Source organism: Changchengzhania lutea (genome assembly GCF_006974145.1).
Classification (GTDB): domain Bacteria; phylum Bacteroidota; class Bacteroidia; order Flavobacteriales; family Flavobacteriaceae; genus Changchengzhania; species Changchengzhania lutea.
Genome location: NZ_CP039456.1, coordinates 1,825,070 through 1,882,740 on the forward strand (window position 1 = coordinate 1,825,070; position 57,671 = coordinate 1,882,740).

At 34.6% G+C, this 57,671-nt stretch carries 49 protein-coding genes (1 of these 49 cut by a window edge); 31 read left to right on the forward strand and 18 right to left on the reverse strand.

The genetic code is table 11. The features are described 5' to 3' along the window. Positions 1-104: 104 nt before the first annotated feature. From FAF07_RS08430 to FAF07_RS08440, 3 genes are read right to left on the reverse strand one after another with little or no spacing between them, the layout of a single operon-like run. Complete coding sequence (locus FAF07_RS08430) at positions 105-2,651, reverse strand: TonB-dependent receptor domain-containing protein (RefSeq protein WP_142784681.1); 2,547 nt, start codon at positions 2,649-2,651, stop codon at positions 105-107. Next, positions 2,638-3,558, reverse strand: coding sequence for a FecR family protein (locus FAF07_RS08435; protein WP_142784682.1), 921 nt, complete (start codon positions 3,556-3,558; stop codon positions 2,638-2,640). Before FAF07_RS08435 ends, FAF07_RS08430 begins: the two co-directional genes overlap by 14 nt. Before the next feature lie 57 nt (positions 3,559-3,615). Continuing rightward, positions 3,616-4,137, reverse strand: coding sequence for an RNA polymerase sigma factor (locus FAF07_RS08440; RefSeq protein WP_142784683.1), 522 nt, complete (start codon positions 4,135-4,137; stop codon positions 3,616-3,618). Between the two features lie 195 nt (positions 4,138-4,332). Here FAF07_RS08440 and FAF07_RS08445 point away from each other — a divergent pair, with 195 nt between their 5' ends. From FAF07_RS08445 to FAF07_RS08485, 9 genes are all read left to right on the forward strand, one after another. Then, on the forward strand, positions 4,333-5,391 hold the full coding sequence (locus FAF07_RS08445) for a hypothetical protein (protein ID WP_142784684.1): 1,059 nt from the start codon (positions 4,333-4,335) through the stop codon (positions 5,389-5,391). A gap of 84 nt (positions 5,392-5,475) precedes the next feature. After that, a complete protein-coding gene (locus FAF07_RS08450) occupies positions 5,476-6,252 on the forward strand; it encodes a membrane metalloprotease (RefSeq protein ID WP_142784685.1) in 777 nt (258 codons plus the stop codon). A gap of 130 nt (positions 6,253-6,382) precedes the next feature. Then, on the forward strand, positions 6,383-6,835 hold the full coding sequence (locus FAF07_RS08455) for a hypothetical protein (protein WP_142784686.1): 453 nt from the start codon (positions 6,383-6,385) through the stop codon (positions 6,833-6,835). 640 nt (positions 6,836-7,475) lie between these two features. Then, positions 7,476-8,396, forward strand: coding sequence for a DUF4350 domain-containing protein (locus FAF07_RS08460; RefSeq protein WP_142784687.1), 921 nt, complete (start codon positions 7,476-7,478; stop codon positions 8,394-8,396). Between the two features lie 19 nt (positions 8,397-8,415). Continuing rightward, positions 8,416-9,315: an exo-alpha-sialidase gene (locus FAF07_RS08465; protein ID WP_185956546.1), complete on the forward strand. Its 900-nt coding sequence runs from the start codon at positions 8,416-8,418 to the stop codon at positions 9,313-9,315. Positions 9,316-9,330: 15 nt separating this feature from the next. Beyond that, positions 9,331-9,729, forward strand: a complete 399-nt coding sequence (locus FAF07_RS08470) for a hypothetical protein (protein WP_142784689.1) — start codon at positions 9,331-9,333, stop codon at positions 9,727-9,729. A 36-nt stretch (positions 9,730-9,765) separates the two neighbouring features. After that, entirely contained in the window at positions 9,766-10,398 is a 633-nt protein-coding gene (locus tag FAF07_RS08475; RefSeq protein WP_142784690.1) for a class I SAM-dependent methyltransferase, read from the forward strand. A gap of 115 nt (positions 10,399-10,513) precedes the next feature. Then, on the forward strand, positions 10,514-11,347 hold the full coding sequence (locus FAF07_RS08480; RefSeq protein ID WP_142784691.1) for an IS5 family transposase: 834 nt from the start codon (positions 10,514-10,516) through the stop codon (positions 11,345-11,347). 11 nt (positions 11,348-11,358) lie between these two features. Further along, complete coding sequence (locus FAF07_RS08485) at positions 11,359-11,745, forward strand: nuclear transport factor 2 family protein (protein WP_142784692.1); 387 nt, start codon at positions 11,359-11,361, stop codon at positions 11,743-11,745. A 37-nt stretch (positions 11,746-11,782) separates the two neighbouring features. On the opposite strand, the gene FAF07_RS08490 is transcribed toward FAF07_RS08485, so the two are convergent. Then, entirely contained in the window at positions 11,783-12,700 is a 918-nt protein-coding gene (locus FAF07_RS08490) for an IS1595 family transposase (protein WP_142783597.1), read from the reverse strand. 332 nt (positions 12,701-13,032) lie between these two features. Between FAF07_RS08490 and FAF07_RS08495 the strand changes: the two genes are divergently transcribed. Continuing rightward, the gene (locus FAF07_RS08495) at positions 13,033-14,502 is read left to right on the forward strand and encodes a sulfatase family protein (protein ID WP_142784693.1); all 1,470 of its coding nucleotides are present in this window, start codon (positions 13,033-13,035) and stop codon (positions 14,500-14,502) included. 11 nt (positions 14,503-14,513) lie between these two features. On the opposite strand, the gene FAF07_RS08500 is transcribed toward FAF07_RS08495, so the two are convergent. After that, on the reverse strand, positions 14,514-15,266 hold the full coding sequence (locus tag FAF07_RS08500; RefSeq protein ID WP_142784694.1) for a DeoR/GlpR family DNA-binding transcription regulator: 753 nt from the start codon (positions 15,264-15,266) through the stop codon (positions 14,514-14,516). Positions 15,267-15,417: 151 nt separating this feature from the next. On the opposite strand from FAF07_RS08500, the gene FAF07_RS08505 reads away from it, so the two are divergent. The 8 genes from FAF07_RS08505 to FAF07_RS08540 all read left to right on the forward strand — a co-directional run bounded on the left by FAF07_RS08505 (position 15,418) and on the right by FAF07_RS08540 (position 29,672). After that, on the forward strand, positions 15,418-16,986 hold the full coding sequence (locus FAF07_RS08505; RefSeq protein WP_142784695.1) for a glycerol-3-phosphate dehydrogenase/oxidase: 1,569 nt from the start codon (positions 15,418-15,420) through the stop codon (positions 16,984-16,986). A gap of 52 nt (positions 16,987-17,038) precedes the next feature. Next, positions 17,039-18,538, forward strand: a complete 1,500-nt coding sequence (gene glpK, locus FAF07_RS08510) for a glycerol kinase GlpK (RefSeq protein WP_142784696.1) — start codon at positions 17,039-17,041, stop codon at positions 18,536-18,538. Between the two features lie 18 nt (positions 18,539-18,556). Beyond that, positions 18,557-19,285: an MIP/aquaporin family protein gene (locus FAF07_RS08515; RefSeq protein WP_142784697.1), complete on the forward strand. Its 729-nt coding sequence runs from the start codon at positions 18,557-18,559 to the stop codon at positions 19,283-19,285. 77 nt (positions 19,286-19,362) lie between these two features. Then, on the forward strand, positions 19,363-22,131 hold the full coding sequence (locus FAF07_RS08520) for a helix-turn-helix and ligand-binding sensor domain-containing protein (protein WP_142784699.1): 2,769 nt from the start codon (positions 19,363-19,365) through the stop codon (positions 22,129-22,131). Positions 22,132-22,421: 290 nt separating this feature from the next. Then, positions 22,422-25,505, forward strand: coding sequence for a SusC/RagA family TonB-linked outer membrane protein (locus FAF07_RS08525; RefSeq protein ID WP_142784701.1), 3,084 nt, complete (start codon positions 22,422-22,424; stop codon positions 25,503-25,505). Between the two features lie 19 nt (positions 25,506-25,524). Further along, entirely contained in the window at positions 25,525-27,132 is a 1,608-nt protein-coding gene (locus tag FAF07_RS08530; protein WP_142784702.1) for a RagB/SusD family nutrient uptake outer membrane protein, read from the forward strand. Between the two features lie 126 nt (positions 27,133-27,258). Beyond that, a complete protein-coding gene (locus FAF07_RS08535; RefSeq protein WP_142784703.1) occupies positions 27,259-28,833 on the forward strand; it encodes a glycerophosphodiester phosphodiesterase family protein in 1,575 nt (524 codons plus the stop codon). Next, positions 28,830-29,672 (forward strand): endonuclease/exonuclease/phosphatase family protein, encoded by an 843-nt coding sequence (locus FAF07_RS08540; protein WP_142784704.1) that lies wholly within the window; start codon positions 28,830-28,832, stop codon positions 29,670-29,672. Before FAF07_RS08535 ends, FAF07_RS08540 begins: the two co-directional genes overlap by 4 nt. Positions 29,673-29,757: 85 nt before the next feature. On the opposite strand, the gene FAF07_RS08545 is transcribed toward FAF07_RS08540, so the two are convergent. The 5 genes from FAF07_RS08545 to FAF07_RS08565 all read right to left on the reverse strand — a co-directional run bounded on the left by FAF07_RS08545 (position 29,758) and on the right by FAF07_RS08565 (position 39,351). Continuing rightward, complete coding sequence (locus FAF07_RS08545) at positions 29,758-30,609, reverse strand: alpha/beta hydrolase family protein (protein WP_142784706.1); 852 nt, start codon at positions 30,607-30,609, stop codon at positions 29,758-29,760. Then, complete coding sequence (locus FAF07_RS08550) at positions 30,606-33,368, reverse strand: PD-(D/E)XK nuclease family protein (protein ID WP_142784707.1); 2,763 nt, start codon at positions 33,366-33,368, stop codon at positions 30,606-30,608. Before FAF07_RS08550 ends, FAF07_RS08545 begins: the two co-directional genes overlap by 4 nt. Positions 33,369-33,443: 75 nt before the next feature. Then, a complete protein-coding gene (locus FAF07_RS08555; RefSeq protein ID WP_142784708.1) occupies positions 33,444-34,838 on the reverse strand; it encodes an OmpA family protein in 1,395 nt (464 codons plus the stop codon). Between the two features lie 146 nt (positions 34,839-34,984). Further along, complete coding sequence (gene kbl / locus FAF07_RS08560) at positions 34,985-36,178, reverse strand: glycine C-acetyltransferase (RefSeq protein WP_142784710.1); 1,194 nt, start codon at positions 36,176-36,178, stop codon at positions 34,985-34,987. A gap of 20 nt (positions 36,179-36,198) precedes the next feature. Then, positions 36,199-39,351, reverse strand: a complete 3,153-nt coding sequence (locus FAF07_RS08565; RefSeq protein ID WP_142784712.1) for a UvrD-helicase domain-containing protein — start codon at positions 39,349-39,351, stop codon at positions 36,199-36,201. A 124-nt stretch (positions 39,352-39,475) separates the two neighbouring features. Between FAF07_RS08565 and FAF07_RS08570 the strand changes: the two genes are divergently transcribed. Then, entirely contained in the window at positions 39,476-40,087 is a 612-nt protein-coding gene (locus FAF07_RS08570; protein WP_142784713.1) for a superoxide dismutase, read from the forward strand. A 483-nt stretch (positions 40,088-40,570) separates the two neighbouring features. Here the strand turns inward: FAF07_RS08570 and FAF07_RS08575 are convergent, their stop codons facing one another. Both FAF07_RS08575 and FAF07_RS08580 read right to left on the reverse strand, forming a co-directional pair. Next, positions 40,571-42,469, reverse strand: coding sequence for an amidophosphoribosyltransferase (locus FAF07_RS08575; protein ID WP_142784714.1), 1,899 nt, complete (start codon positions 42,467-42,469; stop codon positions 40,571-40,573). A 117-nt stretch (positions 42,470-42,586) separates the two neighbouring features. Further along, entirely contained in the window at positions 42,587-43,513 is a 927-nt protein-coding gene (locus FAF07_RS08580) for a PfkB family carbohydrate kinase (protein WP_142786574.1), read from the reverse strand. A 229-nt stretch (positions 43,514-43,742) separates the two neighbouring features. Here FAF07_RS08580 and FAF07_RS08585 point away from each other — a divergent pair, with 229 nt between their 5' ends. Further along, positions 43,743-44,339: a hypothetical protein gene (locus FAF07_RS08585; protein ID WP_142784715.1), complete on the forward strand. Its 597-nt coding sequence runs from the start codon at positions 43,743-43,745 to the stop codon at positions 44,337-44,339. Here FAF07_RS08585 and FAF07_RS08590 read toward each other — a convergent pair whose 3' ends face one another. Beyond that, on the reverse strand, positions 44,340-44,981 hold the full coding sequence (locus FAF07_RS08590; protein WP_142784716.1) for a ribonuclease H1 domain-containing protein: 642 nt from the start codon (positions 44,979-44,981) through the stop codon (positions 44,340-44,342). It lies immediately after the preceding gene. 38 nt (positions 44,982-45,019) lie between these two features. Beyond that, positions 45,020-45,592, reverse strand: a complete 573-nt coding sequence (gene purN / locus FAF07_RS08595; protein ID WP_142784717.1) for a phosphoribosylglycinamide formyltransferase — start codon at positions 45,590-45,592, stop codon at positions 45,020-45,022. Between the two features lie 271 nt (positions 45,593-45,863). Here purN and FAF07_RS08600 point away from each other — a divergent pair, with 271 nt between their 5' ends. From FAF07_RS08600 to FAF07_RS08625, 6 genes are all read left to right on the forward strand, one after another. Beyond that, positions 45,864-46,097: an acyl carrier protein gene (locus tag FAF07_RS08600; RefSeq protein ID WP_007647141.1), complete on the forward strand. Its 234-nt coding sequence runs from the start codon at positions 45,864-45,866 to the stop codon at positions 46,095-46,097. 12 nt (positions 46,098-46,109) lie between these two features. After that, positions 46,110-47,360, forward strand: coding sequence for a beta-ketoacyl-ACP synthase II (gene fabF, locus FAF07_RS08605; protein WP_142784718.1), 1,251 nt, complete (start codon positions 46,110-46,112; stop codon positions 47,358-47,360). 99 nt (positions 47,361-47,459) lie between these two features. After that, positions 47,460-48,200, forward strand: a complete 741-nt coding sequence (rnc, locus tag FAF07_RS08610) for a ribonuclease III (RefSeq protein ID WP_142784719.1) — start codon at positions 47,460-47,462, stop codon at positions 48,198-48,200. 117 nt (positions 48,201-48,317) lie between these two features. Beyond that, entirely contained in the window at positions 48,318-48,803 is a 486-nt protein-coding gene (locus FAF07_RS08615) for an IPExxxVDY family protein (RefSeq protein ID WP_142784720.1), read from the forward strand. Beyond that, entirely contained in the window at positions 48,803-50,245 is a 1,443-nt protein-coding gene (gene pyk, locus FAF07_RS08620; protein ID WP_142784721.1) for a pyruvate kinase, read from the forward strand. Before FAF07_RS08615 ends, pyk begins: the two co-directional genes overlap by 1 nt. Positions 50,246-50,501: 256 nt before the next feature. Next, positions 50,502-52,085 carry an IS1634 family transposase gene (locus tag FAF07_RS08625; RefSeq protein WP_142783905.1) on the forward strand — a complete coding sequence of 528 codons (1,584 nt, stop codon included), beginning with the start codon at positions 50,502-50,504 and terminating at the stop codon, positions 52,083-52,085. Between the two features lie 16 nt (positions 52,086-52,101). On the opposite strand, the gene FAF07_RS08630 is transcribed toward FAF07_RS08625, so the two are convergent. The 3 genes from FAF07_RS08630 to dinB all read right to left on the reverse strand — a co-directional run bounded on the left by FAF07_RS08630 (position 52,102) and on the right by dinB (position 53,878). Continuing rightward, positions 52,102-52,473, reverse strand: a complete 372-nt coding sequence (locus FAF07_RS08630; RefSeq protein ID WP_142784722.1) for a GmrSD restriction endonuclease domain-containing protein — start codon at positions 52,471-52,473, stop codon at positions 52,102-52,104. 31 nt (positions 52,474-52,504) lie between these two features. After that, positions 52,505-52,657, reverse strand: coding sequence for a GmrSD restriction endonuclease domain-containing protein (locus tag FAF07_RS18970; RefSeq protein ID WP_142784723.1), 153 nt, complete (start codon positions 52,655-52,657; stop codon positions 52,505-52,507). A gap of 123 nt (positions 52,658-52,780) precedes the next feature. Beyond that, a complete protein-coding gene (gene dinB / locus FAF07_RS08640) occupies positions 52,781-53,878 on the reverse strand; it encodes a DNA polymerase IV (protein WP_142784724.1) in 1,098 nt (365 codons plus the stop codon). Positions 53,879-53,923: 45 nt separating this feature from the next. Between dinB and FAF07_RS08645 the strand changes: the two genes are divergently transcribed. Genes FAF07_RS08645 through FAF07_RS08660 form a run of 4 tightly spaced genes read left to right on the forward strand, consistent with a single transcriptional unit; the run spans position 53,924 to position 56,474 of the window. Then, positions 53,924-54,586 carry an NAD-dependent epimerase/dehydratase family protein gene (locus FAF07_RS08645; protein ID WP_142784725.1) on the forward strand — a complete coding sequence of 221 codons (663 nt, stop codon included), beginning with the start codon at positions 53,924-53,926 and terminating at the stop codon, positions 54,584-54,586. Beyond that, on the forward strand, positions 54,583-55,053 hold the full coding sequence (locus FAF07_RS08650; RefSeq protein WP_142784726.1) for a CYTH domain-containing protein: 471 nt from the start codon (positions 54,583-54,585) through the stop codon (positions 55,051-55,053). Before FAF07_RS08645 ends, FAF07_RS08650 begins: the two co-directional genes overlap by 4 nt. Then, positions 55,044-55,598, forward strand: a complete 555-nt coding sequence (locus tag FAF07_RS08655) for a YciI family protein (protein WP_142784727.1) — start codon at positions 55,044-55,046, stop codon at positions 55,596-55,598. The genes FAF07_RS08650 and FAF07_RS08655 overlap by 10 nt, the downstream gene beginning before the upstream one ends. Further along, on the forward strand, positions 55,599-56,474 hold the full coding sequence (locus FAF07_RS08660) for an endonuclease/exonuclease/phosphatase family protein (protein WP_142784728.1): 876 nt from the start codon (positions 55,599-55,601) through the stop codon (positions 56,472-56,474). On the opposite strand, the gene FAF07_RS08665 is transcribed toward FAF07_RS08660, so the two are convergent. Continuing rightward, positions 56,464-56,787: an antibiotic biosynthesis monooxygenase family protein gene (locus FAF07_RS08665; RefSeq protein WP_142784729.1), complete on the reverse strand. Its 324-nt coding sequence runs from the start codon at positions 56,785-56,787 to the stop codon at positions 56,464-56,466. The two genes, FAF07_RS08660 and FAF07_RS08665, sit on opposite strands and share 11 nt — an antisense overlap. A gap of 122 nt (positions 56,788-56,909) precedes the next feature. On the opposite strand from FAF07_RS08665, the gene FAF07_RS08670 reads away from it, so the two are divergent. After that, positions 56,910-57,671: the start of a T9SS type B sorting domain-containing protein gene (locus FAF07_RS08670; RefSeq protein WP_142784730.1), read on the forward strand. It continues 1,113 nt past the right edge of the window; only the first 762 of its 1,875 coding nucleotides appear in the window; its start codon is at positions 56,910-56,912; its stop codon lies off the right edge, out of view.

Below are 57,671 nucleotides of genomic sequence, written 5' to 3' on the forward strand. Positions count from 1 at the left end.
AGATATATCCAACTTGGGCAGTTATAATTGCTTTATTGTTTGACATTATATCAGTAAGCTATTTTTTAGGTATAATATTTTAAATACTCTATTTTAATAAAAGTTTAAAATTTAATTCTTAAGCTTAAATTAGGGGTCAAACCAAGTGACTTATTATCTATTTGTATGGTTGAATTTGAATCTTCTGGATTAACTTCATAGTACCGATTAATACTGTTTTCTCTATCCAAAATATTCAATACTCCAAATCTTAAAAAACCATAAGTTGCATCTGTAATATTAAAATTATAACTTAGAGAGGCATCCAAGCGTATAAAATCATCTAGATTTTCACTATTAGGGGAATCATAATTTACATTGGTGTTATTTCCGTTCTGAACAGTTTCATTACCTTCAACGGGCTTAGTGTAAGGTTGTCCCGAACGCCAAATGCCACCTACGGACACTTTCAAATTTTCCAAGACATCATAATTAAACGCCACAGACACAGAGTGCCTAATATCCACATTATTTGGAAAAATTGAGGGTGTAAAACTTCCAAACTTATAGTCATTAATACTGTAAGTATAGCTTAACCAAGTACTGTATTTATTGGCTGTTTTGTTTAATAAAAATTCAACACCTTGAGCATTATAGCTGCCAATGGCATTTAGAAATTGGAAGTTATTATAAAACCCTTGGTTAGAGGCCGTAATACCATCAACGTGTTTGTAAAAGCCTTCAACGTCCAACAACCAATTGTTTTGATTGAATTCAAAACCTAAAGAGGCTTGTTTACTCTCAGAAATTGGAACACTTTCTTCATTTGCCAAAACCCAACGTCTGTTTTCAACACCTAAAAAATCATCTTGAAAATCAATTTTTTGATTAGCCGATTGGTTTTTAAACTCCCCTTGTACCTTTATAGCAAATTGATTTGATAAGTTTTGTCTAAAATTTAAACGTGGTTCAATGAGGAGTTTATTAAATTTTTGAAAATAATTTCCACGAACTCCCAAACGCAAATAGGTAGTATTCTTTTTGTATTCAATTTCGCTAAAAAGGGCATGGTTTAACAAAACGTCTTTTTTTGTTTTGTCATAAGAAGGCGCACTTACGGTGGTTTCGTTTAAAATGCCTATTTCACTAAACTGATACCCATTTAAAAAGTTTAAATTTTCATTTATTTTGTAATTGGTTTTAAACTTAAGTCCTGTTTCTAAAACGTCGTTAGTTTGAGTCAATTTTTGGTCCGTTTCAATTCTAAAATCGGTTGCATCAACGTTGTATTGCGAATAAAAAGACGTAAAATGTGTTGAAAATGTATCATTCCAAACAGCATCCCAACTTGCACCGAATCCTAAATTTTCTTGCTTCAGGTTACTTGTTTTAGAATCTATTTCACCATTATCATCTTGATAACTTTCGGTATAATCTAAATTATTATTAATACCAATAATGTTGGCTCTAAACTTATGGTTTTTGTTAAGATCAAAAAGAAGTTTTGCTGTATAATCATAAAAGAAAAAATCAGACATTCTATTGCTTTCACTTATATTATTACTGTTGGTTGTTAGCTCGCTATCCTGAAAACTACGTTCAAAATAATTATCGTAAGTTGGCGAACTCATAACATCTGTAAATGAACGTCTGCCTGATACATGTAATGCCAACTTTTTACTTAATGGAATTTCCAAAAACGCATCGGCATGAATTAAATTAGCACCAAAACCACCAGAAATTTTTTGATTTAATTTATCCTTTGTAAACATAGTAATGGTACTGGAAACGCCATCACTGAATTCGCTTGACGTTCCGTTTTTAGTAACCAATACTTTGTCTGTTAAATAAGGATTATACGCTGAAATGAGTCCGAAAAAATGCCCTGAATGGTACATTTTAATATGATCCCAAAGGATTAAGTTTTGGTCGTTGGTGCCGCCACGTACATTAATATTGGCAATACTTTCATTAACACTTTCTACACCAGGTAATGCTTGAATGGATTGTAAAATATCGGGTTCGGTTAGCCCGGGTAAAATGCCAAACTTTTCGGTATTTAAAACCGTAGTACCATCAGTTCGCTTTTGTAAACCCGTGGTTAAAAACTTAGAAATCAAAACTTGATTAAGTTCTTCATGCTTCTTATGCAGTACAATTGTTTTACATGAATTATTTTTAAACCATAAATCTTTTGCGTTAAAAATCAGGGTCTCAAAACCCAAGTAAGACATAATGACTTTTTGGTTTAGAGGAATATTTGTTAGCTGAAATTTTCCATCTATATCTGTAATCACTCCTTTTGTTGTATTGGCAATTAAAACAGATGCCCCAAATAAGGGTGCTTGGTCTTTTTCGGTTATCAAAACACCACAAATAGAAATCTTTTTATCAATGGTAGATACCGTTATATAACGATCGTCAAGTAACTTAAAGTTTAAAATTGTAGTGTTATTAAGGTTTTCTATAATGCTTTTAAGTGATTCAGTCTCATTGAAATTATTGACCAAAATGGCATCAACATCATTTATTGAATACGAAAATTTAACATCAAATTTAGCTTCAATTTCAGTAATGATTTCCAATAAAGGACGCTTGTCTTGAGATTGAAAACCAAAAGAAAAGTAAGCACAAAGAAAAAATAAAGTGAAAAAATAGTTAATTCGATTCATAGTTATAGAACTCAACATTATCTCCTTTATTTATTTTATAACTTAATTTAAGAGGAATAGTAACCGACTGTAATGCTATATTTTTATCGGTGTGTGTAAAACTTCCTGAGTATGTTTTAGAAGTATTTACTTTTGATGCATCTATTTTAATACCGTATTGTATTTCCAGTTCATTTATAACTTGCCACAACGGTACATTATCGAAGCTAGATTCCTTGGCTAACCACGATGGGGTTTCAGCGTTAAAATCGTTTGCAACACTCACTTTTCCATTAATAAGCCTAAATGATTTTCCGGGAGTCAGTATTACTTTTCCAGAATTACTGGTAACGCTTACAGAACCCTCATAACACTGTACTTCGAAATAATTAGCGCGTTCTTTTACATTAAATTGTGTGCCTAAAACCTGAATACTTCCCGCATCGGTATTTACGGTAAATTTTTTGCCTTTGGTTACTTTAAAAAAAGCTTCACCATCCAGATTCAGATGTCTGCTTTCTTTCCAACCCTTTTTATTAAACTCTAATTTTGATTGTGCGTTTAAAATAACTTCAGAATTATCAGGCAGTTTAAAGGTCTCGGTTTGTGCAATTTCAGTGGAATAAGATTTGGTGTTATTGAAAAACAAGAAATATGAAGATGTAAGTAGAACTACAAATATGGCAGCTACTTTTAAAAATGATTTAAAGTTTAACGGAATAACTTTAGTTTCTTCTTTTTTATTAAATGGTCTTTTCTTAAAATCGGCTAATGCTTTCTGGGCATCAATTTTTGGAACGTCAATGTGCTTTGAATAAAAACCAAGTTTTTCAAGGCTTGAAAAATCTTCATTGGGATATCTTTTTTTGATGTCCTGTGAGGATATTTCACCTTCAAACCATTTTAATATATCGTGTTCTTTATTCATTAATTTAATCCTTTACAACTTTAAGACACCTTGTTATATGTTTACCCTATAAAAAAATTAAATTTTCACTTCTTCTAACTTTTTACGCAATATTTTTAAAGCAGCAGACATTCGTTTTTCAACTGTTTTTTGAGATATATCGAGCATTTCGGCTATCTCCCTATATTTTTTATCTTCTATCCTATTTAATAAAAAAACTTCGCGCTGATCTTCACTTAAATTTTGGATTACCGTCATTAATTTGTGCTTAAACTCATCTTCTTCCATTAAATATTCGGGACTCAAATTCGTTTTATCTAAATATGGGGCTTCCTTGGCATAAGACATCACTACTTTTTGATGGCGCACGGTATTTAAAAATAAATTATTTACTGTAGTAAATAAGTAAGTTTTAGCTTTAGTAAAATCTATTTTTGAACAATTCTCCCAAATTTTCGCAAATGCATCTTGAACATAATCCAACGAAGCCGCTTGGTCACCACACTTATAAAAAGCAAAATTAGTTGCAGCCTGAATATGTTCTAAATAAAACGAGTTGAAATAGGATTCATCACAAAGTTTATGTTCTGGGCGCTTCATAAATACTTTATACATTGTAGATTTGCACAAAAATAAAGCAAAAAAATCAATTAATTAAAATACTGATAAACAGCCAGTTAAAAATAAAAAATAAAAAATTTGTTTTTTTAGTAGGGTAATTTTAGTCCTAAGGGTCTTAAATACAGAAAGGCGAAAAAATCGCTAAATAGAATTTAACCTCAAAAAATTAGAATCATGAAAACTTTAAAATTAGTAACAGCCACTTTATGTTTTTCATTTTTAGGACTTATGTCTTGTCAAGATGAAATAGACACTGAAAACGGAAACAACCCATACACCAATTCTTCAACGTCGCCAACAGCGAACAACTTAGAACGCTCGTCAATGTATGATGGTAGTTTTGACGATTTTTTGGATGGTGTTTCTTGTTCATCAATTTTGTTGCCAGTAACTGCTACTATTAATGGCACCGAAATCACTTTAATTAGTCAAGCCGATTATGAATTGGTTTTAAATATTTTAGGACAATTTACAAATGACGATGACAGCATCGAATTTCAATTTCCTTTAACAGTAAGGTTGAGCAACTATACTGAAGTTCAGATAGCTAATCAATCAGAATACAATGCACTAATGGATGCTTGTGAAGATGCAGAAAACAAAACTGAAGATGCTATTAATTGTTTAGATATTGATTTTCCAATCACTATTTTAACGTTCGATTTAAACGCAGAACAAACGGGTAGTGTGGTTATAGAATCTAAACAACAATTGTATGCTTACATGAACAATTTTGATGATAATGGACTTTTCGCAATCAATTATCCTATTACAGCTACTTTAAGTGGTGAAAGCAACACTGTAGTTGAAATTACCAGCGATCTGGATTTACAGACTAGAATTACGGATTGTTTAGCTGATGAAGACATTATGCAAGAAGCAGAAGAAGAAGCTAAAGATTTAGAAGGTATTTTAGTAGAAGGTAAATTTAAAGTGCAATCGTTTGTTACCACTGGTGTAAATACAGCAAATGATTATGCAGATTACACTATTGATTTTGCCAACGATTTAACTTGTACTGCCCAAAACACAGTAAATACAACTATTGAAGACGTTCAAGGAACGTATGCGGTAACATCAGAGCTTGACGTATTTTTAAGTTTAACGTTCTCAGGAAATGCTACTTTCGAGTTACTGAATAATACTTGGCAAGTAACAAGCTACTCAGAAAATTCTATCTCTCTGCAAAGCACAACAAATGCAGCAATAACTCTAGTTTTATCCCAAATTTAAAAACTGGAACAGCATTTGTCACCTATGTTATGGTTAAAACAGCTGCCTATTTGGGCAGCTGTTTGTTAATTTAAATCTACAAAAATGAAGTACAAAATTTTAATAGCATTTTTAGTATTCGCCATTATAAGCGCATGTTCAAAAGACGAATCGATTACTGAGAATAATCCACTAAACAAATCGGTTAATCGTCAAACCACTGGTAGTTCTGCTAACGACTTGTTATCTGATGATATATTTACCAGTATGATTATTGAATTGGTGTATGTTGAAGGCTTTGAGCCCTCACAAACAACTATTAATAATTTTGTTTCTTTTTTAAAAGAACGCACATATAAACCTAAAGGTATCACTATTGAAAAGCGAGGAATTCCTTCTCCCGGAAAAGCGGTTTATACAATTGAGGAAATAGCAGATATAGAAAGAGAACAAAGACAATTTTATAATACGGATAATCAAATAGCGGTTTGGGCCTATTTTTCTGATGGAAAATCTGATAAAGATTCAGATGCTGAAAGCACAGTCGTTTTAGGAAGCGCCTATTGGAACACGTCTTTTGTAATTTATGAAGAAACCGTTCAGGACTTAAGTAACAGCCCTTTTGACCCCAATCGTTCTTTATTGGAAACCACAGTGATTACCCATGAATTTGGACATATTTTTGGGCTTACAAATCTAGGGACACCCATGCAAGATACTCATGAAGATGCTGAGCATCCCAAACATTGTGATGTAGAGAATTGCTTGATGTATTGGGCTTCAGAATCTGGAATTGGCATTTCGAATATGGCCAATATGAGTTCTGCACCTCAGTTAGACGCTCAATGTATTGCAGATCTTAGAGCTAATGGTGGCAGATAATTGGTTAAAGACTTATAAAAAGGTGTTATTTTCCAATATAAGTTAAAAAGCTTGAGGGTAAAAAAGCATTAAGGTGTCTTATAAGTGAAGACTCAATGAGAGTTAATTATTAACCTTAAATTCAAAAGTCATGAAATTATTTAAAACATCAATATTTATTTTAGCAATTAGTATGTCATTTTTAACTCATGCTCAAGAAAATGAAATTTCAAATGAAAATACTGTTGATAAAAAAACGTATTATCAAAAAAGAGCTGTTGAAGATGCTAAATATGAGCAGGAATTTGTTGCTGAAAATAAAAAGGAAGAAGAAGCTTTTTGGAATGACCAAAAAGACTATGAAGAGAGCCTTAGAAAAAAAGACAGAAAAGCATATAGAGCTTATATGAAAGGAAAGAAAGATGCTTATGCTGAACACTATGAGCATTGTAATAACCATTGCCATCATAGTGAGTATTACTATCACCATGCTTCCTTTTATTATCATGGATATGGCTATTATGAAAGATATCCAAGACGAAGAAGCATTATTAATACTGGAGTTAGAGTCAACACTCCAAGTGTAAGATTAGGCCTTTTTTAGTAGATTATTGTTGATTAAAGAGGCTGTCTGAAAACTAATTAACTCTTGTCAAACTGAGCGCAGTCGAAGTTTCAATGTTTTGAAAACCAAAGTATTTCGACTGCGCTCCTGTGATAATTTACTCCAAAATTGACTTTTCAGACAGCCTCTTTTTTATAATCTATCCTTTTTTCATATCTGGTGCTCTATTATAATTATTTCAAGATATAATTTAAGAAGGTATGATTTAACATGAAACACTTTCTGCTCAAATTCATTTATGATTATATAGAGGGATGCAAGTGGTCTCGAAACAAAAACGACACCTGGATTTTAGTTTGGTGCGCCATGGTAATGAATGAAAAACTAGAATGATTTTCAATATTAAATCGAGAAATGTTTGTTGCTAGTTTTTATCTTTTATAAATTTAACAATCTTGTCGTTTATTTCTTGTTCGGAATTAAATGTGGAAAAATAAATTTTTGAGCGCAAATAATTATATAATCTGAATTAAACTAAGAAGCATATTACTAAATATAATATATTATTTGATTTTTTTAAGTCCCATTTGGCCTTTATGATACTTCTACAACAGAATCATCCATGTTAGAAATGGCTTAATTCGTTACATTTATAATTAAAGATAAAAAAGTTTATACAATGATAAAGAACGTATATGTGTTTGCCACTTTAATATGTAGTTCAATAAATCCACTCCAAGCACAACGTCAATATGCAGATACACTTTATCGCGCTCCGATTGAAGTAGCAACGTATAAAAACCATCAAGGATCAACGATAGTCATTGATGAAGGACATCATAATTTTCACACCAAAGATGGACGCTATAAACCTTTTGCAACTGTTTTAGAGCAAGACGGTTATCGCGTCATTGGCTATAAAGGTGATTTTAATGAAGATAGCTTAAAAAATATTGAAATTCTTGTTATCTCAAATGCGCTTCATGAATCCAATGTGGGAAACTGGAAGTTGCCCAATCCATCAGCCTTTACCCCAAAAGAGATCCATAATTTACGAAAATGGGTTAAAAAAGGCGGGAAGTTATTTTTACTGGCAGACCACATGCCAATGGCTGGAGCATCTCAAGAGCTAGCTAAGGTTTTTGGCTATGAATTTAACAATGGTTTCGCAAGTGACAGTACAAAGACTGGCTCGGATCTTTTCTACAGAAAAAATGGGACACTAATAGATTCTGAAATAACAAATGGATGTAATAACAAGGAACGTGTGGATTCTATTAGGAGTTTCACGGGGCAAGCATTCAATATACCCAAAAAAGCTACTCCTATTTTAAAATGTGGTGTTACTTGGGTAAGCTATCAGACAGAGATTCCATGGCAGATTGATGAAAACACACCTGTATTGCAAGTTGGTGGTTGGTTTCAAGGGGCTTATCAAAAGTACGGTAAGGGCAAACTGGTGGTGTTTGGTGAAGCTGCTATGTTTTCTGCTCAAATAGCTGAATTAGAAGATCGAAGTTTCAAAGCTGGTATGAACAAGGAAAATGCGAAATATAACTACCGGTTATTGTTGAATATCATCCATTGGTTGGATGAATAGAATATTTAAAAGGACACTAATGCTAAATGCAGGACATTTCAATATTTTTCTACTAGCTTCATTTTTAGTCTTAACGGGTTGTAAAACACAAAGCCAACAAATAGATATAGGTCTCAACATTTCTCTAATATCTAAACATAATAGCATAGCCTATACAGAGCCATACATAGCAGTTAATCCTATTGATTCTAAAAATTTAGTTGTTGGCACGATTAAGATTAAAGATTCAGGTTGGGAAAGTGTGGTCTTTTGCAGTAATGATGCAGGCAAGTCGTGGACAGAGAGAAACTTGCCAATTCCTGATTCTGTCAGCAGGTCGGGTGACCCTTATTTAGCGTACAGCGATAAAGGAGCGCTCTATTGTACTATGTTGGGTAGTACCCAAAAAGGCATGGGTCAATTAGTATTTAAATCCAATGACAATGGGGTTTCGTGGTCTCAGTCAGCTTGGGTAAGCACAAAATCCAAATGGATGTTTGATCATTCAACTGTAGTAATAGATAATAACCAAGAAAGTCCTTTTTATGGTAATATTTATGCAGCATCCCATGTTAATTATCGTGACGAAAATAGCGCATTATTATATGCGGCTTTTGTTTCCGTTTCAAATGATGGTGGAGGTCATTTTTTCTTAGAAGGCATTCATGGTAGCACTTTACAAAATATGAATAATGGTGATGCTGTAATAACTTCAGATGGTACGATTTACTTTTTTTATTTTTTGTTTATGGATAATAACGGTAATTGGTTAGATAAGCATTTGCTTTATGTCATTACTTCAACAGATGGTGGTGGGACATTTTCAAAACCTATGCTTGTTAGTGATGAATTCACGGCATATTATCCAAATTCGACTATTGATAGATCGAGCAAATTTAAGGATCAGATTTATGTATCTTGGACGTATACCAAGAATTAAAAAAAAGGCATTTACATGGCCTATAAAGATGGCGATAGTACGATTTGGAGTAAGCCAATAAAAGTTACTGATTCCTTAAGTCATACTCCGCTGATGTCGTCCATAGCTGTAAACAGTAATGGTGTTATTGGGGTAAGCTGGTTTGACAATCGCAATGACGCTACTAAAAAGTGCTATGATATGTATTTTAGTTTTTCTGATGATGGTGGTAAGAGTTTTAGTAATGATTATCGCATTACGGAAATGAGTTCATGTCCCGACATAGAAAAAAATGCTGAAGCCGTATCACGTTGGAAAAGAGGTGGAGATTACCATGGACTAAAAACCGATGGACAAAACTTTCATGTAGTGTGGCCAGATGCTAGGGATGGCGTATTTACGCCTTACTATGCCAAAATTACTATGGCGTTTTGAACTCTTAATATTTAATATTTTTATATTAGCTCCAGTATGATGAATGAGAATACTAAATATAATCCCAAGGACAAAAAAATCTGGGAACAGGTATTTTCCAAGATTCCAGAGGAATGGAAAAAACATGCTCCATCATCCTCGATGCTTGATTGTTTAGAACGTTTTAAAAAGCATGATGTTCAGTCAGTTCTCGACTTGGGCTGTGGCGTAGGAATTTGGTCTATTTTTTTGGGTAAAAAAGGATTTTCTATTAAGGGATTGGATTTTTCTAAAAATGCAATTGATTTTGCTAACAATTGGGCTAAAGAAGAAAGCGTTGATGCTTTATTTGAATGCTCAAGTTTAGTCAGTCATCCTTTTAAAAAAGAGACTTTTGATGGTGTCATTGCATCAAAAATATTGGATAACATATCACGGATTGAGCTGCTTAAAGTGAGTAAGCAAATTCAATTAAATTTGAAAGATGGTGGAATTCTTTATAGTGTGTTCAACCCATATCTCATAGAAGCGGACATAGAAAAACTAAAGAAAAGGCATAACCCTACAAAAGGAATCACGCATATAGTTTACCAAAATGAAGAGCTGAGAGAGCTATTTCCAAATTTGACTTTATTAGAGTTTAAAATTTTTGAACATGGATTTAGAGGTTTAATTTGGAAAAAGACATGAAGCATAGTAATAATTAAACTTCATAAATTGAAGTGATTTAAACTTTTTAAAGCAAATTAAAAAGGGTTGCCGATATTTGCGTTACCATACGAAAAATATTAAAAAGCAACCCCTTATGTACACAGTACTAGACAAAGATACAATAGAAATGGAAATTATTCCACACCTACCATTACCAAAACGAGGATTTCCACCAACGGTCCCCTTGGTTGAGATTGTTAATGCCATTCTTTACAAGCTGAAAACAGGTGTTCAATGGCACCAATTACCAACGCGGGTGTTTTTTGAGGAAAAGTCGTTATGTTGGGAATCCGTATATTATCATTACCGAAAATGGAGTGTCAACGGAGTCTGGAAGGCGTGTTGGATAGGTTTCTTAGATAAGCACAGAGCAAAGCTAGACCTTTCTAGTGTGGATTTAGATGGTAGCCATACACCAGCCATCAGAGGAGGCGAACAGGTGGAATATCAAGGCAGGAAAAAGCGAAAGACCACCAATGCGCTCTATTTGAGTGACAGACAAGGGTTGCCCATCGCAATGTCTGAACCTTTAGCGGGCAACCACAATGATCTTTATGATATCGAAGTGCAATTTGAAGTGGTTACCGGAACACTAGAACAAGCGAAAATTTCTGTAGATGGTCTATTTCTCAATGCTGATGCAGGATTTGATTCAAAAGATTTCAGAAAATCCTGTAGCAATAAAGATATTAATGCCAATATATGTTTTAACAAACGTAACGGAAATACAGAAAGGGACGAATATTTCGACCAAGACCTATACAGCCAAAGGTATGCCATAGAACGAACCAATGCTTGGATGGATAGCTTCCGATCACTGCTAAATAGGTTTGACACAACGGTCGCTAGCTGGTTAGGATTTAATTATCTGCCATTCATTGTTATAGCTCTCAAAAAATTTAAAAAAAAAGAAATACAAAAAGTTTAAATGAGTTCATTATGATGGAAGAACAAATTGAACTTTTTGTAGATAGTTTTAACACAGCATGGACGCAAGGTAATGTTAAGGATATTAACTTACTTGTGGACGAAGATGTGATTTTTGTTGCGCCAGACTTAAAAACAGAGATTATTGGAAGAAAAGCATGTATACAGACCATAAGGGATTACACTAAAAATGCAATAACAAAAGTGTTTGAAATTAAGGATAAGCAGATCCACGTTTGGGATAGAACAGCTACGGTATCTATAGATTATTATATGGAATACCAGATGAATAATAAACTGTATAAAGAGAATGCTAAGGAATTCTGGACACTTATACAAAAAAATAACACTTGGTTGTTAGTTTGGCGTGCCATGGTTATGAATGATAAGTTAGAATGATTTTCAATATAAAATGAAAACCTTTTTGTATATCCGTTTAATGTCCATTAGCTGTAATGCTAGCAATAATAAGCCTATCAAAGATTCGTTCTCCAAAATACCTGCGGTTGAGCTTATAAACAAACTCGTTCAGATATAATTGCAAATATTTCTTCTTGATTTTATGATAAGTTCCCGCAAAGTTCCTTTTAGCATTGCTTATTGCTATATGCACCCATTTGAGTGTTTCTTTGGTGGTTTGTTCGTTTGATTTCTCTGTCATATGTATTTCTACATAGTCTGCAATATTTACATATGAAGTACTCTTATCTGTAAATATAATAGTTTGCTCGTCATCAATAGCGTCTTTGAAGCTTTGGTCTGTGCCATCTGCCTTGTGGTCTTCTAATACCTTAGCTTTAAAATAACGGCATTGTCTATCTACTTTTCCTGTTTCTATATCTTCCAGTATGGTGCTTTCTGCCATAATCATAACATTGGATTTAGTTTTGCTCCCTCGACCTGCTTTTTGGGTTTTGTGTGCTTGTTCCGAGGCTTCAATAGTAAAATAGCCTTCATCCATTTCTATCATTCCTTCCAATGTGTACCTGTCATCACGATCCCCCATTGCTCTACGCAGTTTATGGACCATTGCCCAAACTGGCTCATAACGTTTTAGCCCCAACTGGCGCTGTATCTCTTTACTGGAAAATCCTTTTTTTGTGGTGCTCATCAAAAAAATGGTCTTGTACCAAACCAGAAATGACAATTTAGAGCTTTCCATTATGGTGCCACTGCGCAATGATGTCCTTGAGTTGCAGGATTTACATTGATAGCTCCATTTATTGATCAGCCAATAGTGGTCTGTACATCCGCAACGCTTACAAACAACACCTTGCTTGTCCCTTTGCTCCTTGAAATGAAGCCTGCAACTCTTTTCATCTGTGAAATGAACCCCAAAAGAAAATATATCCATAGCTAACTGTTTTTGAATCAATTAAATATACAAAATATTAATCAATATAGGGGTGTTTACGGATATACAAAAACCTTTTCATTTATTTACGTTTTAGTATTAAATGCAGAAAAATAAATATGCGAGATTTGGCAACCCAGAAACTAAATGTATTGGTTTTAATAAAAGAGAATTTACCTTGTTGATTGCATAACAATTCAAATCATTTAAAATGTTTCTGCAAATTCTATTAAGTTTTTAACAAAAATAATTTCAAAAAATAGTTTCGTTTTATTTCGTTTTAAATTAAATTTATTAAATTTGAAGCAAAACAAAATTAAATAAAGCTTATCATGAAAAATGGCATCTTATTATTTCTGATTTTATTTATAGCTTCTTGTCAAAAAAAAACCAAGGTTGACGATAATAAACCTAACATTCTCATGATAGTTGTTGATGATCAGGGTTATGCGGATTTTTCACCTTTTAAGAGTTATGATAAAACGGTATCTACTCCTAACATATCGCGCATAGGAAAGGCAGGCACCATTTTTACTCAAGCCTATGTTACTGCGCCAGTTTGCAGCCCTTCCAGAGTAGGCATATTAACTGGTAAAAATCAATTTAGATGGGATATACCAGCGAGTTGGGGACCGGGCTTACCTGAAAATGTAAAAACCTTACCCGAATATTTAAAGGAAGCGGGCTATGAGACGGCTCGCATTGGTAAAAACGATTTAGGAAGAAATTTTCATAAAAATGATGTACGTGAATATCCTTTAAATCATGGTTATGATGAGTTCTTAGGGTTTAGTGCTCACGCCCATGATTTTTGGTTACATTCAGATAAAATTAAAGAACGCACACCAGATCCAGAAGGGACTAGTGCAGTTTTAGGTCCCTTAATGCACAATATGGGAGAGAAAAGCTATGAGGACGGATATCTCACCGACATCTTTACAGACGAGTCCATCGCTTATATTAAAAGGAAACGTGAGAAACCTTTTTTTCTCACACTTTCGTATAATTCGGTGCATCATTTAATTCACGAAGTGCCTAAAAAATATCTGGATAAATATGGCGCCAAGGAAATTCCTAATTACGACCCAGATAGTTTGGTGGCTTTTGGGCAACATGCACCAGGGAGTTACTCGGCTTATTACGATAAATATTCACGTGTTGGTGCTATTAAATCAGATGCATTAAGAAACTATTATTTGGCTAATCTTAACTGTTTGGATGACAATATAGGTCGCGTTTTAGAAACTCTGAAGGAACAACATTTAGATAAAAATACCATTATTATTTTTATTTCAGATAATGGAGGTTCGCCATTAACAGGCGCCAACAATACACCGCTTACAGGAGGTAAATATTCTTTGTGGGAAGGCGGGATACGTGTGCCTTTGGCAATAAGTTGGACGGACCATATTGAAGCTGGTAAGGTTGAAACTAATTATGTGTCTGCAGCCGATATTTTACCGACGCTTTTAGATGCTGTTGGCATCCAAACTAATGATGATGCGCTTGATGGAATAAGCCTTTTAGAAACTGACGCTAACAGATTATTGGTTTGGAAATGGCAAAAAACATGGGCAGTTAGGAAAGGAAATTGGAAATTGACCAATGCGAAAGAGAATCACTGGAAAAGCGAACCCTCTGCGCAATACATTGCACCCATAGTAGATAATATGGAGTTAAAACTTTTTAATGTGGCTAACGATCCTGGTGAGCGAGTAGATTTAGCTGAACAGCAACCTGAAAAAGTCAAAGAATTAGAATTAGCTTATAAAACTTGGTGTGATACTAACATTAGTAAATAATGAGAATAGGATTAAACAATCGTTACTTTGACCCCTTTATCTTCTAATTTTTTCTTTGTTAAAGACGAGATTCCTTTGTCGGTTATAATCTCATTTACAAAACTGAGATCACAAATTTTGGCAAAACTTTTTTTCCCAAATTTACTAGAGTCTGCTAAAACAATGGTTTGTTGAGCTGATGCCAACATTTTCTGATTGAGTTGCGCTTCTTCTAAATTTGTTGTGGATAAGCCGTATTCAAAGTCAATCCCATCTACACCTAAAAAGAGTTTACTACAAGAAATGTTGTCTAGAATATCAGTAGCATATGAGCCAACTACTGAGGCTGAACTGTGCCTAACATAACCCCCGAGTTGTAGAATTTCAATATTTGGATCGTTTATCAAATGCAAAACGGCATATAACGAAGAGGTGATGACTGTAAGCTTGTTTTTTGGCCTTATGAACTTAGAAAACGCCTGAACGGTTGTGCCAGAAGCAATCATTATAGAATCATTCTCATCAATACGTGCCGCGGCAGCTTGTGCAATTCCGTTTTTTTCTTCAACCGAAATTTGCTCTTTTTCTATAATGGCTTTTTCATTTATGTATGGATTTTCAAAGGAAGCGCCACCGTGAGTTCTAAACAATAACCCCTTTTCTTCTAAAAACTTCAAATCTTTTCTTATGGTCACAGCAGAAACATCTAACTGTCTACACAAATCTAAAACCTCAATGTGTTTTTCTTTGGCTAGGATGCTTAATATGGTTTCATGTCTTTTCACGAATGTAAATATATATAAATGAAATAATATGAAGTTAGTTTATACCTTAATAAAGTTATAACTGTATTATTTGTTTCGTTTTGTTTCGTTTTATGGATAAAATTAATATATTTGGAACAAAATAATATTAATCAAAACAAAATACAATAATTTGTTTGACAGAAATATATTAGTTAATCAATTAAAAACATGTCCAAATTGGGATGTAATAATTATTGGTGGTGGAGCAACGGGTTTAGGTATTGCTCTAGACAGTGCAACCCGTGGATTTAAAACTTTACTTCTAGAACAGGTCGATTTTGCAAAAGGTACGTCTAGCCGAAGCACGAAATTGGTACACGGCGGGGTCAGGTATCTGGCTCAAGGTAATATAGATTTGGTGAAAGAGGCGCTTTACGAAAGAGGTCTCATGCTTAAAAATGCTTCACATTTAGTAAGTAACCAGTCATTCATTATCCCAAACTATAAATGGTGGGACAACTTTTTTTATACAGTAGGATTAAAAATTTACGATTTCTTAGCCGGAAAATTAAGTTTTGGGAAATCTAAAAGAATATCAAAAAAAGAAACCCTTTCACGTTTAGAGACTATAAAACCAGTACATCTTAAAGGCGGTGTGGTGTATCATGATGGTCAATTTGACGATGCTCGATTGGCTGTTAATATCGCACAGACTTCAATCGAGCAAGGCGCTACCGTTTTAAATCATTTTAAAGTAGAAAAATTGCTTAAAAACGATGATGGAATCATAAGTGGTGTTGAAGCTCAGGATACAGAAGATGGCACATCTTATACCCTAAAGGCAAAGGTGGTTATTAATGCCACGGGTGTATTTACTGATGAGGTATTAAAAATGGATGATAGGTCTGCAAAAAACATAATTAGACCAAGTCAGGGCATACATTTAGTTTTAGATCGATCCTTTTTACCAGGAAATGATGCGATAATGATTCCGAAAACTAACGATGGAAGAGTATTATTCTTAGTGCCTTGGCATAATCGTGTAGTTGTTGGAACTACCGATACGTTGTTGGATAGCCATAGCTTAGAACCTAAGGCATTGGATAAAGAAGTAGATTTTATTTTGGAAACAGCCAATAGGTATTTAACAAAACGAGTGAGTAAAAAAGATGTGTTAAGTATGTACGCTGGGTTAAGGCCGTTGGCAGCACCAAAAGATAATTCAGAAAAAACAAAAGAGATTTCTAGAAGTCATAAAATTATTGTTTCAGATTCTGGTTTAATTACTATTACTGGTGGCAAATGGACCACGTATAGGCGTATGGCACAAGACACCATTAACATGGCTATGCAATTAGGAAAATTACCTCGTGTAAAATGTAGAACAAAAGATTTATTAATTCATGGGGCCAATGGAGTAATAGATAAATCAGATCATTTGTATATTTATGGAAGTGATCGGAAGGGCATTGAAAAATTGATTCTTGAATCCTCAGGTTTATATGAAAAATTACACCCCAGACTGGAGTTTGTTAAAGCAGAAGTGGTATGGGCCATACGCAATGAAATGGCTAGAACCGTCGAAGATATTTTGGCTAGACGAGTAAGGATATTGTTTCTGGATGCAAAAGCAGCGATAGAAATAGCTCCCATAGTAGCTGATATACTAGCAACAGAATTAAATAAGGATGAAAACTGGAAGCAGGAGCAGATTTCTGGTTTTGAAAAAATAGCTAGTCAATATATTATTTCAAATTAAATGACTAATATTTTTAATAGTGACTATTTGTAGAATCTAAACTTAAATCATCATGGAAAAATATATTCTCGCCTTAGATCAAGGAACAACAAGTTCCAGAGCTATTGTTTTCGATAAGAAGGGTCATATTATTTCGGTAGCTCAAAAGGAGTTCACCCAATATTTTCCAAAACCAGGTTGGGTAGAACACGACCCTTTAGAAATTTGGTCTACACAAGCAGGTGTGGCGGCAGAAGCTATAGCTAAGAAAGGTTTAAATGTTGAAAATATTGCAGCTATAGGCATTACCAACCAAAGGGAAACGGTAGTAGTTTGGGATAAAAAAACAAGGAAACCCATTTACAATGCTATTGTTTGGCAAGACAAAAGAACATCATCATACTGTGATGAACTAAAAGCACAAGGTCGAGAAAACAGTATAAGGGAAAAAACCGGACTCGTTTTAGACTCCTATTTTTCCGGTACTAAAGTGAAGTGGATATTAGATAATGTTAAAGGTGCAAGAGAAAAAGCAGAATTAGGAGAATTATTATTAGGAACGATTGACACCTGGTTGATATGGAATTTCACGAAAGGCGAACAACATATTACAGATGTTACGAATGCATCGCGCACCTTACTTTTTAATATAAACACCATGGCTTGGGATGATGAGTTACTAGAATTGCTAACTATTCCTAAAAGCATGCTTCCAGAAGTAAAGCAGTCTAGCGAAGTTTATGGTCATACAAAATCTACATTTTACGATGCGCACATACCCATTTCAGGAATTGCAGGAGACCAACAGGCCGCTTTATTTGGTCAAATGTGTACGAAGCCAGGGATGGTAAAAAACACCTATGGAACGGGTTGCTTTATGTTGATGAATATTGGAGAAAAACCAATTATATCTAAAAACAATCTCTTAACTACTGTAGCGTGGAAAATTAATGGAAAAACCAATTATGCTTTCGAAGGCAGTATTTTTATTGCTGGTGCGGTTGTGCAATGGTTACGTGACAGTTTAAAAATTATTAGAAATTCTTGTGATGTCGAAACATTAGCAGGTTCTGTAGAAAGCTCTGAGGGTGTGTATTTTGTTCCGGCATTTGCTGGATTGGGTGCGCCGCATTGGAACCAACAAGCCCAAGGCACTATTTTTGGTTTAACAAGGGGAAGTACAGATGCACATATAGCCCGAGCTGCTTTAGACTCTATTGCATATCAAACCATGGATATCGTAAAAGCTATGGAAGCAGATTCTGGAATTTCTATAAATGAATTACGCGTTGATGGTGGCGCCACAGTAAATGATTTACTTATGCAGTTTCAGGCAGATGTTTTAAATACAACTACCGTGCGACCAAAAATAGTTGAAACAACGGCCATGGGTGCAGCATTTTTAGCAGGATTAGCCGTTGGTTATTGGGAAAGTGCTGAAGAAATTCAAAGTATTTGGCAAACCGATGAGTATTTTAATCCTAGTAAGGATAGAAAGGAAATAGAGAAAAATATTGAAGGCTGGTATAAAGCAATTGATGCTTTAGAATATTGGACTAAGCAAAAATCTTAAAGTAAATATATTTGTACTATGACACCATTTATTTCAGAAATTATCGGAACAGCTATACTTATTTTATTGGGTGGAGGCGTAGTGGCTAATGTGGTCTTAAATAAAACTATAGGGAATAATGGAGGTTGGATAGTTATTACTACTGGATGGGCATTGGCCGTATATGTGGCCGTTGTAATTGCTGGTCCTTATAGTGGGGCTCATATTAATCCAGCGGTAAGTATTGGTTTGGCTATGGCTGGTAAATTCCCTTGGAGCGATGTGCCTTTGTATATTTTAGCACAGATGATTGGTGCCATGATAGGAGCTACTTGTGTGTGGTTATTTTATAAAAATCATTTTGATGTGACTGAAGATGGCGCTGCTAAAAAAGCAGTATTTTGTACTGCCCCAGCTATTAGGCATACATTTTCAAATGTTTTTAGTGAAGCCTTAGGAACCTTTGTATTGATTTTTACAATATTGTATTTTACAGATGCCACCATTAATGATACCCAAACAATTATAGGCTTAGGATCTTTAGGCGCTTTGCCCGTTGCCTTTTTAGTATGGTCAATTGGTTTGTCGCTTGGTGGAACTACAGGTTACGCTATAAATCCTGCGCGAGATTTAGGACCAAGAATTGTTCACGCTATACTTCCTATTAAAAAAAAAGCATCTAATGACTGGAGTTACGCATGGATTCCGGTTATAGGTCCTATAATTGGTGCTGCTCTAGCAGCTTTGGGAATGTCTCTACTTTCTTAATGAGTTTAAAGTGTTTTGATTAGTCATTTCCAAAAACTATCTTTATAAGTAGATGGTGAATTAATGTTTTTTGATAAATGAAAACTCTGCAATTAAATGTTTTAATGTTTTTATGTCTGATGTCTTTTGGTCAGGAGTTACCACCTATTGAAAAATTTACTACCGAAAACTACCACGGAGATAATCAAAACTGGATGATTTCTCAAGCTTCCAACAACTTTATTTACGTCGCAAATAATATAGGGCTATTGGAATATAATGGTGCTAAATGGGTCACGTACCCTTCGCCAAACAACACGATAATTAGAGCAGTAAGAGTTATTAATGATAAAATTTATACGGGTAGTTATGGAGAATTTGGATATTGGATAAAAAATGAATTTGGAATCTTAACCTATGCGTCATTAGCATCTAAATTAGAAAATAAGCTATCAGAAGATGAAGAAATTTGGAACATCATTGAATACAAGGAATGGGTGGTTTTTCAGTCTGGAGACAATATTTATTTTTATAATTCTACTACTGAAACCTTCAAAATAATTCATTCCAATAATATCATTTATAAAATCTTTAAGGTAGACAACAGGATTTTTTACCATGTAGATAATGAAGGCATTTATCTTGTCGAGAATGGTAAACCTAAGTTGATATTAAATCATGAAATTGTTAAATCTGGCCGGGTTATAAACATTTTTAAAAGAGATGAAAATTTAATGCTTCTAACTAGAAGTTATGGGTTTTACACTTTTAAAAATAATAATATGACACCTTGGGAAACGCCTGCAGATGACGTTTTTAAAAAGGTGAATATTTTTAGTAGTATTCAACTGAAAGACGGTAGCTTTATAGTAGGCACTATTTCTGATGGTGTTATTCATTTAAATATAGATGGAAGTATTAATTATAAAATTACACAAAAAACAGGACTAAATAATAATACCGTATTGTGTTTGTTTGAAGACCAAGCGCAAAATGTTTGGGTTGGTTTAGATAATGGCATTAATTGCATAAATGTAAAATCGGCAATTAAAACATATTACGATTATGATGGCGTTTTAGGAACGGTATACTCCACGATGGTTTTTAATAATTATCTGTACATAGGGTCTAATCAAGGTCTTTTTTATAGGGAAGTAAATGATATTGATTCACCATTTAAATTTATAGAAGGGACAGCGGGCCAAGTTTGGGATTTATATAATTATAAGGATGACTATTTGTTTTGTGGACATCATTTAGGCACTTTTTTAATTAAAAATAACAAAGCAAAAAATATAAATAAGAATCTAGGGGCATGGACATTTAAAGCCATTCCCAATGCTGAAAACCTCATACTCCAGGGTAATTATGATGGACTATACATTCTTGAAAAAGTGAATGAGACTTGGCAAACCAGAAATAAAGTGGAAGGTTTTGAAAATTCCTCAAGGTATTTCGAAATCAATGATGATAATCAGGTTTGGGTTAATCATGAATACAAAGGTGTATTTAAACTTAAGTTGGATGACAGTTTAAAAAAAGTGATTAAACTTGGTATGGAAACCAGCCTGCCTCTTGGAAAAAACACCGGTTTAATCAGATATAAAAATAATATAATCTACCGAGCTCAAGAAGGAATGTTTGAATATAATAATAGTACGGATGCATTTCAAAGAGATTCCATTCTGAGCCTAACCACTAAAAAGGATCAATATATTTCTGGTAAATTAGTTGTAGACAAAAACGACAAGCTGTGGGTGTTTTCAAAAGACAATCTAAATTATATTGAAAATGATAATGTTACCAACCAGCCCGCAATCAATAATATTTCTATTCCTTCGAAGTTAAGAAAGGGGCTTTTGGGTTACGAAAATATTTCACTTACTTCTAATAACAAATATGTTTTAGGAACTACAAATGGGTATATAACATTAGATTTATCAAAACTTAATGAGACTAACAATCATACCACTTACTTAAATACAGTTGCTTTACAAGATATAGAAGGTAAAATATCACAATATAAAATTCAACATGTTGGGGAGTTTAATCATAATAACGGAATTTTGTTGTTTGAGTATTCTGTACCTGAATACGATAAGTTTTTAGGTGTTAAGTATCAATACAAACTTGAAGGACATTCAAATAAATGGAGCCCATGGACAGAAAATGCACAGGCAAGTTTTGAAAACCTGTCTTTTGGAGATTACACGTTTAAAGTTAGGGTCAAAGTAGGTAACAAATTAACGAAAAACACGGTGTCTTACACTTTCAAAGTAGACCGACCTTGGTATCTTTCAAACATCGCGATAAGTTTTTACTTTTTATTACTTTTATTAATAACCTTAATTACACATAAGGCATACAAACGCTATTATAACAACAAATTTAAGCATGAGCAGATGGAGAATGAGCAAACGATTATGCAAATTAAAAATGAAAAATTAAATCAGGATATTGAAAATAAAAATAGAGAGTTGGCAATTTCAACCATGAGTATTATAAAAAAGAATAGAGTTTTAAATAAGATAAAGAAAGAGCTTAAAAAAAATAAAGACAATGCAGATAATGCTGCAGTAATACTTATAGATAGCAACCTTAATGATACTAAAGACTGGTCATTTTTTGAGCAGGCCTTTAATAATGCAGATAAAGACTTTTTAGAAAAAATAAAAAAGTCTCATCCAAATTTAACACCCAACGATTTGCGTTTTTGCGCCTATTTACGACTTAATTTATCTTCAAAAGAAATGGCGCCCCTGCTTAATATTTCCATTAAAAGTGTTGAGACGAAGCGTTACAGACTAAGAAAGAAGTTAGGCTTGGAGCACGATAATAGCCTTGTAGACTACATCTTAAAATTTTAGCAACACGACAAGAGCTTAATTCACCTAGACATTACCACGACAAACATAAATTACGTATTGTTTTGGCAACAGTTCACAAAATATTTGTAATTACAACATCACTGTATCTATAAGGTCTTGGCGCAAGAACTATCATGTTTTATCGAAATTTAATACGATGTTCGTTTTTTATCGAGGTAAAATTTATGGAATTATCAGTTTTAGGGTCTAAGTTTACATATACTCAATTTCAAAATAGTTTGTAAAATTTAAATCAGACTATATTTTGAATCAAACTAAAACGAACTCACATGAAATTAAAGCTATGTTATCAAAAAATTAAAGTCCTTCTATGCTTGCTCTTTTTGGCGACCTCTCTTGTTGCGGTTGCACAAACAGATAAAACAGTTACAGGAACAGTGCTCTCTTCTGAAGACAATATGCCATTGCCTGGGGCAACCGTGCTTGTGAAAGGCACAATTAATGGGACGTCCACGGATTTTGATGGAAACTTTACTTTAAATGTTTCTAGTTCGGCAAGGACATTGTCCGTTTCTTATATAGGATATCAAACAAAAGAGGCTGCAATTACTACTGGCGCTATGACTATTTTATTGGATGTCGATCAAAACCTATTGGATGAAGTCGTGGTTGTGGGATATGGAACACAGAAAAAAAGTGACTTAGTAAGTGCGGTTGCCAAGGCAGATTTAAGCAAAGCAACACAAACACCTACGTCCGATGTTAATGAAATGCTTAGAGGTAGGATTTCTGGTTTACAAGTAGATGTAGGTGGTGGTAGTTTGCGACCAGGAGGGACTTCAGAAATTATATTTAGAGGACGTGGTTCTATAGAAGGGAACGTAAGCGGGATTTATGTTGTAGATGGTGTGGTAAGAGATGGCGGCATCGAGGACATTAATCCAGACGATATCGAATCCATTGAATTTTTAAAAGATGCTTCAGCGCAAGCTATTTATGGATCTAGAGCGGTTAATGGTGTGGTTTTAATCACTACTAAAAGAGGGAAAACGAACAAAGTTAATGTTTCATATCATGGCTATGTTACAACACAATCTATAGAAAGAAATTTTGATGTATACGATGGTCAAGAATTTGCGCAATTGCGACGGGAAGCCAGAAGAACAAATAACGGTGACGGCACAGAGTATCTTGATGATGATGAAATCTTTTCAGCTATAGAATTAGAATCGATTGAAAATAATGAGTTTGTAGATTGGGAAGATGAATTGCAAAAAAAAGGCACCATAAATAGTCAATCCATAAGTGTAAATGGGGGTACAGAGTCAACACAAGTATTTGGTAGCATTAATTATTTTAGACAAGATGGTATTATTCCAACCTCTAGTTATGTTAGAAAGAATTTGCGTTTAAACGTCGATCAAAAAATTAGTGATAAAATTTCTGCTCGATTCGATATTAATATACTTAATGATAAAACCGAAAGGGCTGCAAATATTAACGTCATTACATTTTCACCATTAGGGAGAGCTTATGACGATAACGGAAATTTAACACAATTCCCAAGTGGAGAAGAAGGTACAGCTACCAATCCATTATGGAACTTACGAGAATCTGATGATGATGAAAGAGGTAATGATTTTGTTGTAAATTTTATACCATCATATCAAATAACAGATAATTTAAAATATCAATTAACAACGTCTGTTACTCGTAAAAATTCTGAAAGAGGTCGATATTTATCCTCACTACATTCTGGAGGAGATACCGATAGAGGTATTGCTAGTATAAATAACCAATTAAGAGAGGCGTTTTTTATTGAAAACATTTTAACTTACGATAAAGAATTCAACGAAGACCACAAACTTAACGTGACGCTAGTACAAGCTGCAGATGAGAATAAATACACGCAAACATTTACCGTAGGTACAGGCTTTCCAAATGAAAGTTTAGGCTACGATGGCATCACAAACGCCATTGGCAATATTACTGCAGAGCGTAATAAAGAGACAATAAGAACTGCATCTTTTATGGGTAGATTGCGTTACAATCTATTCGATAAATATTTATTCACGGGTACATTTAGAAGAGATGGCGCCTCAGTTAATGCTAAAGATTTTAAATGGACTGATAATCCAGCGGGGGCTTTTGCATGGAAAATTCATAAAGAAAGTTTTTTAGAGAATGTCGATGCTATTCAAGAATTAAAGCTACGGTTAAGTTACGGTTCGTTGGCAAACGCGCTTAAAGTGCCGTACGCATCACTATTTACAGCAGAAGGACAAAATTATATATTTGATGACGGCATTACGGCATCAGGTTATGCACCATCTGTTATATTACCCAATCCTAGTTTAGAGCATGAAAAAATCACCACTTTAAATGTAGGTCTTGATTTCTCATTATTCAACAGGTTTTTAACGGGTGATATCAATTATTACGATGCCAGAACTAAAAATTTACTATTAAAACGTGGTGTGCCTTCAATAACGGGGTATCAATATACCTTCTTCAATGCAGGTGAGTTACAAAATACAGGGATAGAATTAAGTTTAACTGCAAACCTTATTAATACTGAGGATTTTAAGTGGTTTGTCTCTACCAATTGGTCTAATAATAAAAACAAACTTATTGAGCTTTATAATGACGGCGAAGGTAATCCCATTTTAGATGATGATGCCTATGGCTACTTTGTAGGTCAATCTACAAGTGTTATTAGACAATATGAATTTGACGGTATCTGGCAAGAAGGTGATGATTTTGCAAATGCACCACAAGCTAATCCAGAATCGTCTATTCCACAAGAGAATCTTGCTCCTGGTGATATTAGAATTAAAGATACCAATGGCGTGGATGAAGATGGTAACCCAACAGGTATTCCAGACGGTAAAATAACGCCTGAAGATCGCGTGTTTAAAGATGGTAATCCAGATTGGTTTGGTTCATTATCTTCTACTTTATCCTACAAAGGTTTTGAATTATTCGTTGACTTTTATGCCGTAGAGGGTGCCACAAAAGTGAATCCATTTCTGTCAGATTTCAACAATGGAGGGACACTTTCCAGTAAATTAAATGGTGTAAGAGTGCCATACTATACGCCTGAGAACCCTTCAACAACATTTCCAAGACCGAATTTTGATGCAACGCCGCAGTATTTAAATGCCTTAGCAGTAAAGGATGCCTCATACATAAGACTTAGAACGCTTAGTTTAGGGTACACCTTACCTCAATCAGTTTTTGATAAATTGAATATTGAACAAGTAAAAGTTTATGTGACGGGTAATAACTTATTCACAGACACAGATTATATTGGGTACAGCCCTGAGGTAAATATTAGAAACACTTTTGATAATACCGATACAGGATATCCAGATGCAACAAGTTTCACTTTTGGAGTAAAAGTTAAGTTATAATTTTCAAAAAAAATTAATTATGAATATTAAAAAAAATTTAATACGAACAAAAAGTAGTTTACTCTTGCTTATGGCACTTTTATCAATTGTGTCTTGTGAAGAATTTTTGGAAGAGCAACCAAGTACCGTTATAGATTCGAACTATATTTATACTACAGAAGAAGGTTTAAAATCTGGCGTAGTAAGTTTATATAAGTTTGAAAGAGATCGTTATGATAGAAGTACTGAAGATTATATGGGGGCTGTATTAATGTCGTCTAGAAGTGATTTGGCGTTTAGCAGAACAGGTTATACAGGAAATATGGGCAGATATCAAAGAGGGATTTCCCCAGACGACTTAGGAGCAAGATTTGTATCCGCTTTATTTTGGAAACATTATTACAATATAACCAGCAAAGCTACAGATATTATTAATGCTGCCGAAGTTGCAAGCGGTATTGATGAAGATGTAAGAAATCAAGTGCTTGCAGAGGCTAAGTTCTTTAGAGCACATTCTTATTTTTACTTATATAGAATGTTTAATAACATTTATGTAACTACAGAAACGGTCACAGTAGAGAATGCCTTTGATGTAATAAATGGTAAATCTTCTGAAGATGAAATTTTCGAATTATTAAATAGTGATTTAAATTTTGCCATAGAGCATTTAGATTGGAATGTAACATTTGGACGCGTATCAAAAGGAACAGCTAAGCACGTAAAAGCCAAAGTGGCCATGTGGGAAGGTAATTGGCAAGAAGCAAAGATCCAAGCACTTTCAGTTATCGAAGATCCAATGAGTCCTCACAGTTTAGTTGCGGTTGGAGATGTTTTTAAAGGCGACAGAAACCACTCAGAACAACTCTTCGTAGTACAATCACAAGATGATGCCTTAGGTGGAGGTGAGGTTACTATGATGAATGCGAATTATGTAACTCAATATTTTCAAATTCCTGGAATAGATGCAAATGTAGAACAAGGAGGAAGAGGTTTTTCAAGAGTTTTGCCTAACCGTTATTTAATGAATCTTATTGCTGAGGATCCAAATGATAAAAGAGATGATGATACTTACTTTAGATTAAAATATTACTATACTACAGGAGTGAATACAGGTGAAGAAATTGATATTTATAAACCTATTTCGGATGAAAATCCTAATGGCGTACAACTTGCAAGATATTATCAAAGATTACACCCATCTTGCATAAAATTTGCACAGGAAGATGATGACCCGACTACTTACAGACAAAAAAGCAATATTTTAGTATATAGATTAGCTGAGACCTATTTAATTGCTGCAGAAGCTATGATGAGGTCTTCAGGCGATCCTTTACCGTACATAAACGCAGTGCGAACTAGAGCAAAAGCAGCCCCATTAACAAGCGTGAATGAGCAAGCTATTTTAGATGAGCGTGCACGTGAGTTGGCTTTCGAAGGTCAGCGATGGTTCACTCTAAAAAGAATGGGGCAAGCTGTTATAGATAGACAGATTACCAGTTATGCTGGTGATGGCGAATATTTTCCTGCAAACTTAGGAGATAAAGACCCTCGCACTAACTGGCAATCGCATTTTATTAATTTTCCTATTGCACAAATAGATTTAGATCTATTAGGACCAAGTTATCCACAAAACGAAGGCTATAATTAATGGTATTGTTTTATGATTAGTTGAGTTTTATTTAAGGTATAAGGGCAAATAACTGCCCTTATATTTTAATAATTTTTTGGAAGAATTAGTTTTGAAGTTTTGAAAATAACCAAAATTTAAAAAAGCATGCGCATATTTTTAATAGTATACATTTTAATAAGTTTCTATTCTTGTAATAAAGTTCCACATAAACAAAGCATAACTTTTGCAAAAAACCCAGTAATAGCACATAGAGGCGCATGGAAAAAAAACAATCTTCCAAAAAATTCAATAGCCTCTTTAAAGCACGCTATAGAATTAAAATGTGCTGGATCTGAGTTTGATGTGAGAATGACCTCAGACACTATACTTATTGTAACCCATGACGCTGATTATCATGAACTACCTATTGAAGAAACGACTTATGAAGAATTGTCCAAGTTTAAACTTTTTAATGGGGAAACATTGCCAACCTTAAAACAATACCTTCTTGCCGGTATGGAAAACAATAAAACCACCGGTTTGGTAGTAGAGATTAAACCCTCAAAATTTAAAGACAGAAATGTTTTTATTGCAGAAGAAGTTCATAAATTGGTAAAAAAATTACAAGCCGAAAAGTATATTTTAGCTTATATCAGTTTCAGTTACGATATGCTGAAGAAAATACATGCTCTAGATCCTCTGGCCAAAACCCAGTATTTGGATGGTTCTAAATCTCCTAAGGAATTGAAAGCAGATGGTATTAGCGGATTGGATTATTTGGTTTATAAATTAAAGGTTAAACCAGAATGGATTTCAAGCGCCAAGGAGCATGGATTAATTCTAAACGCTTGGACAGCAAACACCACGGAAGATATTGATTGGTTGATAGCCAACGATTTTAATTATATCACCACCGACGAACCAGAACTCGCTTTTGAAATTTTAATGAAGAGTCCCTCTAATAAAGATTATAAATTGGTATGGAGTGATGAGTTTAATTATCAAGGAAAGCCCGATCCAACTAAATGGGCTTTTGAATATGGACTTAAAAGAAATCAAGAAAAGCAGTATTATGTTGATAGTTTAAAAAATGCAAGAGTGGAAAAAGGGTTCTTGATTTTAGAAACACATAAAGAACAAGTTAAAAATCAAGGTTTCGTGTCAAATTCCGAGACAAATTGGAGAAAAAATGTTGAATATGCTGATTATACAGCACCTAGTTTAACCACCAAAAATTTGGCACAATGGACTTACGGTCGGATAGAAATACGCGCACAATTACCAAAAGGAATCGGTTTGTGGCCAGCAATCTGGATGATGGGTATCAATTACGATGAGGTAGGATGGCCAGAATGTGGTGAAATTGATATCATGGAACATGTCGGTTTTAATCCAGATTCTATATTTGGCACCATTCACACAACATCATATAACCATATGAAGGGTACACAAAAAGGAAAAAAAATATTTATTTCAAAGCCTTATGGCACATTTCACGTGTTTGCTATAGATTGGACACCAGAAGGCATCGATTTTATTTTAGATGATACGATTTATAATCAAATAGAAAATGAAAACAAAACGGTTAGCGAATGGCCGTTCGATCAAGATTTTTATCTTAAAATGAACATAGCAGTAGGCGGTATGCTTGGTGGTAAAGAAGGAATTGACAACGCTATCTTTCCACAACAAATGCTAGTTGATTATGTAAGAGTGTACCAGAAAAAAAGTAGCGAATGAAACGTTTTTCATTAACAATATTAATTCTAGCAATAAGTTTCCTTAACTGTGAATCTAAAAGCCAGAATATTAGTGTGATGACTTATAATATTAGATTAGATGTAGCCTCAGATGGCGAAAATGCATGGCCTAATAGAAAAGACTTTCTAATCTCACAAATACTTTTTTTAAGTCCAGACATCATTGGAATCCAAGAGGCGCGTCCCAATCAAATGACAGACTTGAAAAATGCTTTAAAAGGTTATAAAACGATTGGAAATGGTAGAGATGGGGATGATATGGGAGAACATTCCGCTATTTTCTATAATGCAAAAAGAGTGAAGGTAGAACATGATAGCACTTTTTGGTTATCACCAACACCTAATAAAGTTTCCAAAGGCTGGGACGCTGCCTACCCAAGAATTTGTACCTACGGGCTGTTTACACTTTTAGAAAGCCACCAGAAAATTTGGGTATTCAATACACATTTAGATCATGTTGGTACAGAGGCTAAGTTAGAAGGTGTAAAATTAATTTTGGAGAAAATAAATGACGTTAATACGGATGGCTTTCCGGTAGTTTTTATGGGCGATTTTAATGCAGAGCCGAATAGTAATTTAATTAAAAATCTTAAACAGAAGATGGATGATTCAAAAGATATGGCTAAAATTACTTTTGGATCTAAGGGAACGTTTAATGGCTTTAAATTTGAAGAACCAGTGATTAAAAGAATCGATTATATAATGGTATCAAAATCTAATGTTGAAATTGAGAAATATGGGGCCTTGTCAAGTTCTGTGGATTTAAAATACCCTTCAGACCATTTCCCAGTCTTAACTGAATTAAAGCTTAAAGAATAGGTGGTTTAAGAGTCATGTTTCAAATTTTATATTCCCTAGATACAAGAATGATATGCTACTTACGACCCTGTTTTTAAGTTGTAGATTAATATACGTGTTGGTCTAAAAAGTCAATAATCCTTTCTATAGCGCTTTTTAAATGCTTAGGCAGATCAGGCTTTTGCCAAGGGTGCTGTCCACCAAACACATGATTCGCACCATCGATTATATTAAGTTCACTTTCTGGATTCCATTGATGAAGTAATTTGGCTTCATCTATACTCACACTGGTATCATTATTTCCATGAATAATTAAATGAGGAATTTTCAAATTTGAAACTGCGCGCTTTATAGTCAATCTATCTTCATTCTTAATAAAGTCCATATAGAACTGAAAATAATGTGGCATGTGTTGTTTTGTCCTTCCATTTAAAACATATTTTACTCCGTCAAGTCTCCAACTTTCTATATCTCCTATAGTAGCTGTTCTTTTTCCAAAATCACAAACACCAGCAAGACTTATAACAGTTTTGACGCGCGTATCTTCTTCAGCCTTTATGGATACAATGCCACCACCACGGCTATGACCAATAAGCGTGATGTTTCTAGCGTTGCCTATTTTAATTATTTCCTCATTTGATGCGGCCCAATCAATGACTGTTTGTAAATCATCTAATTCTTTAGTATAGTTATTATTTCCGAAAGCTTCTAAATCTGGAAAATCCAGAGGCTGCTCAACGGTACCGCCATTATGTGAAAAGTTGAATTTTATAAAGATGTAACCCGTGTTAGCAAAAGTGTTCGCCATAAAATGCCACGCACCCCAATCTTTAAAACCTTTGTAGCCGTGACAGAATATGATAATTGGAGCATTAATTTTTTTTTCAGGATAGGTGACGTCGATCAAAATGGGTCTATCATGTATGCCGTCAATTATGAATTCTTTTGTATGTATCATGTGATGTTTTTTTCTTCAAATGGAATATTTAAATTACAAATTTCCATAATAAGTCTTTTCAATTCTTGAGTAAAACGGTTTAAGGTATCTTGGGTTATTAAAGATTCTTTTTTGTGGCTTTTAGGACTTTCTTTTTTAGCAAATTTTAAAAACCCGCTATTTAAATTCTTAAACGATATGATTCCAGCTTCAACGGGGAGTTTGATATCATTTGAGAGTGACATCATATAGGCGTACATTAAAACCTGAAAACTTTTGCTGTGTTTTTTGTAATCTGTGGTGATATCTTCCCAATGAACCAGTTCTACATCACCTTGGTTGACACGGCCAGATTTATAATCAATGATTCTAGTAACCCCGTTAAATTCGTCCACCCGATCTATTTTGCCAGTAAGCTTGACCGTATAATCAAGTTCAGGGATATCAATGGCGACAGTGTTTTCTAGCTCAATCCCGATAATTTTTATAGTATTTCCAGCGTGTAAAGATGCTATTTCTGAATCTAAAAAATTAGAGATATAGCGTTTGGCAATTTCGAAAATAATCAGGTTTTTACCTTTGGTAATATCCCCTTCTTTGTAAATAGCCTTAAAGTGATATGTGACCCTTTTATCAATTTGCAACTTCATATTTTTTATGGCATCGATGCTCAAATATGAATCTATTATTGGTTTGTAGAAATCTTCAAGGGTGTTGTGCACCACGGTGCCTAGTGTGTTGGCAGCTACAGTTTCTTCAACGTCATCATGTTCTTTGATTTTAAGTATTTTTTGATAATAAAAACCTATTGGATTTCTAATATAATTAGTTAAAGATGATGGTGAAAAGCCTTTGCTTGCGACTTCTTTAAGTTCAAGATGCAAACCATTGGTTTTATAAATGATGTTAGGAGCATTATCAATTATTGGTACTTGTGGGGTGATAATTTGATGATGCAAATCATGTATATTCTCTAATTCGAGCTGTCTTATAAACCTGCTTTTCTCGCCGCCAGTTAACACATCGGCCTCGGTATTATACAATATGTACACATTTTTGGCGCGCTGCAAAAGCCTATAAAAGTGATAGGTGTAAACAGCATCTTTTTCTTTATACGTGGGTAGGTTATTCTCAATTTTTACATCAAACGGGATAAAGGAATTATTGCTTTTTCCTGAGGGTAATACCCCCTCATTTACGGATGAAATTATGACAGTTTCAAAATCAAGAACACGAGATTCCAGCATACCCATTATTTGTAAACCTTGTAAGGGCTCGCCTTGAAAATCCAAAGTTTCAGAACTCAGCAATTCTTTATAAATGGTATATAAGGTGGTCAAATTTTTAATGTGTTTATAGCGTATGTTTAATAGTGTAATTTCATTGAATAGCTCATTAAAGCGGAATAAATATTCCAATGCTAAAACATTAGAAGCTTTTTTTAGGCTAAGATATTTTTTAATCAATAATATAAGTTGCGTACAATTTTGCAAAACATTTGAAATGGAGCCTTTCCAATTACTAAACAACACGTCTATAATGGTATTAGTATGTGTTTGTGCTATTTCTTTTAATCGCTCAGAAGTCAGGTAGATTAAATTATTGCGCTCTATGGTTTCAATGATTAGGGCAGCATAGTCAATATCGTTTATAATAAATAAAGGTCTTACAAATTGATGGGAGACAATATTTATAACATCTTTAAAGTAAAAGGGATTCTTAGTGTGTTTATGTAGCGTAAACAGCTCTTCAAATAATGATGCTAAGGGAATTGACTTTAATGGAAAACCCATCGTGATATTTAGGGCGTCAATTTGCTGTGGAAGTGAATTAAGTACAGGAATTAATAAATTTTCATCACCTAACACAACTGCCGTCTTTTGAAGCGTTCCAGTGTCCTGCTTTATATTTTTCAATATGGAACCAATACATTTGGCTTGCCCAATATTTTTAGGAATGCCATAGACCGAAATATGTTTCTTCTTTAAATAGTTGTCTGTTATCCAATGAAAGGGATGACTTTTGAAGTAAGGCCAATGCACTTTATGATGCCTAGTAAAAAGGGCTGCATCATGCTCGGAATTTTTCATGAAGTGTGCATCAATATCCCAATATATCTTAGCCAAACCATGTTGAAGTAATTCTTGAATAATGGTTTCTTCGGCCGTATTGAGCGCGTTAAAGCCTAAGAAGACATGTTGTTTCTCAGGATTATTATGAATATAAGATCCCAGATTTTCAACAGCTTCTCTGTAAATGAGGCCTTGATAGCCTTTTTTTTGATTTAGTAAGTGGTCTTTTAAAGCATCATAATACTGATGGAGCTTATTCCAAAATATTAAATAATTCGCGACAAATTCGGTTTTAGGTTCTGCTACAGACCAATGATTGATATCTTGGATGGCACTGAGATAATCGAATATTTGTTTTTGAGGAATGAGGTAGCGATCAATTTCATTAAAATCTTGAAGTAATATCTGAGCCCATTTTGAAAAGGTGTCAAAGTTGTCTGTAGACCCAGGATTAGTAAGATTGGAGTATATACTATAAAATTCAAATAGGAGCTCGGTATTGGATATCGTTTTTATTTGAGCCAGTTCTTCTACAAACGCTTCAATGCTTATTATTTTAGGAGCAAAAATAGTGCGATTATTGACTTTCGATAGTTGATGTCTTAAAAAGACACCAGCTCTTTTGCTAGGGAGTACAAACGTAAGTTGGGAAAGATTTGTATCACTTTTTTGTAAGTCTAATAAAACATCGTAGATAAAATTCGTCATTATATAAAAATAAAAAACGCTTCGGATATCCGAAGCGTTTTTGTAAAACTTATTTTAAAATTAATTTTGCTAATATTAGTCTTTAGCTAAGTTAATTTCAACACGTCTGTTATTTGCTCTACCAGCTCTAGTTTTATTAGTGTCAATTGGTTTTTCTTCTCCAAAGCCCATTGCTGAAAGTCTGAATTCATCAATACCATTTTCAACTAAGTATTCTTTAACTGAAATTGCTCTAGCATCAGATAATTTCAAGTTATAAGCATCACTACCAGAACTATCTGTGTGGCCTTCAACAGTAAACTTAGAGTTTGGATATTCCTTAAGGATTCCAATAATATCTTTCAATACTGGTTCAGATTGTGACTTGATTGAAGCTTTGTTCAAATCAAATAAGATTGTTTTAGCGTAAGCATTCAATGTTTTTTGAACTTCATCAGAAATTTCAGGACAACCATTGTTAGCAACTGTACCTTTTACAGTAGGACATTCATCATCTTTATCTAAAACACCATCACCATCTTGATCTGGCCAAGGACATCCGTTGTTTGCTGCAGGACCTGCAACTTCTGGACATTTATCATCAGCATCAGTAACACCGTCACCGTCAGCATCTGGACAACCAGCTAAAGCTTTTAAACCAGCTACAGTAGGACAGTTATCATCTTTGTCAGCAACACCGTCACCGTCAGAATCAGGACAACCGTTAAACTCAGCTAAACCAGCTTCGTTAGGACAAGCATCTTCACTATCTTGGATGCCATCACCATCAGTATCAGGACAACCGTTGAAAGCTTCTAAACCAGGTACATCTGGACAAGCATCGTCTTTGTCATAGATTCCATCACCATCAGTATCAGCTCCACCAAACTTGATAGAGATACCAGCTGTATGTTGGAAATGCTTAGGAAGGTAATCTTCAAAAGAATGCTTATAAGCAGATTGAAGAGTTAAACCAATATTTTCGCTGAACCAAATATTAAGACCTAAAGTCCCATTTAAAGTTCCAGCTCCAATTTCATCTATCCAAGTGTAACCACCACCAACGCCTAAGTAAGGCTCAAATGTTTGTGTGTTTAACAGTTCACCAAAGCTGTATTTGATAGTTCCATCTACACCGTAGTAAGATAAGTCATCAACAGAATTAACTGTTTCTTCTCCTGTTAAAGGATTTACATTATCTCCAAACTTGTCAATTTTATTTAAAGAACCTGCTACTCCAAAAGAGAAACCGTCTCCTAAATATTTAGAAACTGATATTGTAGACAAAGAAGGCAAAATATTCCAGTGATCTTCTGCATTGAAGTATTCGTCAAAATACTCTCCCTGAGGAGTGTCTTCTCCAACGGGATATACATCAACTGCGTTTACCCCAATAGTAATTTGCCATGGGTTGTTTTTGTCTTGCGCATTAGCGTTGCTATAAACAAGTACAAGCAACATAGCGAACATTAATCTGCTAAGATTTTTCATATTCAAAAGTTTAATTTTTAAGTGTTAATTGTAAACAAAAGTAAGTTGTTAAATTTTATTAACAAAGACAAATATATAAAAATATTGAAGATTACAGTGACTCATATTCATCATTACTTTAACTCATTTGCTTGTTAAGAACGTTTTTAAATAATATTTAATGATTTTCCAACCCTTTTAAACGCGGTAATTGCCTTGTCTAAATGCGCTTGTGTGTGAGCAGCAGAGAGTTGCACGCGTATCCTGGCTTTTTCTTTAGGAACAACCGGAAAAAAGAATCCTATTACATAAATTCCTTCATTTAATAGCATGTTTGCCATGGTTTGAGAGAGTTTTGCATCGTATAACATGACGGGAACAATGGCTGAATCGCCATCAATGATATCAAAACCAGCGCTCTTCATGCCTTTTTTGAAGTAATTTGTATTCCATTCCAAGGTGTCTCTTAACTCGGTATTATTCGATAACATATCAAAAACCTTAATAGAAGCGCCTACAATGGCTGGTGCTAAAGAGTTCGAAAACAAATAGGGCCTAGAGCGTTGACGCAACATGTCAATGATTTCCTTTTTTCCAGTGGTGTAACCACCCATCGCGCCACCTAATGCTTTACCTAAAGTACCTGTTATAATATCTATCCTATCCATTACGCCTTTTTCCTCCAAGGTACCACGTCCTGTTTTTCCAATAAATCCGGTGGCATGACATTCGTCAATCATAACCATAGCATCGTATTTATCAGCCAAATCGCAAATTTTATCTAATGGCGCTACTAAACCGTCCATAGAAAACACGCCATCTGTAACAATTATTTTAAAGCGCGCCCCTTTATTATTGGCTTCTATAAGCTGTTTTTCTAAATCTGCCATATTACTATTTGCGTAGCGATATCTTGCCGCTTTACATAATCGGACACCATCTATTATAGAAGCATGGTTTAATGAATCTGAAATAATAGCATCTTCAGGACCTAATAAAGGTTCGAATACGCCACCATTGGCATCAAATGCTGCGGCATATAATATGGTGTCTTCAGTTTCATAAAAATCTGCAATCTTTTGTTCCAAGTCTTTATGGATATCCTGGGTGCCACAAATAAACCGGACGGAAGACATACCAAATCCATGTGTGTCCATAGCGTCTTTTGCAGCCTGAATCACATCTGGGTGAGATGATAGCCCCAAATAATTATTGGCACAAAAATTCAAAACGGTTTCACCAGTGTTTAAAGTGATTTCTGCACCCTGAGCTGAAGTGATTATGCGTTCCTCTTTATAGAGACCATTGTCTTTTATATCTTGAAGTTCTTTTTGTAAGTGGTGTTTGATTGTACTGTACATTAATTTAGTTTTTTACAAAGTTAAATTTCTTTTATCTGAATATCATCATTTATATAGACTAGTATTTTTTTAACAACCTTTAATTGCATGGCTTTAAGGACATCTTGATATAGCTGTAATTGTTGAAGGTGTGATTTATCTGCGCTACCTGTTTTATAATCAATGATCACAGCCTCATCTTTCGCATTTATTACAACCCGATCTGGTCGTAAAATGATACCTTCCTTGGTTATGATGTCACGTTCATTATATATGGTCAGTTCAGAATTGAAATAAGTTTTGAGCGATGGGTGATTTACAATTTGAGTAATTAATCCAGTTAGAATTACGGATTGCTCCTTATTAATAATAGCCCCGTCCAAATAGTCATTTATTACGGGGTTAATATCATGTACATCATTAATATGAGACATGACATCATGCACCAGGTTTCCTTTTTCAATAGCCGCTTCTTGATCCGTATCCCATAAATAGCCTGAATTAGTAACGATATTTATATTGTGGTCTTCTTTTGCGGTGGAAATAAATGCTTCTTGATGAATTGTGTTTTTTGAAATAGATTCACAATCGGATGTTTTTTTATCCTCAATAACGGTCGGATTTCCAAAACTATAAGTGAGCTGTGAATTATTCCAAATTCCTAAATGCTGAAGATACCCAATAAGTAAACCCGAATACTTTTTATTACCCACGATGCCTTTTGGAGATACCTCATTTTTAGAAATTACATATAAGTGCTTGACAGCGCGGGTTAAAGTAACATATAATAGATTGATGTTATCCAATTCCTGTTCTGCTTTGTGTGCATTAAAAATAGCTTGTCCTGCTTCCCCGTAATACTCGAAGTCTTTATTAAAATTGAGCAAGGTTTTTGAGAAGCCTTGATATTTTTCAGCGTCTAGCGGAAACCACTCTCTTGGATTCCGTTCCCGATAGATGTCTAAATCTGCATAGGGGAAAATAACCACTGGGAATTCCAAACCTTTCGATTTGTGTATGGTCATGATTTGAACGGCATTCTGCCCTATGGGTGAAACCACGCTCAAGCTTTCTTTTTTCTTTTCAAAATAGCCTAAAAAAGCTGAGATATCAGATCCTTTTTTTTGTGAAAAATCCAACACAGCATCTAAGTAGAATTGAAGATATGCGTTTGATGTTTTAACCAAATTGAAACTGCGCACAAGAGTTTCCGCTAAATCAAATAAGGGAAGTTGTAATAAGTTTGCGTATAGTATAAAAACGTTGAAAGCTTCTAAACTTGTAAAAAGATCATTTATAGTCAGATTAATATGATTAACAAAAAAGGCATGCTTGTCCTCAATATCGAAATGCTGCGCCATAAAATTTAAAACGCGGATTTTAATATCATTATTTTTTGGCTGTATGAGTAAGGCCAATAGATCGTTTATAAAACGTACTTCAGGAGCATTTTGAAGTAGTAAGGTTTCTGACGAGATGATAGGAATGTGATGTTGACTCAAATAATTAGCCACTGCTACCCCTTCTTTTTTCTTGCGCACCAAAACACAAATGTCCCTGAGTTCGAAACCCTGTTTTATAGTCCTTAATATGGTGTTATGGACTTGTTCTGAAAACACCTCATCTCTATCATCGTCGTTTTCAAAATCTAAAAAAGATAATTCTACAGACCCTTCCTCACTCTTAGAGGTGTGCTGTCCTGAATTTCTATATAAAGTTTCGTAGTCTTCAGCGTTAAAAACTTGAGTAGCCAAATATTTAAAGAACCCATTATTAAATTCAACAATTTCCTTTAAACTTCTATAATTGGTTTCAAGATTTTTAACATCTTGTTCTATTTGAAAAGGTTGACTGGCCTTATTAAAGAGCCCTATAAACTGTTCTGCTTTCCCTCCGCGCCAACGGTAAATGGCTTGTTTAGCATCGCCAACTAACATAACATTACCGTTTATAGTGGCCAGGGCGTTATCTAATAAAGGCATTAAATTATGCCATTGCATTTCTGAGGTATCTTGAAACTCATCAATAAAATAATGACGAAACTTTTCACCGATACGCTCGTAAATAAACGGCGTTGGTTGGTCTTTAATTTGATTCCCAATAATGGTGTTAAACTCTGAAATCAGCATTTTATTCTGTTCTTCCTTTAGGGCAGTAAGCTCATTATTTATAGCATTTAGTACAGAAAGAGGCGTGATATTTTTGTAAAAGGCTTTTAAAAATTTAAGGTGATAAACTTGCGATTTAATGGTTTTATAGAAAATTTCTATTTCTGGCAATAAAGAATCAATGGTATTGGCTAAATCTGGATTTAAGGTTTTGGTGTAAATGCTCTTTCTTTCAGAAATATTTTCCTCAAGTCTATTATCATAAAGCGTATGTAATTCCAGTTTTGACGCTTTAACAAAATGATTGGGTAGGGTTCGTCTCGAAAAATCTGTATGCTCCAATCCTGCTTCAGCGATTAGGGTAATTACACTTTGCGCTTTTTCAACTATAACTGTTTCTAAATCTAAAATCTCTTTTCTTAGTTGTGTTTTAAGTGCTTTAAAATCCTCTAAAGTTTTATCCTTAAATTTTTCAATAAATGGAATATCGTTTTCATTGACCAGAAGTTTCGCAATGTTATTAAAGTCGAAGGATACATCCCAACTTTTATCATCATCGGCTTTTTCAATAGCAAAATCCACTAAAATTTTAGTAAGCTCCTTTTCACTGCCCGCTTTAGCTATCAATAGGTCTACTGCTTCATTCAATAAAGCCTCTTGATCAAGTTCTACTTCAAAATTTAAAGGCAATTTTAAATCATAAGCAAAAGTTCGTATAATTCTATGGGTAAAGCCATCAATGGTCGAGATATCAAAAGCCGCATAATTGTGAATAATTGTGTTTAGAATCTGTATTGATTTTTCATGCAATTTGTGCGGAACGACATCTAGCTCATCACAAATGTCGCTAAACATAGCCATGGGATGATCTAAAATGCTTTCATCTGAAAATTTCTGAAGCATATCAATCACACGGTCTTTCATTTCGGCTACCGCTTTATTGGTAAATGTAATGGCTAGGATGTTTTTAAATTGATCTCTATGAGGAGATTGAAATAGAATTTTCAAGTAGGCTTTTACCAATGTGTATGTTTTACCGCTACCTGCAGAGGCATTATATATGGTAAAAGAACTGGGATGGGTCATAAACAGAATTTGCATACAAGATAAAAACTATCAATGATTTCATAACGATTTATTATTTTTAATTGACCTGTATTATGTGTAAATTTGAAATGAAATAAATATTAATTCATTAAAACAAAAAATTATGGCTTTCGAATTACCGAAATTAGGATATGCTTACGACGCTTTAGAGCCTCACATTGATGCGCGCACTATGGAAATACACCACTCTAAGCACCATCAAGGATATACAAATAAATTAAATGATGCTATTAAAGGCACCGATGAAGAAGGAAAAACTATTGAAAATATCTTAATTAATTTAGATATGGACAATAAGGCGGTGCGAAATAATGGTGGTGGCTTTTACAACCACTCGTTGTTTTGGACTGTTATGAATCCAGACAATAAAGGGCGTTTATCTGGCGATTTAAAGGATGCTATTGAAACAAAATATAAATCCTTTGACGCCTTTAAAAACGAATTCAGTAAGGCTGCCGCTACACAATTTGGCTCAGGTTGGGCTTGGTTATGTGTGAAAAAGGGGGGAGACATTGACATATGTTCGACGCCCAATCAAGACAATCCTTTAATGCCAGGTGTTGGTTGTGGAGGCACTCCAATTTTAGGCATAGATGTTTGGGAACACGCTTACTATTTAAATTATCAAAACAGAAGGCCAGATTACATTGATGCCTTCTTTAATGTGATTAACTGGAATGAAGTAGAGAGAAGATACGCTGCAGAGTCAAAATAACAGTAGTATTCTTATAAATATAAATCGCCTAACTTTTTAGGCGATTTTTTTATGCACTATAAATTTTACTAAAATATTTAAAATGAAAAAGGTGAACGAGTGTTCACCTTTTTGCCCCAAATCTACCATAAACTTAACCTACTTATGTTATGGTGATTCAAATATATGGCAGTAGCTAAGACTGATAAAATATTTTAGTCAAACGGCGAATATATTGGCTTAAGCGAAGTTTATGAATTTTTACAAAGCAAAAAATGAATAAGGAAGTTTAACTTTAAGCGACATTAAAGCGCATAAAAAAAGGCGAACAGAAGTTCACCTTTTTTTGCCCCAAATCTACCATGAACTTAACCTACTTATGTTATGGTGAGACCAATTTATGTGTATTTTAGACAACCTGACTATTTTTTAGACGAAATGCATTAATATCAGATTAAATGTAATTTTTATAGATAAAGTGACAAATTTAACATTTTCAGACAATTAATAGGCACGCTCTTTATTGCCTTCATAAAAATTAATAAATGCCCTGTTAACAACACGATTTCCACCTACTGTTGGATAGTTGCCTGTAAAGTACCAATCACCTAAATGATTAGGACAGGCTTTATGTAGGTTTTCTACGGGTTGAAAAATAATTTTAACTTCTGCACGAATACTTTCATTACTTAATAGCTCAGATATTTTATCTGAAATTTGCTCATCAGTAAAAGGATCGTAAATGTCCTTGACAAAGTTTTGCACATATTGGTCTTCTAATTCGGTTTGCTCTAGACACTTATTATAAACCTGTTCTACAATCCTATAATTACCAGTATCTTTTAATAACTCTAAAGCCGCTCTAAAGGCCACCAAGCTTTCTAAGTTAGCCATGTCTATACCATAACAATCTGGATACCGAATTTGAGGCGCAGAAGACACCACTATAATCTTCTTTGGGTTTAGGCGGTCAAGCATTTTTAAGATACTCATTTTTAAAGTGGTACCCCTAACAATACTATCATCAATAATCACCAGGTTGTCGGTAGGTTTGATAACGCCATAAGTTACATCATAAACGTGAGCTACCAAATCGTCACGACTGCTATCTTCTGTGATAAAGGTTCTTAGCTTAACATCTTTAATGGCTATTTTTTCAATACGTGCACGCTCAGATAAAATTTCTGTAACTTTTTCTGCAGATAATGAACGCTGCCCTTTTAGTATAGCATTGGTCTTTTTAGTATTGATAAACGCTTCGGCAGTTTCAATCATACCATAAAAGGATGTTTCTGCTGTATTTGGAATGTATGAGAACACAGTGTTTTTTGTATCGTCATTAATGGCCTCAAGTACTTTAGGCATTAAGAGTTTCCCCAGCATTTTTCGCTCTTGGTAAATTTCGGCATCACTTCCGCGAGAAAAGTAGATGCGCTCAAATGAACACGCTTTTCTTTCTAAGGGCTCTAATATTTTTTTTATGGATACTTTACCAGATGTTTTGGTAATTAGGGCATGTCCGGGCTCTAACTCTTTAACATCTTCAAATTTAACATTAAAAACGGTTTGGATCACTGGGCGCTCTGATGCCACAACCACCACCTCGTCGTCTTGATAATAGTAAGTAGGACGAATACCTGCGGGATCTCTTAATACAAATGAATCACCGTGACCAATAAGGCCTGCCATCGCATAACCACCATCCCAGTTTTTTGCAGCACGTCTTAAAATTTTTGCCACGTTTAAGCGCTCTGCAATAAGCGGAGAAGCTTCTCGTTTATTATAGCCTTCCTTTTTTAAATCTTTGTAAATTTTACTTACCGCATCATCTAAAAAATGACCTATTTTCTCCATTATGGTAATGGTATCGGTATATTCTTTTGGATGTTGCCCTAATTCAATTAAATTACTAAACAGCTCTTTAACATTGGTCATGTTGAAGTTACCTGCCATAATCAAATTCCGGTGCATCCAGTTATTCTGTCTTAAAAACGGATGAACACTTTCTACGCTATTTTTTCCAAAAGTCCCATAGCGCACATGGCCCAATAATACTTCGGCTATATAAGGAATATGCTTTTTCTGTAAGGCTACATTGTTGGCATATTCTGGGTTTTCTGTAATCTCTTTATTGATGCGTTCGTTTATTTGAGCGAAAATATCTTGAATGGGCTGTTGTGCCACAGAACGGACTCGACTTATATAGCGTTCGCCAGGTTTGGTATCTAACTTAATACTTGCAAACCCTGCACCATCTTGACCACGGTTATGTTGCTTTTCCATCATCAAGTACATTTTATTCACACCATAAAAAGCAGTGCCGTACTTTTCCTTGTAAAACTCTAACGGTTTTAAAAGCCTAATAACCGCAATACCGCACTCGTGTTTTAGATAATCACTCATTGTTTTAAACTATAAAATTTTAGTCTTAATAGATATGATAAATTTTGGTTTCCAAATAAAATGATTTTGGAATATTTATTAAATTAAAAACGCACCCTAATTTAGAGTGCGCTGTTATTATGTTAATTGTATTTCAAATTGAGTGAGTTGCTTAAACTGCATTAAGCGCTTTTGCACTTCATCACTCGATAGATTTTCCATGCGCTGGGTGCCAAACTTCTCCACACAAAAGGAGGCGAGGGTTGACCCGTATATGACGGCATTTTTCATGTTTTCAAAAGAGGTATCACCGGTTTTGGCAATATATCCAGCAAAACCACCAGCAAATGTATCACCAGCTCCTGTAGGATCGAATACTTCTTCTAAGGGTAAAGCAGGTGCATAAAATGCATGTTCATTATAAAACAAAAGCGCGCCATGCTCTCCTTTTTTAATTACGACATATTTTGGTCCCATCGTGTGAATTTTTCTGGCAGCCACAACTAATGAATATTCTCCAGTTAGTTGCCTAGCCTCCTCATCATTAATGGTTATAACATCTACATTTTTAATCACATTATGTAAATCATCAAGTGCACAATCCATCCAAAAATTCATAGTGTCTAAAATCACCATTTTTGGTTTAGTTGTCATTTGGTCTAAGACGCTCTGTTGTACCAACGGATGTAAATTACCTAACATAACAACTTCAGCATCTTTATAGTTTTCTGGAACCACAGGATTGAAATCTGCTAGGGTATTTAATTCTGTAACAAGCGTATCTCTAGAGTTCATATCGTTGTGATATTTCCCACTCCAAAAGAATGTTTTGCCATCTTCAACGATTTCTATTCCAGAAATATCAATATTTTTATTAGATAATAAATTTAAATGTTTTTGAGGAAAATCGCCACCAACAATAGATACGATGGAAGAGTTTACTTGAAATTGAGCGGCAGATAAACCAATGTAAGTTGCTGCACCACCTAATATTTTATCGGTTTTACCGAAAGGCGTTTCAATAGCATCAAATGCTACGGTGCCTACAATGACTAATTTGCTCATAAAAGAGTTCTGATAATTTTGTGCAAATATAAGTTTTTTAACTGCCACGGCATTAACTTTTTTTTGCCAATATTTTATTATATTTGTAATGATTAAAAACTTGATGTAGAGGGTATTCTCTCTAATATTAATAGCCATAGCTCTCTATTCAATTTTTGATTTTTGAAATAATATTTTAAAACCTAATAAGAATGATTCTTTTAGGAAACTGCTATTATTAAACAATATAATGAAACATACAGCACGAATGCTGTTGGTTTGTTTTTTTTGTTCGGGTTCATTAATTTCTCAAGTGGGAGTGGGTACTACAACTCCAACGGCAGAACTAGAAATTGAAACGACCAACACTGGGATTCCAGCTTTGGAATTAAATCCGCAATCTGCTCCGGTAGGGACGGTAGACGGACAACTTTCCGTTATTGGTGATAAACTTTATTTGTATGATAACACCCGTGGGAAGTGGTTGAGTGTTGAAACCTTTAATTTGCTTTATGGTAGAACAGGTAGCAGAACCAGTGAGGTATTGCGTTTTATGGGCAACTTCGCAAATCAAAATAGTGGAGCACTAATCCCAATGAACGCTACGATTGTTCATATATCTGCCAGGGCTCGTAACGGTGATTCCACAAAGCAGTTTTCTTTAGAAATTAGAAATGGAGGGAGTGTTGTTAGTTCAACAACGTATAATTTAAGCGCTCGTGAGTACATAGATACCACATTAAATATTGATGTCAACTCAGGGGATTACTTAATAGCTAGAATTGGAAGTGTTGGAACAAATATTACTGATCTTACATTAACTGTTTGGTTAAAATGGAGGCAATAATTACTTTCTTCCAAAATCTGCTGGAATCTCACCCCAAGCTTTAGTTTCCCACTTGACTATAACCGTTTTATACGTGTTGTTTTTTAACCAATCTAAGGCGCGTTCAATCAATTGAAAAAGGGTGTCGTTTTTGGCATTGCGTTCTAATTTCGTGTTGCAGGTTTTCTTTCTCACCCAACTCATTGCGGTTCTTGAATCTGTATATAGAATTCTGTTACTATTATTTTTTTTCAAAAGTGCCAAACCGTGAACAATGGCTAAAAACTCGCCAATGTTGTTGGTGCCTTCTTCAAAAGGACCTTGGATAAATAGCTGTTTTTTCGTTTTTGTGTCGACGCCACGATATTCCATAACCCCAGGGTTTCCTCTAGAAGCGGCATCTACCGAGATAGAATTCAAATTGGGTTGCCCAATTTTTTTGAGTTGTTCAGGAGATAAGTCACTTTTAAAAGCTTTGTTTTTACCCACATAATCAAAGCAATTGCCTTTTAGAGCTTGTTTTGCGGCATCAAAAGTTGCAAATGATTTGTATTGCGCATTTGGAAAGTCTTTTATTTGTGCTTTGCAGTCGTTCCAGGATTCGTAAACGCCTGACTTGTGCCCTTTCCAAACGGTGTAATATTTCGACTTTTTTTTACTCATTTGCCATTATTGTGTAGACTCTAATTATATAAATGCTACTAAATGTCTTTTTTTAGAATTTTTTCTACAACCTTCGGGAAGTACTCCATCTCCAATTCATGAATTTTGGCTGCCACATCCTCCGCAGTATCAGCAGAATCTACTTCACAGGATGCTTGAAAGATAATTGCCCCTTCATCATAATGTTTATTTACATAATGAATGGTGATGCCTGTTTCGGTTTCATTATTTGCCACAACGGCTTTATGCACATGCATCCCATACATGCCTTTTCCGCCATACTTTGGAAGCAAAGCAGGGTGTACATTTATAACGGTATTAGGAAATTCGTTCAAAATACTTTCAGGAAATTTCCATAGAAAACCAGCTAATACGATCAGGTCTGGTTGGGCTGCTTTTAAAATATGCAAGACATCATTCGTTTCTGTAAAAGCTATTTTATTAAAGGATAACGCACTGATTTTAAGTTTTTTAGCACGTTCTAAAACTTTGGCATGGGGATTGTTAGTAAGTATCTGAATAACAGACGCATTATGGCTGTTGTGAAAAAACTTTATTAAATTTTCAGCATTAGTACCACTTCCGGACGCAAAAATTACAATACGTTTCATCTGTTTAAGATCTTAAATTCATATCAGACTGTATTCGTAAATCGATTTCAAAAGAATGTTCAGCAAAATTTTTCAAGCACATTTCATTATACATACAGGATGTTAAATTGTTCAAACAAAAAAAAGAATAATTATTAACAATTAGTAGGTAAAATAGAAATACTTAAATGTTATTTTAGTAAATTACAACCACATTTTTATAGTAAAGGTGTGTTTTAGAAATAAAGTTTTTTATTTTTGCCAACTAATTAAAACTTAAAATTAAAAGATTATGTCAGACATTGCATCAAGAGTAAAAGCGATTATCGTGGACAAATTGGGAGTAGATGAGAATGAAGTTGTAACTGAAGCAAGCTTCACAAACGATTTAGGAGCAGACTCATTGGATACTGTAGAATTAATCATGGAATTCGAAAAAGAATTTGATATCCAAATTCCAGACGACCAAGCTGAAAATATTGCTACAGTTGGTCAAGCTATATCATATATAGAAGCTGCAAAATAAGCAAAGGACTTTATGGAATTAAAGCGAGTTGTAGTCACAGGATTAGGCGCTTTAACACCAATTGGCAATACCAAAGATGAATTTTGGGATGCGCTAATTAGTGGTAAAAGTGGTGCTGCGCCTATAACATATTATGATACCGAAAAGTTTAAAACAAAGTTCGCTTGCGAATTAAAAAACTTTAATGCAACTGATTTTCTAGATAGAAAAGAAGCTCGTAAAATGGATAAATTTGCGCAATATGCTATGGTAGCTTCAGATGAAGCTATAGCAGATTCCAAATTAAATCTTGACGAGATTGACAAGTTGCGTGTTGGTGTAATATGGGGAGCAGGAATAGGTGGTTTAGAAACCTTTCAGGAAGAAGTCTTGAACTTCGCTGCTGGGGATGGAACACCAAGATTTAACCCCTTCTTTATTCCGAAAATGATTGCTGACATTGCGCCAGCAAATATCTCCATAAAATACGGTTTTATGGGGCCAAACTATACCACGGTTTCGGCATGTGCCTCATCGGCAAATGCTATGTTTGATGCTTTAAACTCCATTCGGTTAGGTCATTGTGACGTTATTGTAACTGGCGGAAGTGAAGCAGCTGTAACCATTGCTGGTATGGGAGGTTTTAATGCCATGCACGCGTTATCTACTAGAAACGAAAGTCCAGAAACGGCATCACGTCCATTTGATGGCACGCGAGACGGTTTTGTGCTTGGGGAAGGAGCAGGCGCTCTTGTTTTAGAAGAGTACGAACATGCCAAGGCTAGAGGAGCTAAAATTTATGCCGAGTTTGTTGGAGGAGGTTTATCTTCTGACGCTTATCATATGACAGCACCTCATCCAGACGGTATTGGTGTGATAGCAGTAATGAAAAATTGTTTAGAAAATGCAGGGCTTAAACCTGAAGACGTAGACCATATTAATACCCATGGAACTTCTACACCTTTAGGCGACGTTGCAGAACTTAAGGCAATTTCAGAGATATTTGGTGACCATGCAAAGCATATAAACATCAATTCAACAAAGTCTATGACTGGGCACTTATTGGGTGCTGCAGGAGCTATAGAAGCGATATCGGCTATTTTGGCAATGGAACATGGTATGGTTCCACCAACAATAAATCATACAACCGATGATGAGAACATAGACCCAGAATTGAATTTAACGCTTAACAAAGCGCAAAAGCGCGATGTTAAAGTAGCCATGAGTAATACATTTGGATTTGGCGGTCACAACGCTTGTGTATTGTTCAAGAAAATAGATTGAATCCCGAATGAAATAAACCATAACGATAAATTAATTTTTACAGTAAAATGAAACATGGTTTATTACATCTGACGTTAAAAGTGAAATATTAATTATCAGATGAAAAACATTCGTAACATATTTAATTCCCGTTCAAAACGCAACGGGAATTTTTTTATGGAATTAACTAAAATTCTCGGGTTTAAACCAAAAGAGAAAAAATTTTATAAAACGGCATTTACACACCGCTCCATGAACATAAGAGATAGCAAGGGCAATGCTATTAATTATGAGCGCTTGGAATTTTTAGGAGATGCGATGCTTAGTGGCGTAATAGCCTCTCATTTATATTTAGAAGTGCCTAGTGGAGATGAAGGCTACCTAACCAAAATGCGATCTAAAATTGTGAGTCGTGAGCATTTAAATGAATTAGGTAGAGATTTAGGCTTAATAAATTTAGTAGTAAGTAAGATTTCTCCAGGCCAGTTTGGAGACAATATTCATGGTAATTTATTTGAAGCCCTTATAGGCGCAATCTTTTTAGATAAAGGCTACAAATACTGTGAAAAATTTATATACCAACGCGTTATTATCCCTTATGTAGATATAGCTACTTTAGAAGGCAAAGTGATAAGCTATAAGAGTCTGCTTATTGAATGGTGTCAAAAAGAAAAGAAAACATTTGGATATCATGTCTATGAAGATTCGGGCAATGATGACGTTAGACACTTTTCTGTCAAATTATCAATTGACGATAGAATCGTCGCTAAAGCCCGTGCCACTTCAAAAAAGAAGGCAGAAGAGAAGGCCTCAAAACGGGCGTTTTTTGCGTTCCAAAGTAGAATGTCTAAGATGATTTGACCCCTTTTTTTAAACCTATTTACTACAACGTTTGCGTTGCGTTTCTAATTAAGAATACGTGAAACTTCTTAATTCTCAATTTTTTATATACTATATTTACACCGTTTAATATAAGTTATGGCGGTTCACAAACTTATTCTAGATGATGTTTTTGAAGAAGTAACATTCACTTTAATTGCAGTTCATTGTACTCTTGAAGATTATCGTTTAGCATATTTGCTTAACAAGCATATTGGTATCAATCTTATAAGAAAGCCATCAGATTTAGATTTTAATAATGGGAAATCGTCTTATTCTATTTTCGAATGGGAAGATAAAAAACAGTTAACAACGTGGAATTTGGTTTCCAATATTTGTAAGACAGACAGTCTCCAAAAAGTTAATTTCGAATCATTATTTGATACTCAAAATCAAATTACCAAAACATTTTATTTGATACCAGAATATAAACGGGTCAATTATTTTTTGAAAATTGAGAATGAGTATGGATCTAATAAAGAAAAATTTATTCTTAATACCATATTAAGCATACCACAAATTGCAACTGCTTATAGTATAAACACCGATCAATTAAGATCTAAGGACAATTTAATTTTTAGCTAATGCCAACAACAAAAAAAACCAAAATAGTAGCCACATTAGGACCAGCATCAAGTACAAAGGACATATTAAAAGGGATGTTAGATGAAGGTGTTAATGTATTTAGAATTAATTTCTCACATGCAGATTATGCAGATGTCACTGATCGCATCAAGATGATACGCGAACTTAATGATGAATACGGTTATAATGCATCCATATTAGGCGATTTACAAGGCCCGAAACTTCGTGTAGGCGTTATGAAAGAAGAAGTGGTTGTCCATGAAAATGACGAAATCATTTTTGCAACAGGCAAACGTTTTGAAGGCACAAAAGAACGTGTTTACATGACTTACGATCGGTTTCCGCAAGACGCTAAACCAGGAGAGCGCATCCTTTTAGACGACGGAAAACTAATTTTTGAAGTCGTGTCAACCGATAAGAAAAGCGAAGTTAAGGCCAAAGTAATTCAGGGCGGTCCTTTAAAATCCAAAAAGGGGGTAAACCTTCCAAATACAAACATTTCACAACCCGCTTTAACTGAGAAAGATATTGAAGATGCTATTTTTGCCATTGGTCAAAAAGTAGATTGGATTGCCTTGTCCTTTGTGCGTCATGCTGAAGATTTAATGCAATTGCGTGATTTGATAAATGAACACAGTGATCATAAAATTCCCATCATTGCAAAAATTGAGAAACCAGAAGCTGTAGAAAATATAGATAAAATTGTCAGTCATTGTGATGGTTTGATGGTAGCTCGTGGTGATTTAGGTGTAGAGGTGCCCGCAGAGGAAGTACCACTTATTCAAAAGCAATTGGTATTGCGTGCCAAAAAAGCACGAATCCCGGTTATTATTGCCACCCAAATGATGGAAACCATGATTTCCAGTTTAACACCAACTAGAGCTGAGGTTAATGATGTGGCGAACTCCGTAATGGATGGCGCAGACGCCGTTATGTTATCCGGTGAAACATCTGTCGGGAGCTATCCTGTGCAAGTGATTAAGCAAATGGCCGATATTTTAAAAAGTGTCGAAGATTCAGATTTAATTAAAGTACCACAATTACCGCCACACATTCGTACCAACCGGTACATTACAAAATCGATATGTTATCACGCTGCTAATATGGCGAACGAAATTAGCGCCAGAGCCATTTCAACATTAACAAATAGTGGCTACACAGCGTTCCAAATTTCAGCATGGCGACCCTCTTGTCATATTCTTGTGTTTACTTCCAATAAGAGAATATTAACCCGTTTAAGTTTACTTTGGGGCGTGCAGGCTTTCTATTACGATAAGTTTGTAAGTACAGACGAAACCATTGAAGATGTTAATGCCATGGCCTGTAAAAAAGGTTTTCTAGAAGAAGGCGATATGCTTATAAGTTTAGCGGCCATGCCAATTCAAGATAAAGGGATGGTAAACACACTGCGCGTTACAGAGATTACGAACTGTAATTTTTAAAAAACCAATTTGGGCGTTACCCACTTCAAAAAAAGTGGGTCGCGCTTTCCATTATATCTTTTTCTCGCGCCTCAAAAAAGGATGCCATTGCAATCGCTAACGCAACCAAAGATTTGTTTGTTTTGACTAATTTTGATGCGTTAGGTACACGATGAAATTGTATCAAGTAGGAAGTATATATTGGGTTGTTTAATTTGTTGAGCTCCTGTTTTGTGACCATCCAAATTAATAAGTTGTAACTATCTAACAATGAGTTATGTTACAATTTTCAAATGATTGTTATGGGTGCCTCGCCCGTTCAAATGTGTATATTTATGACATGTTTGTACGTCAGAAAAAGAATAAAAGTGGCTCGTTTAGTATTCAGATTCTTAAAAAAGAGGGGAGAAGAAATAAGATATTGCAAACTGTTGGAGTCGGACGGACATCCCAAGAGGTAGATTTGCTTAAACGGATTGCTAATTTTGAGATAGACAAGCTAAGCCAACAACCTTCATTATTCATTGAATCGGAAGATCTTACAATTGATGCATTTGTTTCCTCTTTATACAATGAAAATATCCAGTTGATAGGACCGGATTTGGTTTTCGGTTCGTTGTTCAACACTGTGGGCTATGAAAGTTCTCTTAAGGATACAGAGTATCTAAAAGCACTTGTCATCAGCCGCCTTGTCATGCCCGGTAGCAAGTTGCGTACTGTAGAGTACCTGCATCGACATGCAAAGGTTGATGTGGGAGTGCATGCAATTTATAGGTACATGGACAAGCTTACTGAACCTGTCATCAATATAATACAGGGCATCACATTTAACTACACCAAGAAAATATTGAACAATCAGATCGGTCTAGTATTCTACGACATGACCACATTGTACTTTGAAACAGACAAAGAAGATCAGTTAAGAAAGATAGGGTATTCCAAAGACGGTAAACACCAGCACCCTCAAATCATGATTGGTCTTTTGGTGAGTACGAACGGTTACCCGATTGCTTATCAAGTTTTTGAAGGTAATACAGCTGAGACTAAAACACTGGTACCTGCCATTGAACAGATATGTAAACGCTACGCGATAGCAAAACCCATAGTCGTTGCAGATGCTGCCTTACTTTCAAAAAAGAACATTGAGAAACTTGAAGAAGAAGGTTTTCGATATATTTTAGGCGGTCGGGTAAAAAGTGAAAAAGAAGATATCAGAAACTTGATATTAGAAGCGAACATCCCAGAAACCAAGCCTCACGATTTTATAACAAGTAAAGGACGCTTAGTAGTCTCATTCAGCACCAAACGGCAGCGAAAAGATGAGTTTAATAGGAAACGAGGTCTAACAAAACTGAAGAAGAAGGTAGCCACGGGAAAGCTAACAAAGGAAAGTATCAATAACCGGGGCTACAATAAGTATCTCAAACTAGAAGGGGACACAAAGGTTGAAATTGATTATGATAGATATAAAGCGGATAGTAAATGGGATGGGCTGAAAGGATACAACACCAACACGGACTTAGACCCTAAAGAAGTAATAAAGGCTTATGCTAATTTATGGACTGTGGAAAAAGCATTTAGAATATCGAAATCAGACCTACGGGCAAGACCAATATATCACAGAAAAAATGGTCGTATAAAGGCCCACATATGCATATGCTTCATGGCTTACACACTATACAAGGAACTTGAAAGAAGACTATGTCTAAATAAAACAGGCATCTCTATCGAAAAAGCAATTTTAGAAATCAACGATATACAACAATTAACCTATGCACTTCCACGGTCAAAGGAAGTCAAATCTAAACTGCTACAACTATCTGAAAGCAAAACTAAGATTCTTGAAATTATGAAATTTTGATCTTGGGTGCCTCAAGTCACAAAACAGGAAAAAAGGATGCCATTGCAATCGCTAACGCAACCAAAGATTTGTTTGTTTTGACTAATTTTGATGCGTTAGGTACACGATGAAATTGTATCAAGTAGGAAGTATATATTGGGTTGTTTAATTTGTTGAGCTGTAATTTAGGAGAAAACATTAAAGATTTCGCAGATTTAAAACCTACAAACTTTCTCATTAAAATATCTTTTCTTTCTTCATTTGCCTCTTTATCGACTCCAGATTCAATGAGTTCATTTATAAATCGTATACAACTAAGTGCTAGAATACTTAGTGTAGTTAATCTTTGTTGGCCATCAATTATCTCTAAATTTTTCTTGCTTTTTCTAATCAGTACTATTGAACCCATATAATGCCTAGTATTCGAGGATAAAGCATTATTAATAATTAATATCTAACCAAAGGTCATCCCAATTATCTTCTTTCCAAGAATAATCTCGTTGAAACAATGGAACTTGGTAAACATTATCTCCAGAGATTATATCTCCAAATGAAATAGTGTTAGCATTTAAAAGATTTTCAGTTCTATCCATATATTTATAAATTTTGTCAACTATAATGTTAAAAAATCGTTTTCACGTTTTATATCACAAATAAAACGAAATTATAATTTTTTTCTCACAAATTCAAAAGAAATCTAAAAGAATAAAACCGGATTAAAACTCAAACTTCAGTTGCACACTCACACTTTTTGGCTCCTCCTTTTTCTTAGTTTCAGTATTGAGGTTAGACATAGAAATCCCCAACAACCGCACCGAATTATTTAATTTACTCTGGTATAATAAATCTTTGGCTGTGTCCAGAATAACACTTTTATCACTTATAAAATAAGGCAGCGTTTTGCTACGTGTCTGCAATGTAAAATCGCTGTACTTAATTTTTAAGGTCACCGTTTTTCCAGCAACGTCACTCTTAATCAATCGGTTTGAAACCTCCTCAGCAATATGGTTCAACTTTTCAAGCATAAAAATCTCACTCGATAAATTTTCACTAAAAGTACGTTCTGCAGCTAAGGATTTCCGTATTCTATTTGGGCTTACTTCATTGTTATGAATCCCGCGAACCACGTGATAATAATAGCGGCCTGATTTTCCGAAATGCTCCTCTAAATATTCCATAGACTTAGACTTTATGTCTAAGCCCGTAAAGATGCCTTTTTGGTACATTTTTTCGGCCGTCACTTTTCCAACCCCGTAAAATTTCCGAATCTCTAAGCGTTCCAAAAATTTAATAACCTCTTCTGGACTTACTGTTTTTTGACCATTGGGCTTATTATAATCACTCGCTATTTTAGCAATAAATTTGTTAACGGAAATGCCAGCAGACGCTGTTAATCCGACTTCATCTAAAATGCGTTGTCTAATTTCTTTAGCAATTAAGCTCGCACTTGGATTACCTTTTTTATTTTCAGTAACATCTAAATACGCTTCATCTAATGATAGCGGTTCTACCAAATCGGTATAGTCTAAAAAAATAGTTCTAATTTTTATTGAGATAGCTTTATATCGGTCAAAATGAGGTTTTATAAAGATAAGTTCAGGGCATAATTTGGCCGCTAAATTTCCAGCCATAGCACTTTTAACACCAAATTCCCTGGCCTCATAACTGGCGGCACTAACCACACCGCGCACACCACCACCGCCTACAGCAATAGGTTTCCCTTTTAAGTCTGGATTATCCAATTGCTCAACAGAAGCATAGAAAGCATCCATATCAACATGAATTATTTTGCGTATTGGTAAAGTCATAGACATACTGTAAATTTATAACTTCTTAAATAAAGAGAATCAAAATATTTTATGGGAAAATCTGCTATTATTTTAGGTGCTACTGGACTAACAGGCGGACTTCTTTTAAAGGCTTTAATTAAAGATTCTAGATATGATGCTATTATTTTATTCGGCAGAAAGACCTGTGGAATCCAACATGATAAAATAACAGAATATCTTGTTGATTTATTTGAATTGGAGCACTACAAAAACGAGTTTAAGGCAGATGAAGTATTCTGCTGCATTGGTACAACAAAATCTAAAACTCCAGATAAGGACACCTATTATAAAATAGATTATGGTATTCCCGTGACTGTGGCAAAGTTATGTTCGCAAAATAAAATTAATACATTGGCTGTAATTTCAGCATTGGGAGCCGATAAGGCAAGTAAAGTGTTCTATAATGCTACAAAAGGTAAAATGGAAGATGCCGTTTTAGAATATGATATCAAGAATTGTTACATCTTGCAACCGTCATTAATTAGTGGCGATAGAAATGAGATGCGATTTGGAGAATTGGTGGCTAAAAAAGTTATGTCACTCGTCAATTCGTTGCTTTTTGGCAAGTTAAAAAAATATAGATCTATTGCACCAGAGGAAATTGTGGACTGCATGATTTGGCTATCAAATAACGAGTATAATCTCAATCGTATTCCGTCAGATGTAATTAAAGAATTAGCCTATCAATCATGATAGAAATAGAACGTAAATTTCTAGTAAGGTCTTCAGCTTACAAAGCGGAAGCATTTAAAAACACAAGGATTATTCAAGGGTTTTTGAACACCGATAAAATGCGAACGGTTCGTGTGCGGATTAAAGGTTCTTCAGGATTTTTGACAGTTAAAGGAATATCTTCTAAAGATGGACGGAGCCGTTTTGAGTGGGAAAAGGAAATTTCTAAAACAGATGCTGAAGCCCTGTTAAAATTATGTGAAGATGGTGTTATTGATAAAATACGTTATGAAGTACGCTTAAAAAACCATATTTTTGAAGTGGACGAGTTCCATGGGACAAACAAAGGTTTGGTTATCGCCGAAGTGGAACTGAATGATGAAAAGGAAACCTTTACAAAACCGAAATGGTTAGGAAAAGAAGTGACCGGAACTATTAAATATTACAATTCGCAATTAAGCAAAAAACCTTACAGCACATGGGAATAATTAAAAATGTATTCAGAGTCGTTATGATCTCAATCATATTAGTAGCATGTAAAGACGATTCCAAAACAACGGTTTCGGAGGATGATGTAAATACCACAATTTCTAAAAAGGAAAGAGACACTATTTTTAAGGAAGCTATTGTTGAACCTCAAAAAGAATCAACAAATCAGCTTAGAACAGAGTTAAAGGCTCAAGGTTTTGAAATTTTTGACTATGTAGACGAAAAATCCCAAGACACTATTTTAATGCAAAAATACTTTATTGCATTTTTAAAACGAGGTCCCATAAAATCACAAAACGAAGAAGAGGTCGCCTTATTGCAAAAAGAACACATGGCGCACTTAACTAAAATGTATGAGCTAGGTTATGCCGATATTTCAGGGCCTTTTGGTGATAACGGTGATATAAGAGGGGTCACGATTTACAATGTGCCAGATATTGAAACGGCAGATAGTTTAGCAAATGCAGATCCTATGGTAAAAGCAGGGCGTTTGAAAATTGAAATTCACCCATGGTGGGCAGCAAAAGGATATCCGCTTAGGTAAATGCTTAGAATAGTAAAGACCCTTATTTTTTTAGTAAATGTGCTAATCATTATTGCACTATTACTGATTCACTTTGTGATTAAGGATACGACCTTTAAAACAGCTATATATTTTTACGCTCTACCACTGCCTGTTATTGTAGGCATCATTTTATTTTTAGCGTTGTTTTTAGGTAAAGCCTTTAGAAAGGTTAACCTTTATGCAGCAGGCATATTATTGATATTTTGGTTTGGGCGGAGTTTGAAAATTAATTTCCCTGAGAATATTAAAAGGTCTGACAAAGAAATTGTCTTCTGGAATGCTTCAAGGGATAATGGCTTTGAAGAAGCGTTTGAAGAGAATAATGGTGTGCCAGATGTTATGGTTTTGTCAGAATCAAAAGAGAATAATCTGTCAGTTTTTCAATCAAAATATCCCGAATATCATTTCTACGAATCCATTAATGCTATTTATATTTTTTCAAAAGCCCCAATTGATATTCAGCTAGAAACCCAGTCAAAACATCGAACTTCTGTGGTAAGTTTTAAAACATTTGAAACCAACTTTCATGTTGTGGATATAATGGGGAGCACAGATGTGCCGAGATCTTGGGGATATAAACTGGTCAATTCCATTGTAAAGCCAACAGATAATACTATTGTAATGGGAGATTTTAATGTGCCAATAGAATCCTTATTTATGAAACCGTTTAAAACTCATTTCAATAGCGCTTTTTCTGAAAAAGGAAATGGTTTAAGGGAAACCTGGTTTTATAATCTTCCCATTTTGAGCTTAGACCATATTTGGGTGTCAAAAGATTTAAAAATTCTTAAGACTAATAAAATTAATAGTTTTAAATCTGATCATGATATGATTAAAACCTATATCAGATTGTAGATTCTACTTTTGTAAATTCATATTCGCGCTCCACTTTGCAAATTCGAACATGGTACCAATTGTACCAATCTTCCCTTCCCTTTAATTGAGCTTGCAAATGTTCCGATTGTTGTTTCCATTTTTTTATAGCTTCTAAACTTTCCCAATAACTCACCGTTATTCCAAGGGAATCTCTAGCACTCTCCATCCCTAAATAACCATCTTGTTGTTTTGCCAGCAGTTCCATTTTGTTAGCCATTTCTATGTAACCGTTGGTATGCTTACTCTGTGAAGAAGTGAAGATGACAGCGTAATAAGGTTTAAAATGTATCATTTTAATAGGTTGTATTGTTTTTGTAGGGGTTTATATTTTAATATGTGACCTAGTTTTGCTAAAGTTTTTATTAATATAGCGTAATCATAATTCTTCTAACCATTTAGCTCATAATTAAATTCATGATTTTTGGTAAAAATAAAACATTATTAGTATTCATCATTTCGAGTATAACAATTCTAAAAATAAATGCACAATTAGGTTTTTGTGGTGGAAACTCTGGCGATCCCATTTTCACGGAAAAATTTGGAACGGGTTCAACCGCAGTTGCTCTACCAGACGGCACAACGACTTATACATTTAGGGCAACCTCACCAAACGATGGCTTTTATCAAGTGTCCAACAACACCAATTGGTTTGGTTGGCACGATATTCTAGATCACACGCCTAACGATACCAATGGGAGATTACTTATTGTAAATGCCGACTTTACCGCTGGAGAATTTTATAGAACCAACATCACAGGTCTTTGTGAAAATACAACCTATGAGTTCTCATCGTGGCTGATTAACTTATTGCCCTCCTCGGGTTGTGGAGGAGCAGGAATACCGATAAATGTAAAATTTGAAATATGGGACAGTACGGATACAAATTTATTAGCAAGTGGCGATACAGGAAGTATAAGTGGTACTTCAAGCCCCAATTGGGAACAATATGCTTTGGTGTTTAAAACCTTACCTAGTCAAACAAATATTATTTTAAAAATGCTGAATAACGGTGTTGGCGGTTGCGGAAACGATTTAGGAATTGACGATATTGTGTTTAAAACCTGTGGAGATAATATTATAGTGGAAGACACTGCCGGACAAACTGAGATTAATTTATGTGAAGATGAAATTCCTTTCTCAACGGAGTTGACAGTGGTGCCAGATTTCTCGATATTC

Coding starts and splice junctions, on each gene's coding strand:
- FAF07_RS08475 (WP_142784690.1), top strand. CDS start 9,766: ATGATGAATGAGAATACTAAATATAATCCCAAGGACAAAAAAATCTGG.
- rnc (WP_142784719.1), top strand. CDS start 47,460: ATGAAAAACATTCGTAACATATTTAATTCCCGTTCAAAACGCAACGGG.
- FAF07_RS08430 (WP_142784681.1), bottom strand. CDS start 2,651: ATGAATCGAATTAACTATTTTTTCACTTTATTTTTTCTTTGTGCTTAC.
- FAF07_RS08490 (WP_142783597.1), bottom strand. CDS start 12,700: ATGGATATATTTTCTTTTGGGGTTCATTTCACAGATGAAAAGAGTTGC.
- FAF07_RS08580 (WP_142786574.1), bottom strand. CDS start 43,513: ATGAGCAAATTAGTCATTGTAGGCACCGTAGCATTTGATGCTATTGAA.
- FAF07_RS08455 (WP_142784686.1), top strand. CDS start 6,383: ATGAAATTATTTAAAACATCAATATTTATTTTAGCAATTAGTATGTCA.
- FAF07_RS08460 (WP_142784687.1), top strand. CDS start 7,476: ATGATAAAGAACGTATATGTGTTTGCCACTTTAATATGTAGTTCAATA.
- kbl (WP_142784710.1), bottom strand. CDS start 36,178: ATGTACAGTACAATCAAACACCACTTACAAAAAGAACTTCAAGATATA.
- FAF07_RS08660 (WP_142784728.1), top strand. CDS start 55,599: ATGCTTAGAATAGTAAAGACCCTTATTTTTTTAGTAAATGTGCTAATC.
- FAF07_RS08545 (WP_142784706.1), bottom strand. CDS start 30,609: ATGATACATACAAAAGAATTCATAATTGACGGCATACATGATAGACCC.
- pyk (WP_142784721.1), top strand. CDS start 48,803: ATGCCAACAACAAAAAAAACCAAAATAGTAGCCACATTAGGACCAGCA.
- FAF07_RS08565 (WP_142784712.1), bottom strand. CDS start 39,351: ATGACCCATCCCAGTTCTTTTACCATATATAATGCCTCTGCAGGTAGC.
- FAF07_RS08535 (WP_142784703.1), top strand. CDS start 27,259: ATGCGCATATTTTTAATAGTATACATTTTAATAAGTTTCTATTCTTGT.
- FAF07_RS08615 (WP_142784720.1), top strand. CDS start 48,318: ATGGCGGTTCACAAACTTATTCTAGATGATGTTTTTGAAGAAGTAACA.
- FAF07_RS08470 (WP_142784689.1), top strand. CDS start 9,331: ATGGCCTATAAAGATGGCGATAGTACGATTTGGAGTAAGCCAATAAAA.
- FAF07_RS08465 (WP_185956546.1), top strand. CDS start 8,416: ATGCTAAATGCAGGACATTTCAATATTTTTCTACTAGCTTCATTTTTA.
- purN (WP_142784717.1), bottom strand. CDS start 45,592: ATGAAACGTATTGTAATTTTTGCGTCCGGAAGTGGTACTAATGCTGAA.
- FAF07_RS08445 (WP_142784684.1), top strand. CDS start 4,333: ATGAAAACTTTAAAATTAGTAACAGCCACTTTATGTTTTTCATTTTTA.
- dinB (WP_142784724.1), bottom strand. CDS start 53,878: ATGTCTATGACTTTACCAATACGCAAAATAATTCATGTTGATATGGAT.
- FAF07_RS08625 (WP_142783905.1), top strand. CDS start 50,502: ATGTTACAATTTTCAAATGATTGTTATGGGTGCCTCGCCCGTTCAAAT.
- FAF07_RS08575 (WP_142784714.1), bottom strand. CDS start 42,469: ATGAGTGATTATCTAAAACACGAGTGCGGTATTGCGGTTATTAGGCTT.
- FAF07_RS08530 (WP_142784702.1), top strand. CDS start 25,525: ATGAATATTAAAAAAAATTTAATACGAACAAAAAGTAGTTTACTCTTG.
- FAF07_RS08585 (WP_142784715.1), top strand. CDS start 43,743: ATGAAACATACAGCACGAATGCTGTTGGTTTGTTTTTTTTGTTCGGGT.
- FAF07_RS08550 (WP_142784707.1), bottom strand. CDS start 33,368: ATGACGAATTTTATCTACGATGTTTTATTAGACTTACAAAAAAGTGAT.
- FAF07_RS08480 (WP_142784691.1), top strand. CDS start 10,514: ATGTACACAGTACTAGACAAAGATACAATAGAAATGGAAATTATTCCA.
- FAF07_RS08540 (WP_142784704.1), top strand. CDS start 28,830: ATGAAACGTTTTTCATTAACAATATTAATTCTAGCAATAAGTTTCCTT.
- FAF07_RS08520 (WP_142784699.1), top strand. CDS start 19,363: ATGAAAACTCTGCAATTAAATGTTTTAATGTTTTTATGTCTGATGTCT.
- FAF07_RS08645 (WP_142784725.1), top strand. CDS start 53,924: ATGGGAAAATCTGCTATTATTTTAGGTGCTACTGGACTAACAGGCGGA.
- FAF07_RS08495 (WP_142784693.1), top strand. CDS start 13,033: ATGAAAAATGGCATCTTATTATTTCTGATTTTATTTATAGCTTCTTGT.
- FAF07_RS08435 (WP_142784682.1), bottom strand. CDS start 3,558: ATGAATAAAGAACACGATATATTAAAATGGTTTGAAGGTGAAATATCC.
- fabF (WP_142784718.1), top strand. CDS start 46,110: ATGGAATTAAAGCGAGTTGTAGTCACAGGATTAGGCGCTTTAACACCA.
- FAF07_RS08600 (WP_007647141.1), top strand. CDS start 45,864: ATGTCAGACATTGCATCAAGAGTAAAAGCGATTATCGTGGACAAATTG.
- FAF07_RS08555 (WP_142784708.1), bottom strand. CDS start 34,838: ATGAAAAATCTTAGCAGATTAATGTTCGCTATGTTGCTTGTACTTGTT.
- FAF07_RS08525 (WP_142784701.1), top strand. CDS start 22,422: ATGAAATTAAAGCTATGTTATCAAAAAATTAAAGTCCTTCTATGCTTG.
- FAF07_RS08440 (WP_142784683.1), bottom strand. CDS start 4,137: ATGAAGCGCCCAGAACATAAACTTTGTGATGAATCCTATTTCAACTCG.
- FAF07_RS08570 (WP_142784713.1), top strand. CDS start 39,476: ATGGCTTTCGAATTACCGAAATTAGGATATGCTTACGACGCTTTAGAG.
- FAF07_RS08590 (WP_142784716.1), bottom strand. CDS start 44,981: ATGAGTAAAAAAAAGTCGAAATATTACACCGTTTGGAAAGGGCACAAG.
- FAF07_RS08450 (WP_142784685.1), top strand. CDS start 5,476: ATGAAGTACAAAATTTTAATAGCATTTTTAGTATTCGCCATTATAAGC.
- FAF07_RS08630 (WP_142784722.1), bottom strand. CDS start 52,473: ATGGGTTCAATAGTACTGATTAGAAAAAGCAAGAAAAATTTAGAGATA.
- glpK (WP_142784696.1), top strand. CDS start 17,039: ATGGAAAAATATATTCTCGCCTTAGATCAAGGAACAACAAGTTCCAGA.
- FAF07_RS08665 (WP_142784729.1), bottom strand. CDS start 56,787: ATGATACATTTTAAACCTTATTACGCTGTCATCTTCACTTCTTCACAG.
- FAF07_RS08485 (WP_142784692.1), top strand. CDS start 11,359: ATGATGGAAGAACAAATTGAACTTTTTGTAGATAGTTTTAACACAGCA.
- FAF07_RS18970 (WP_142784723.1), bottom strand. CDS start 52,657: ATGGATAGAACTGAAAATCTTTTAAATGCTAACACTATTTCATTTGGA.
- FAF07_RS08515 (WP_142784697.1), top strand. CDS start 18,557: ATGACACCATTTATTTCAGAAATTATCGGAACAGCTATACTTATTTTA.
- FAF07_RS08650 (WP_142784726.1), top strand. CDS start 54,583: ATGATAGAAATAGAACGTAAATTTCTAGTAAGGTCTTCAGCTTACAAA.
- FAF07_RS08655 (WP_142784727.1), top strand. CDS start 55,044: ATGGGAATAATTAAAAATGTATTCAGAGTCGTTATGATCTCAATCATA.